Source organism: Rhizobium sp. 16-488-2b, from assembly GCF_017741815.1.
GTDB lineage: Bacteria > Pseudomonadota > Alphaproteobacteria > Rhizobiales > Rhizobiaceae > Rhizobium.
Genome location: NZ_JAGHMF010000004.1, coordinates 112855 through 166671, shown reverse-complemented (window position 1 = coordinate 166671; position 53817 = coordinate 112855). Strand labels below are relative to the sequence as shown.

The window sequence follows — 53817 nt, the reverse complement described above, 5'->3', positions numbered from 1 at the left end:
ATCCGGCTGTAGATGCTTGGCAGGCTTGGCGACGAACCGTGATAGAGCCGTCGTCCGTCGCGATCGAGGATGAGAACCGACCCCGAGATACCCTCAATTTCTGCTTCGACCAGGAGAACGAGTGCTTCGAGGATCATTTCGAGCGACTCGTTGCGGGCGATCATTTCCACTATTTGCGCCTGGCTACGGCGAAACTCTTCCTGCCGTTGCCGCTCGGTGATATCGCGGGAAACGCCGATCAGGCCGACAATCTCGCCCTTGTCGTTGCGCAAAGGGAGCTTTGAGGTGAGCCGGCATGTGACGAGTTCGCTCGATGCCGAACGGACAATCTCCTCGACATCGAGCCGCCGCTCGCCTGTCGCCATGATCTCCTGTTCCATCTCGAAAAGGCCGCGCGCGGTCTGGAAGTCGAGGAAATCAAAATCGCGCTTGCCGGTGAGATCCTCGGGGTCGTCAACGCCGAAGAAGCGCGCGACCGTGGCATTGGCGAAAACGAAGCGGCTGGCACGATCCTTGACGTAGAAGAAATCGGGCAGCTCGTGGATGATCGCCTTCAGCCCCAGATCTTCGATGCCCGCGGCCATGCCATGACGGCTGGAGACAATGAGCGCTTCGGCGGCGGCGGCAATCCGTTTCGAGTCGATCTCAGTCACATCGGCATCGCGGCGGCCGGCACTCAAGTCATTCATTGCTAGTCTCCAGAGTGGCAGCAACGGCAGCCACACCATCAAACACAGTCATACACATAGTAAATCCGGATATGCTTCCGGATTACCCGGCCACATTCAAATAAAAAGGTGAATCATACACCAACACCAACGCACGAATCCCATGACTAATAAATAATAAGCCAATCAACTTCCGGTGTGTCAAAACGATACTATCGCCACGGCACGATTCCTGCATGGCAGCGCGCATGAACAAATCGCCGCTCATTTCGTCCCTGCCCCTGGCGTCCCGCCGCAACCTCCTGCGCCTTGCCGCCTGCTCCACCGTTGCGCTTCTCGCGCCACCCGTCTTCGCGGCGAGCCGGCAGCCGGATCTGCGCGGGTCGATCGACGAGGTGAAATACAAAGCCGCACCCGATCCCGGCGATCGCAAGAGCAGCAGCCTGCAGAAGATGATCGACGACGCGTCGGCGGAGAATGTCCCGGTGTTCCTACCGCCCGGTGTCTACAAGGTGTCGAACCTGACCTTGCCCGACAATACGCGCATCACCGGCGTGCCCGGCGCATCGCGGATCGTCTATACCGGCGACGGACGGCTGTTTACCGCCGAAAACGTCAAGCGCATAGAGCTTTCCAACATCGTGATCGACGGGCAGAACCGCTGGCTCGGTGACGATGCATCCGCGTTGGTTCAGTTCACCGGCGTTGACGACGTCGTGATCGACAATTGCGAGATTTCGGGGAGCCGCAAGCATGGACTGCACCTGGAGCGCTGCGGCGGGCGAATCGAACGGAGCCGCATATCGGGCGCCGCGCAATCCGGGCTATACGCGGTGGAGTCCTCGGGCCTCTCGGTGACCAATAACGAAGTGTTCGATTGCGGCAATGGCGGCATCCTGATCCATCGTTGGAAAAAGGCGGCCGATGACAGCATCGTCAGCGGCAACCGGATCTACAGGATCGGCGCGACCGATGGCGGCACGGGGCAGAACGGCAACGGCATCAACCTGTTTCGCGCCGACAATGTCATGGTGAGTAACAACCACATCTCCGACTGCGCCTTCACCGCGATCCGCGCCAACTCGGCCTCCGACGTGCAGATCACGGGCAACCAGTGCCGGCGCTCGGGCGAGACCGCGATCTATGTCGAATTCGAATTCGAGGGGGCGGTGGTTGCCAACAACATGATCGATGGCGCCGCCAACGGCATCTCGATCGCCAATTTCGACAAGGGCGGCAGGCTCGCCAGCGTCACCGGCAACGTCGTGCGCAATCTGAAGCTCGACGGCCCCTACAAGTCGGATGTGAGCTTCGGCATCGGCATTGCCGCCGAGGCCGACGCGCTGGTTTCGAACAACATCATCGAGGGTGCGCCAAGATGGGGCATGCAGCTCGGCTGGGGTCCCTACATGCGCAATCTGGTGGTGACAGGCAATGTGGTGCGCAAGGCGCCGGTCGGCTGCGCGGTTTCCGTCGTCGATGGGGCGGGAACGGCCGTCATTACCGACAACGTGTTTCAGGATATGGCCGAGGGCGCGGTGGTCGGGTTCGAATGGGACAAGAAGATGTCGGGAGAACTGGCGGATGGCGCCAGGAGCTACGCGCATCTGACGGTCGAGCGCAATCGCGTGTCTTAGAGCATGTCGCGCAAAAGTGTGCAGCGGTTTTGCGCGACATGCGACGAGCTTTAATCCACCATCAAAAGCTTTGATTGACCCATCAGCCTTGGAAGCTTCCGCTTGATCGCCCTAGCCTTTAGGCTCGCCGCAGATTTGAAGAGGGGCACATCATCATGCTGACAATCTACGGCGTTTATCGCTCGCGCGCCTCGCGCGTCTACTGGATGGCGGAAGAGCTCGGGCTGGAGTTCAAATCCGTCCCCGTGCTGCAGGCGCGGCGCCTCGACAACCCACTGGCGTCGGATGCGCCGGTCAATACGCTGTCGCCTGATTTTGCCGCCATCAATCCGATGGCCATGATCCCGGCCATCAAGGACGGCGATCTCGTCATGCACGAGTCGCTGGCGATCACGCTCTATCTCGCCCGCAAGCACGGCGGCTCGCTCGCCGGCCAAAGTGTGGAAGAAGATGGCCTTTTGACCATGTGGACGATGTGGGCGGCGACCGAGGTCGAAATCCACACGATCAAGCTGGTGATGACCTACGACAACGAAAAGGAAGACACCGAGGAAGGCCGGGCGACCATCGCAGTGGCCAGCCGCTCGCTGAAGCGGCCGCTGGCGATGCTCGAAAAGCATCTTGGCACGGCCGACTATCTCGTCGGCAACCGCTTCACCGCCGCCGACCTCAACCTCGCCGAAGTGCTGCGCTATGCCCAGTCGGAGCAGGCGTTGTTTGATGCGCATCCCAAGGTCGATGCCTGGATCAAGCGCTGCCAGGCCCGCCCGGCCTATATCGCCATGCAGGCGGCACGCTCCAAAGAGGCGGTGTGATCAGATAAAGAGCTTCAAGGTCTCGGCCATTTCGGCGCGGATCCAGGCCTTGAAGTCCCTGACTTTCTTCGGTTCGCGCACCCCGTGCGCGGTCACGAAATAGTGGCCGAAGCCGGTTCTGGCGCGAATGCCGAAGGGCGCGACCAGCTGGCCCTGCTGCAGCGCATAGCCGGCCAGCGTCTGCCAGGCGAGCATCACCCCCTGCCCGGCGATGGCGGCATCGAGGCACAGCGAGGCGTCGTTGAAGACGTGGCGGGTTTCGAGCGCCGCACCCTCAAGCCCCGCCGCGCGCATCCAGACGTCCCAGCCAAACATCGCGCGGCCGTCGATGATCGCGGGCAACGCCAGAAGGTCGGCGGGCTCGCGCAAGCGCTCGGCCATTGAAGGCGTGCAGACCGGGAACACCTCCTGCTCCAGCAACAGCTCCGCCTTCACATCCGGCCAGCGACCATCGCCGACACGGATGCCGATATCGACATCGCAGAGGGCCGGATCGACCAGCTTCATGGTCGCGTCCATGCGCAGGTTGATGTCGGGGTGGTGCTCGGCGAAACGATCGAGGCGATAGACCAGCCAGCGCGCTGCGAAAACCGGCGCCACCGAGATCGTGAGGATGCTGTCGTCGCGGCGTTGCGCAAGTGCCACTGCCCGAGACAGATGCGCGAAGCCTTCATTGAGTGCCGCCAGCAGCGGTGCGCCCGCCTCGGTCGCCAGCATGCCCTTGGGCGTGCGCTCGAAGATCGTTCGATCAAGCTGCGCCTCGGCCTTGATCACCTGCTGGCTGACGGCGCCGATGGACACACCAAGCTCCTCGGCCGCCGCCTGCAGAGAGCCCAGCCGTCCGACCGCTTCCAGCGCGCGCAGGCCGTTCAGATGTACCGAGTTCAGATGTACCGAGTTCAGATTTTTCATATAGATTTTCTATATCAGAATTCCGTTATTCTCAATTGAAACCCTCCCCGTTTCGGGAGGATATTGCCTCGCATCACGCATGCATCTTTCGCCTGACAAGCACCCACTCACCGCAGGCAGCGACCGAGAAAGCGAGGCATCCGATGCAATGGCTAAAGTTTTTCTTGAACGAAGAGACCGCCGAACCGTCTTATGGGGCAGACCCGGCAGGCGATCCGCTCTCCCATCCCGATCTCGCGCGGATGTCGCTGACGGAGTTGGCGGACCTGCCGCTTGAGCGTTGCGAGCAGCCCAGCCACAGCCGTGACCAGCCCGAACTGGCGCTCTGCGCATAGGCTCCGGAATCTGATAGGCTCTCCCCGGACGAGCACCGGGAGTTGACGCATGGCTGAGGATATCGACGCGATCTTCAAGCGGCTGCTGCGGCTTGTGGCCGAGGCGAAACTGCCCGGCGTCGAGGAAGGCACGTCCTACGGCAACCATGCGCTGAAGGTCGGGGGCAAGTCCTTCGTGGCCGTGAAGAATAACGAGACGATCGTGATCTCGATCTCGCTCGACGAGAAGGAGGCGCTGCTTTCGATGGCGCCCGAGATCTATTTCCAGACACCGCATTATGTCGGCTGGCAGTATCTGCCCGTGCGCATCGACGTCATCGGCGATGCGGAACTGACGGATCGGCTGATCGGCGCGTGGCGATTGCGCGCGCCGAAGAAGCTTTCGGCAAATTACCAGAGGTGAAGCGGCTTACGCCTTCTCGCGGGCGAGCGCACGCTGCACGGCGGGGCGCTCCAGCATGCGGGCGTAGTGGTTGGCCACCTTCGGGAAGCGCACCGGGTCGACATCGTCGCTCGGCAGCCAGCCGGTCATGACGAAGAGATAGGGATCGGCGACGGAGTAGCCCTCGCCCATCACCCAGGGGCCGGCGAACATGCCGTCTTCGATCAGCGCGAAGCTCTCCGCCATCGTCTGCGGCACCTTTGCCTTCATCGCCTCATGCGCAGCAACGTCATCGGCCCAGCGGCTGGCGCGGCGGCCGTGTGCGTGGTTCACATGCACCGTCGAGCAGATATAGCTGTTGAAGGCCTCCATTCGGGCGAATTCGAAGGGGTCGTCGAGCGGCGCGAGGCCGGCCGCCGGCGCGATGGCGGCGATATAGGCCAGGATCGCCGGCGTTTCGGTGAGCACGCCCTTTTCGGTCGCAAGTGCCGGGACGCGGCCCTTGGGATTGATCTTGAGGTAGGCCTCGGAGCGTTGTTCGCCATTGGCGGTATCGACCCGCTTCGCCTCGAAGGGAAGGCCCGATTCCTCAAGCGCGATGAGGCTGGCGCGGGAACATGTGCCGGGCGCGAAATACAATGTCAGCATGACGACTCCTGTTTTTCAGGAGAGCATAGAGCGCGCGCGGGGGATTGCGAGCGAGAAAGAGAGACCGCATGCGCGGCCTCCCCGATTTGTCTCTGACGTAGCTTCAAGCGGCCTTGGCGCAGCCCGGCACGTCTTCCAATTTGTACCAGACGGGAATGCCGCGCTCTCTTGCGATGCGGACATCGTTGTCGGCACCCTTGGATTCCCCTTCCAGCCGCAGCACGCCTTCGCACAGTTGCAGCAGGCGGCCCGCGACCGGGTGGAATATGCGCTCGTAGAGATCATCGCCCACGCTTTTGCCGCCGGCGGCATGCCAGACCGGCAGGGCGACCCATTCGCCGATCATCGGCACATGGCCGGCTTCGAACAAAGCGTGCGACGGCGCTTCCAGCCGCTGCAGGTTGGCCGCCATCTTCGCCGGATCGTCACCGGTTCCCGAACGATAGGGGCCTGCAATCAAGATCAACATGTCTCTTCTCCTCAACTCCCGGCTTCATGCACGGGATTGCGTGAAAATGCATGATATTTCTTGATTGTCGAATCATTTCGTGCAAACTCAGGAAAATTCATTCAACTTCGTGAGCCTTATGCTGACCTCCCAACGCAAGACACTGATCCTCGACCTGCTGCGCCGCGACGGCCAGGTGATTGCCAAGCGGGTGGCAGAGGACCTATCGGTGTCTGAAGACACGATCCGTCGCGACCTTCGCGAGATGGCGGCCGAGGGGCTCTTGAAGCGCGTGCACGGCGGCGCGATGCCGCTTTCGCCGGAGCTGCCCGATTTTACGACCCGCAAGGATGTGTCGCGGGACGCCAAGCAGCGGCTTGCAGCAAAAGCGATCGGGCTGATCAAGCCGGGCCAGATGGTGTTTCTCGACGGCGGCACGACCACGGCGGAGATCGCCCGGCAACTGCCGCGCGGGCTTGCGGTCACCATCGTTACTCACAGCCCGACGATCGCCGCCGAGCTCGAGCATCATCCGAGCGCCGAAGTGATCCTGATCGGCGGCAAGCTCTACAAGCATTCGATGGTGGCTGTCGGCGCCATCGCGATGGCCGCGATATCGCAGCTGCGGCCGGACCTGTTCTTCCTCGGGGTGACGGCCGCGCATCCCGTGCATGGGCTGTCGACGGGGGATTTCGAGGAGGCCGCGATCAAGCGGCATATCGCCGGCTGCGCGATCGAGACCCACGTGCCGCTGACGGCGGACAAGCTCGACTGCGCCTCCGCCTGCGAGGTGCTGCCGGTTGCTTCGGTTTCGGGATTGATCGTGCCTGACGATATCGACGACGCGCAGCTTGCGCCCTATCGCAGCCTTAACGGCGCGATCCTTTCAGCATGAAGGGCGTCATCAGGCGGGCACGGAGGTCTGCGAGGTGCGGGCCGAACAGGCTGGCCGCGAGTGCTGCAGAGAAGACGGCAAGGGCCAGATAGGCCAGCCTATCATCCAATGCGCCAAGCGTGAGTGCCATCTCCAGCTTCGGCTGCCAGGTGGCCAGCAGCACCGAGAGCGCGGGCATGTCGAGCAGCCGGCCCGGCATCCACGCGAAGGTGGGTGTCTGCGCGAATCCAATCATGGCGCCATACAGGGCCGATAGCCGGATCGCGACGCGCAGCCAGCGCCAGGGGCCGAGCGGCCTGCCCCCTCCATCCTCGAACGACCAGCCGATATAGGTGCAGAACACCACGAGGAAGGGGAAGGCCACCGGCAGGCTCTGCATGACCATTTCCGAGTTCAACTGGCCGGTCCAGACATTGGCGAGCAGAAGCGGAAAAGGCGCCGAGGCACTGAAGAGGACGAGCACGAAGAGGCACCAGAGCCAGTTCATGCCGATGTGGTGGATGCGGGCAAAGGTGACGACGAGGATGATGCCGCCGGCGATGTAATAGCCGACCGGCTTGATCGTGCCGGTCATCATGAGGATCAGCGGGCCGCAGGAGCCGGCGACCCTTGCGCAGCTCGATGTCGCGACCGTTGCCCAAGTGACGTAATCGAAGCTCATGGCAAAGAACAGGAAGACCGCCAGAGCGATCAGCATCCACCAGAGATAGCGGCCTGCAAACATATCCTGCCCTCATGGCAATCGATGTACTGCGCCAAGAGTAGCTTAACCGGATAAAAGCGCACGCGCCGTCATCCGGTTCAGTTTCGCATATATTAGAATTGGCTATCTTTGATATTCAGAATGTATCGTTCCGGCACGCTTTAATCAGAGAGTACCGCCGCCGCGCGAATGTCGCCGACGTGAATACCATTCCAGTTGTGCATGCTTGAAGTCGCGAGATCGGCCAGACCGACGCCGATGGCGCTATCCTTGTCGAAGAAGCGGGCGAGTGCCGCGGCAACCATGCTTTCGGCGGCGCGGGCATGACCGTCGTCGCATTTAACGGCGATCGAGATGCCCTGATCGGGAATGGCGGCGCAGAAGACGCCCTCGGCCCCGGTCTTCGCGAAGATGCGGCCGGGCTCCAACTGCATAAGCTTCGTGCAGAAGCGGCCGGTGCCGGCGACATAGAAGGGCTCGGCCATGCAGGCATCAAACAGCCGGCGCGAGGCTTTGGCGCGCAATGGCTCGAGGCCGTTGCCGGTCGCCATCTTGGCGAAGCCATGCGCCAGCCCCTTCAGCGGCACGGCGTAAGTCGGGATCGAGCAGCCGTCGGTGCCGCAATTGTCATGGCCGAGCACGGCGCCGGTCAGGCTTTCCATGGTGGCGCGGATTTCGCGCTGCAGCGGGTGGTCGTAGCCGACATAGCCCTTGGGATCGACGCCCTGGTGGACACAGGTGCAGACGAAGCCGGAATGCTTGCCGGAGCAATTGTTGTGCAGCGCCGTCGGCTTCTCCATCGTGCGGGCCTGGTGGATCAGCACCTTCTGGCTCGACGACCAGTGGCCGCCGCATTCGAGCGTTTCGACATCGCGGCCGGCGCGCGCCAGCATAGAGGCTGCGACCGCAACATGCTCGTCCTCGCCATTATGCGAGGAGCAGGCGAGCGCCAGCTCCTTGTCGCCGAAACCGTAGGCATCGGCAGCGCCGCTTTCGACCAGCGGCAGCGCCTGCATCGCCTTGCAGGCCGAACGCGGAAAGGTGGGCGCCTCGACATCACCCAGCGAGAAGACGACCTCGCCATCGCCATCGACCGCGATGACGGCGCCGCGATGCCGGCTTTCGACGCGCGCGCCGCGGGTGACTTCAACGGTGACGGGATTGGTCATGGGCTTATCCTGATATTCTGAACAGGCTGTCACGCATAAATGATGGGCGCGATAAAGCAATCGGGTTCATGTTGAAAAAGAGCGGCGCAATTGCGCCATCTTGCTCGTCACATCCTTGGCCGCAACCGCACGTCAGCAAAGGTCCCCGGCGTTTCATGCGTCATCTCAAACGGCTCCTTCTTCTCATCCTCGTCGTCTATCTGCTGCCGGCCCTGGCGTCGGCCGGGTGGTGGTCCCTGCAAAATCATCCGAACTCGTGGCGGGAGGCCGAATGGGGCACATCGGGCGTGCTGCCGAAGGCCGATGCCAGCGGCGACGCCAAGATCTACATCATGTCGGCAAGCACCGGCGGGCTGAAGGGCGCGGTCGCCAGCCACTCGTGGATCGTCACGAAGGCCAAGGGCGACGCGACCTACAATCGCTACGACAAGGTCGGCTGGGGCTCGCCGATCCGCCGCAACAACTATGTCGCGGACGCCTACTGGTATTCCAACAGACCTCATATCGTGAAGGAAATCTCGGGCGACGAGGCCCAGAGGCTCATCCCCGCCGTCGAGGCGGCGATCCAGTCCTATCCCTATGCCGGCGTCGGCGACTACCGGATCTATCCGGGCCCGAATTCCAACAGCTTCGTCGCGCATGTGCTGCGCACGGTGCCCGATCTCGACGCGGTGCTGCCGCCCGATGCGGTCGGGCGCGACTACCTCAGCGACGGGCGGATGTTTGCGATCGATGCCGACGGGCGCGACATGCATGCGACGCTCTACGGCCTGATCGGCATCGCCGCCGGCCAGCGCAGCGGCTTCGAAGTGCACTTCATGGGCCTGGTCGCCGGCATAGACGTCGCCAATCCCGGAGTGAAGATCCCGGCGATCGGGCGGATCGGGCTTTAGCGGGCTACCCCGCACTAATCCGATACGCACAACGCCGCGCGCCGTGGAGTATGTGTTCCTCGCGCTCGACGTCCGCGCCGAGGATGCTGCGGAAGGTTTCGAGTTCGGAGCGGCAGAAGCCGGCGCAGGCGGTGGCGGCGGCGCAGATGGGGCAGTGGTTTTCGATCAGGAGCAGCGAGCCATCCTCTTCCTGCCAGCTGTCGGCCATGTAGCCTTCTTCGGTGCGGATGCCGGCGAGCTGGCGGACGCGGGTGGGGAGATCCTTGGCGGTGATCTCGCTGCGGTAGCGCGCCAGCGTCTCAGTCTCGCGGGCGGCGATGACGGTGTCGAGCGCCTGGGGGCCGAGGCTCTCCACCATGGTTGCGAGAAGCGTCGCGGTCAGTTCGGCATGGCGGTCGGGGAAGCGGGCGTTGCCTGATTGCGTCAGGTGCCAGAGCTGACGGGGGCGGCCCCTGCCCGGCGCGGGCTCGGACACGGGCTCGACCAGTCCCTCCTCGGCCATCTTCGCCAACTGCTGGCGGGCGGCCTCGCCGGAGATGGACAGCGCCTCGCCTATGGCCGATAGGAGTTGCGGCCCTTCGGTCTTGAGCAGCATCAGGATACGGTTGGCTGATGATTGTCGCATAGGCTGATATTTTTCCAAGCTTGTTCTTGCTTTAATAGCGCGGCTGTGTATTTTTTCCAAGCTATAACTTGTAAAAAACTTCCCAAAAGCTTTCCAGGAAACATTCAAGGCATTCCGCATGAGCAGCATCGACGACGTCGCGACGGAGCGCTCCTCCGTCTTCCAACTCTTTTCCAGACCGGTTTTGGCAGCCACGCTGATGCTCGGCGGCGGCGTGACGCTCTATGCGGTCGAGGCCTATATCATGGCGACCATCGCGCCATCGATCGTGCGCGATATCGGCGGGCTGGAACTGCTCTCCTGGGTCACCACGCTGTTCGTCGCGGCTGCCGTGCTCGGATCGATCTTCGTCGCCATGCGGCCGCGCGGCATCGGCCTGCGCACGGTCTACGTGGCCGGCGCGCTGATGTTTGCGGCCGGCAGCCTGATCTGCGCGCTGGCGCCCTCGATGCAGGTGATCCTGGCCGGACGCGCGGTGCAGGGATTTGGAGCCGGCGCGCTGGGCGGGCTTGCCTATGCATTCATCCGCTTTGCCTATCCCGAGCACCTGTGGCGCAAGGCCTCGACGCTCTATGCGGCGATCTGGGGCGTGGCGACGCTGCTCGGCCCAAGCCTCGGCGGGCTGTTCTCCGATGGCAGCACGTGGCGCCACGCCTTCATGCTGCTTGTTCCCGTGAGCGTGCTCATGGCTATCCTTGCGCCCGTGCTGCTGCCGTCGGCGCATGACGACCGGGCTCCCGGGCGCACGCCGATCACGCAGATCGCGCTGCTCCTGACTGCCGTGCTTCTGGTCAGCATCGCCGGCACGATCGAGGCGACGCAATCGAAAGCGCTGCTGGTCGCGGCATCGCTCATCGCCGTGGTCGCCATGCTCGGCATTGAGCGGCGAAGCGAGAACCGCCTGCTGCCGACAGGCGCCGTGGCCCTCAGCATGCCGATTTCCCGCGTCTACCTGATGATGTTTCTGCTGATCCTGGTGCTGACCAGCGACATCTACATCCCCTATTTCCTGCAATCCCTGCACAATGTCAGCCCGCTGGAATCGGGATACCTCACGGCGCTCGTCGCGCTCGGCTGGACGGTGGCAGCGTTTCTCAGCGCCTCGTTCTCCGGCCGCCGCGCCGGCCGCGCGATCGTTATCGGCTGCGTGATCGAGACGGTTGCGGTCGCGGCGCTGGCGATCTTCCTGGCACGCGACAATCAGGCAGGCAACATCGCGTTGCTCGCGCCGGCCGTCGTCTTCATGTTCCTCATGGGGTTCGGGGTCGGGCTCGGCTGGGCGCATCTGGTGACCAAGGTGCTGCGCCTCGTCGCGACATCGGAGCAGGACAAGGCCTCGGCGGCGATCACCACCGTGCAATCGCTCGGAAGCGCATTCGGGGCAGCCTTCGCGGGCGTCATCGTCAACAGCACCGGCCTGCTTGCGCCAGGCGGCGTTGCCGGCGGCATATCCGCGGCGCATTGGCTGTTCGTGCTGATGGCGCTGCCGGGGATCGTGACGATCCTGATCTCGCTGTCGATCCAGAAGTCCGGCAACGAGACGCAAGCGACGGCAACGGCGTGATCGTCAGACGCGTAGCATGATCTTGCCGATATGGCTGCTCGATTCCATCAGCTTGTGGGCTTCGACGACATCCTCGAAAGCGAAGGTCTTGTGGATCACGGGGGCAAGCTTGCCCTCGTCGAGCAGCGGCCAGACCTGCGACAGGAGATCGTCGCGGATGGCGCGCTTTTCTTCCGGCGTGCGCGGGCGCAGCGTCGAGCCCGTCACCGTCAGCCGCTTGACCATGATCGGCGCGAGGTTGGCCGTTTCGGCAACCGCGCCACCGAGGAAGGCGATGATCGAGAGGCAGCCGTCCTTCGCCAGCGAGGCAAGGTTCTTTTCGAAATAGGCGGCGCCGATCATATCGAGGATCATGTCGACGCCCTGGCCGGTCTCGGCCTTGATCACCTCGGCGAAATCCTCGGTCTTGTAGTTGATGGCGCGCTTCGCCCCGAGCTTGACGCAGGCGTCGCATTTTTCCTGCGAACCCGCAGTCGCGTAGACCTCGGCGCCGAAGGCGCGGGCAAGCTGGATCGCGGTGGTGCCGATGCCGCTCGTGCCGCCGTGGATGAGCACCTTCTCCCCCTCGGTCAGCCCCGCCATCTGGAACATGTTGGCCCAGACCGTGAAGTAGTTTTCAGGAAGTGCCGCCGCCTGGACGGCATCGTAGCCTTTTGGGAAGCGCAGTGCCTGGCCCGAGGGAATGAGGCAATACTCGGCATAGGCGCCGCCGTTGGTGAGGCCGCAGACCTTGTCGCCGACAGCATAGCCGCTGACGCCGGGGCCGATCGCTACCACTTCACCCGCGATTTCAAGGCCGAGGATCGGGCTTGCATCCTTCGGCGGCGGATAGGTTCCCTGGCGCTGCGCGACATCGGGGCGGTTGACGCCGATCGCCTGGGTGCGCACGAGGATCTGCCCCTCGCCCGCCACGGGCAACGGCCCGCTCGAAATGGTCATCACGTCAGGGGCGCCGAAGCGGGGCAAATCGACAAAACGCATAAGCGCAGGCAAAGACATCACCGGTCTCCTCATTCGGATAGCAGTGAGATAGTTCAGCAACGCGGCGTTGAGAAGGGCGGAAACGCCGGAGCGTCAATTCGCCTCGCCCAGCCGATGGAAGACCAGGCCTTCCGCGCTTTCCTTCGCCAATGCCTTGATATGGGCGATGGCGGCGGAGACGCGGCTGATGTCGTCGATGACAAGACCCTTGGGAAGCTCCAGAACGCCGATCGAGCAGCGCATCAGCGGAAAGAAGGCTTCGACGCCGGCGCGGTCGTGGCCGCGGATGCGGCCGGCGGCGCGGTCGATCTCGGAATAGAGATCCTGGGCATCGTCATGGAAATCACCGATCAGACGATCGAGGATTTCCGTCAGCTCCTCCTTGGTCCAGCCCTGCACGCCGATGAAGAAATCATCGCCGCCGACATGGCCGAGGAAGTGGCGCTCGGCGAAGAAGTAGCGCCGCATCAGGGCTGCGAAGAGCGAGATCGCGTGGTCGCCGAGGTGGAAGCCATAGGCATCGTTGAAGGGCTTGAAGTTGTCGAAGTCGCAATAGCAGAAGTGGCGGGTCTCGTCGCTGTCGCGGCTCGCCTCGCGCATGAAATCGCGGATGGCGTGGTTGCCGGGAATGCCGGTCAGCGGGTTCTGGTCCTGCGCGGTCTTGAGCTTCTTCTCGTTCATCACCTTGATGAGCGAGGCGGCCGAGACGACGCCGGCATAGCGCATGTTTTCCGTCAACAGCAGACAGTTGGCGCCTTCCATGTTGGCGAAGATCGTCATCAGCTGCTCGGCATCGGAATCCAACCCGACGATCGGCGCCATTTCGACAAAATGCGAGATGGTGCGCTCATACATCTTGTTCTTCAGCAGATCGCGACCGAAGGGGTGGTAGATGTATTCCTTCAGGTGGCGCTCATGCAGGATGCCGCGCGGCTCGCCATTGGCGTTGAGAACCGGGAAGAAGGCATTCTGCGGATGGCGGCGGAAGACCTCGAAGACGCTGTCGATCGTGGCGTTCTCATAGACCGTCGGCAGCACTTCGATCTGCTTGCGGATGAGGATTTCGTCGAGCGACTGGTTGTTGCGCTTGCTCTTGCCGAGTTCCTGAAGATGCGGGAAAGACGGCACCAGCTCGGAGACATGCGTGGTCGGGCGCGAGATGAACCAGCCCTGCACGAGGTCCACACCATATTCGCGGCAGGTGATGAACTCGGCTTCGGTCTCGATGCCCTCGGCAATGACGCGGGTGCCAAGCACATGGGCGATGTGCACGATGTTCTTCAACAGGTGGCGCTTGCGCGCGCTGCCATCGATATCGGCGATAAAATAGCGGTCGATCTTCAGGTAATCCACCGGATGATCGCAGAGCAGCTTCATCTCGCCATGGCCGACGCCGAAATCGTCGATCGCCAGCTTGAAGCCGCGCTTGCGCAGCAGCGAGACGAGCGCGGCGAATTCGGGAACCGAGGTGTTGTCGAAGCGCTCGGAGAACTCGAAGCAGATCGAGGATGGCGGGATATTGGCGAGCTTCAGATGCTGCAGCAGGTTTTCCACCAGCTGCTCGCCATGCGGAATGAGGCGGACATCGAGATTGAGGAACAGCGTCGCGGTGGCGAAGTTCGGTAGCGACGCGAACTTGGCGAGCGCGCGGCTCGCCACCATCTGCTCGAGCTGCAGCAGCTGATCGCCGCGCTGGGCCTCGTCCAGAATTTCGAGCGGGGAATTGAAGCCGAGGCGCTCCTGGCCGCGCATCAGCGATTCATAGCCGAAGGCGACACCGGTGCTGGCTTCGACGATCGGCTGGAAGGCGTTTTCGATAACGAGTTTTGCGAGGGTAATGATTTGATCGCTGGTGTAGCGACGAATAAGGGCGGGCTCTACGGTGGCAGCCAACGACATGCCATTCTCCACTATACGGCATTCATATTATTATTTTTCGCGCGGAGACTAGGGGCGAAGCGTCAACGAACACTTTCCCCAATGTGAAGGTTTTGTGAAAACTGGCGTTTTATCAAATGCATGCAGCAACCGCCGCACGAGGCGGCGGCTGTAGGTGTGCCCGCCTTCAGGCGGTGCGGCGATGCTCGTGGTCGGCGAACATGTCGGCGACGCATCTGGCATCGGCGGGGGCGCAATCGCGCGCTTTCGGCAGGCCATCGACCTTGCGGGCGGCATCCCACAGCCGGAGCGCTTCGCGCACCACTTCGCTGCTGGAAACATAAGTGCCATCGTCGATCGCCGCGCGGATATCGGCCGCCTGCAGCGGAGAGATGGAAACGGTTACCATCGGCATGACATCACTCCCATTGCCTCGTGGTCTCCCATCGCCTCGTCGGGCAGACGCCTGCCCGGTCGAGGAACGGATACACACTCGCTTCGGCCGCCCTTCCGGTAGCGGATGCTGGGCCATGAACAGCGTCGCTTTCACACGTTTGCGACCTCTGCCATGAGGTTAATTTTAGTCTTCACTCACATTCTTGTCAAAAAAGAAACAGTGCGTGATGAACAGGCTGTGAATAGCGGGCACAATCAGCGGCGGATGGCGAGGCCGAAAGCGAGCATCGACCAACCCTGCAGCAGCAGGTCGCAGGCAAGGAACAGGCCGAGGATCCACAGGCTGTTGACCGGCCAGCCGAGCACGATGACGAAGCCCGCCAGCGCCGTGATCAGACCGCTCAAAAGCACCCAGCCCCAGCCTCTCGACGGGCGCATGCGCCAGCCGACGAAGACGCGGAAGATGCCCGCCACCAGCAAGGCCATGGCCAGAAACAGCGTGAGCGCCGCAGATGCCAGAATGGGATTCATGAAGGCGAAGACACCGGCCAGCACATAGAGCACACCGCTCAGCGCCCAGAAGAGCAACTGCTCCCACTCGCGCACCTGAAAGGCATGGGCGAGATAGACGATGCCGCCGACCAGCATGAGCAGGCCGACATAGTAGACGGAAACGACGGTGGCCAAAAAGACGTTGGCGGCGGCGATGGCGCCGAAGACGATCAGCAGTGCGCCAAGGACCACGAACCAGACCCATTTCGACCGCAGCGCGGAGGACGAAGGCATTTCATTGGACATGTCTGTCATCATGCACCTCCCGGTTGTTCATTGAGTATGGCGCAGAAACGGCGGATGGAAAGAGATATCTTACGGAAAAGGCGATAAGATTTTTATTGATTGATCAGTCAATCAAAATTACGCTGGCCGTATTGCAGGAGAAAGACCGTGCCGAAAGTCGGAATGGAACCGATGCGCCGCAAGGCGCTCGTCGATGCAGCGCTGCGCGTGATCGGGGATCACGGCTCGCTCAGCGTCACCATGTCCGAAATCGCCAAGCAGGCCGGCGTTTCACCGGCGCTCGCGCACCACTATTTCGGCAGCAAGGAACAGCTGCTGATCGAGACGATCCGCTCGCTTCTAAAGCAGTTGCGCGACGACGCGGTGACGGCGCTGAAGGCGGCCGCCACGCCGCGCGCGCGGCTTTCGGCGGTGATCCGCGTCAGTTTCCACGCCGACCAGTTCGCGCCGCAGACGATCGCCGCCTGGCTTGCCTTTTACGCCGAGGCACAACGTTCGGAAGAGACGCGCCGCTTTCTCGTCATCTATGCGAGGCGCCTGCGCTCCAACCTCGTCGCCAATCTGAAGCCGCTCTGCCCCTTAGATGTCGCGGAACATATCGCCGAAGGCGTGGCCGCGATGATCGACGGGCTCTACATCCGCCAGAGTCTCGGCTCGACGCGTGTTGGCGCCGAGGCGTCGATCGCGCTGACGGAGGATTATGTGACGATACAGCTAAGAGGGACGGCGCGATGACCGCATCGATGCCCTCCCCCACTCTGCCGCAGCCAACCGCTAAAAGGATAGACCCATGAGAGCCCAGCCCACAGCATCGCACTTCATCGATGGCGAATATGTCGAGGACGATGCAGGCACCGTGATCGAAAGCCTTTATCCGGCAACCGGCGAAGTCATCGCGCGGCTTTACGCGGCAACGCCAGCCATCGTCGAAAAGGCGATCGCCGCTGCCAAGCGCGCGCAGCCGGAATGGGCGGCGATGAGCCCGACGGCGCGTGGCCGCATCCTGAAGCGGGCCGCCGACATCATGCGCGAGCGCAACCGCGAGCTCTCGGAACTCGAAACGCTCGACACCGGCAAGCCGATCCAGGAAACCATCGTCGCCGACCCGACCTCCGGCGCCGACAGCTTCGAGTTCTTCGGCGGCGTGATCGCGGCGGCCCTCAATGGCTCCTACATCCCGCTCGGCGGCGATTTCGCCTACACCAAGCGCGTGCCGCTCGGCGTCTGCGTCGGTATCGGCGCCTGGAACTATCCGCAGCAGATCGCCTGCTGGAAGGCAGCACCTGCGCTTGCCGCCGGCAACGCCATGGTGTTCAAGCCGTCCGAAAACACACCGCTCGGTGCACTGAAGATCGCCGAGATCTTGATCGAGGCCGGCCTGCCCAAGGGGCTCTTCAACGTCATCCAGGGTGACCGCGATACCGGCCCGCTGCTCGTCAACCATCCCGATGTCGCCAAGGTGTCGCTGACGGGTTCCGTGCCGACCGGCCGCAAGGTGGCGGCAGCGGCTGCCGGCAATCTCAAGCATGTGACGATGGAACTCGGCGGGAAATCGCCGCTGATCGTATTCGACGACGCCGATATCGACAGCGCGGTGGGCGGCGCCATGCTCGGCAATTTCTATTCGACCGGCCAGGTCTGCTCCAACGGCACCCGCGTCTTCGTGCAGAAGGACATCAAGAGCGAGTTCCTGAAGCGGCTGAAGGCGCGCACCGAGGCGATGGTGATCGGCGACCCCATGAACGAGGCGACGCAGGTCGGCCCGATGGTCTCCTGGGCGCAGCGCGAGAAGGTTCTGGAATACATCGAGAAGGGCAAGGCCGAGGGTGCGACGCTTGTGGTCGGTGGCGGCATTCCAAACAATGTCTCGGGCGAAGGCTATTACGTGCAACCGACGGTGTTTGCCGACGTGACCGACGAGATGACGATCGCCCGGGAGGAGATCTTCGGGCCTGTCATGTGCGTGCTCGATTTCGAGGACGAGGCCGAAGTCATAGCGCGCGGCAACGCCACCGAATTCGGCCTGGCGGCCGGCGTCTTCACCTCCGACATGAGCCGCGCCCACCGGGTGGTCGATATGCTCGAGGCCGGCACGCTGTGGATCAACACCTACAACCTCTGCCCGGTCGAAATCCCCTTCGGCGGCTCCAAGCAATCCGGCTTCGGCCGCGAGAACTCGATTGCCGCGCTGGAGCATTATTCGGAGCTGAAGACGGTTTATGTCGGCATGGGGCCGGTTCAGGCGCCTTATTGATATGAGCTCAGCCGACAACGAGATCGTCGAGATCGACATTCAGGGCCGACGCGATGCGCTTCAGCACATCGACGGAGCCCGTCTTCTTGCCGGTCTCGATTTCGGTGAACTCCGCTTCGGAGAGCCCGGCCGCCTGCGCGAGTTCCGCCGGCGTCATCTTGCGGTAGGTGCGATAGGAGCGGATGCGGCTGTCGCTCTCCAGCAGTTCATAGACAAATTCCGCTGGCCAAGTTTCCTCGCCGGCGGCAATGCGTGCCATTACCCTGGTCGCCATCAAACCATCGACCAGATCTTCGTAGTCTTCCTCAAGCAGCAAAACGTAATTCTTGCCGTCGATCTTGAGCTTTTGAACGTCAAATTTCGTGAAGAGGTTATCGTCATCGTCGCGGTCACCATCGACAGCCAATTTGTGCGCTTTGGTCATGCCGCGTTACTCCTTATAAATGCCGCCACGGGGGCCGACGTTGATGACCAGGACAAGCCCCGTCTGCTCGTCGATGATGACGCGGTCATTGCCGACACGTATGCGAACGAGATCCGTTCCGACAAGCTTTTTCACATCCACCGTCTCTCCGCGAGCGAAGGCGTGGACCTTTGCCTTGATCGCGGCCTGACGCTTGGGCTGCATCCGCTCCAAGCTTCTCTGCGCAAGTTTAGAGTAGATCACAGGTTTCATCCTAGCAACATAAACCAGAGCGCTGCACAAATCAATTAGGGGTTGCAAATCCATGCAGGCAGATTTCGTCATCATCGGTTCCGGCTCGGCGGGCTCGGCGCTTGCCTACAGGCTGTCGGAAGACGGCCGGAACAGCGTTATCGTCATCGAGGCGGGCGGGTCGGATTTCGGGCCGTTTATCCAGATGCCGGCGGCTCTGGCCTGGCCGATGAGCATGAAGCGCTACAACTGGGGCTATCTTTCCGAGCCTGAGCCGAACCTCAACAACCGGCGCATCACCGCGCCGCGCGGCAAGGTGATCGGCGGGTCGTCGTCGATCAACGGCATGGTCTATGTGCGCGGGCATGCGGAGGATTACAACCGCTGGGAGGCGCTCGGCGCCAATGGCTGGGCCTATGCCGACGTACTCCCCTATTTCAAGCGGATGGAGCACAGCCATGGCGGCGAAGAGGGATGGCGCGGCACGGACGGGCCGCTGCATGTGCAGCGCGGCGGCATTCGCAACCCGCTGTTTCACGCCTTCATCGAAGCCGGCAAGCAGGCGGGCTTCGAGGCGACCGACGACTATAACGGCTCGAAGCAGGAAGGCTTCGGGCTGATGGAGCAGACGATCTTTCAGGGGCGCCGGTGGTCGGCGGCGAGCGCCTATCTGAAGCCGGCGCTGAAGCGGGCGAATGTCGATCTCGTCTATGGCCTTGCCCGCAAGGTGGTAATCGAAAACGGCCGGGCCGTTGGCGTCGAGATCGAGCGTGGCGGCAAGGTCGAGGTCGTCAAGGCGAACCGCGAGGTGATTGTCTCGGCTTCCTCGTTCAACTCGCCGAAGCTCTTGATGCTCTCGGGCATCGGCCCGGCGGCGCATTTGAAGGAGATGGGGATCGAGGTGAAGGCGGACCGGCCTGGTGTTGGCGCCAACCTGCAGGACCATATGGAATTCTATTTCCAGCAGGTTTCGACCAAGCCGGTGTCGCTTTACTCGTGGCTGCCCTGGTTCTGGCAGGGCGTTGCCGGTGCGCAGTGGATGTTCACCAAGTCGGGGCTCGGGACCTCCAACCAGTTCGAGGCCTGCGCCTTCCTGCGCTCGGCGCCGGGTGTCAAGCAGCCGGATATCCAGTATCACTTCCTGCCGGTCGCGATCAGCTATGATGGCAAGGCGGCGGCCAAGAGCCACGGCTTCCAGGTGCATGTCGGCTATAACCTGTCGAAATCGCGCGGGAACGTGACGCTTTCCTCCGCCGACCCGAAGGCCGATCCCTTGATCCGCTTCAACTATATGAGCCACCCAGAGGATTGGGAGAAGTTCCGCCACTGCGTGCGGCTGACCCGCGAGATTTTCGGCCAGCAGGCTTTCGACCAGTATCGCGGCTCCGAGATCCAGCCAGGCGAGAGCGTTCAGACCGACGATCAGATCGACGCCTTCCTGCGCGAGCATCTGGAAAGCGCCTACCACCCCTGCGGTACCTGCAAGATGGGCGCTAAGGATGACCCGATGGCGGTGGTCGATCCGGAGACGCGGGTCATCGGCGTGGATGGCCTGCGCGTCGCCGATAGTTCGATCTTCCCGCATGTTACCTATGGCAACCTGAACGGCCCGTCGATCATGACCGGCGAGAAGGCCGCCGATCACATTCTCGGCAAGCAGCCGCTGCCGCGCTCCAACCAGGAGCCTTGGATCAATCCGCGTTGGGAAGTGAGTGATCGGTAGGGGATCAGTGGTAATCGTCTTCGCGCTGGTGGCGGACGGCTGCAATCGTCACCATCTCGCTACTTATCGAGAACAGCACGACGTAGCCAGTTGAACCGAAAGGAACGACAAGTTCTCTCAGAAAGGCATCTTTGCCTCGCGCCTTACGGCAACTGAAAGGAAAAACCTCAAGTAGCTTCATCGACTTCAGAAGAGTTTCATACGACCGATCGGCGGATTCCAAATCCCACTCGATCAGGTAGTCGTAAAGCCGATCCATGTCCGCCAACGCCTCGTCGGTGAAACGGATTTGGTATTTCATACCCGTCGCGCGGCCCGCGCGGCGTCAAGCTTCGACTTCAGCATTGTCAAAACATCATCCGCGCTGTGATAGACGCCGGTTCTTTCTGCTTTCGCCAGTGAAGCAAGACCACGCGCAATGAACTCTTCATGCGTGCGGCGATATTCTATCTGCGCCCGCACTGAATTCTCGACGAACGCGGATAACGTTTCGCCTTCCTCAAGCACGCTTTCAGCGGCGGCACGCAGCTCTGGATCGACACGCAGAGACGGTAGCGTTGCGGATTTCATGACGGACCTCGCGCGTTGCAATTGCGACGCATCATACGGCAGTGGACCACAAGTGACAAGCTACGGCTTAACTCGGCGACCAGCCGACCGTCAGACGAAAATAGGAGATCCGCAACCTCGCCCGCATATTCGCCAGGGCTTGCAAACGCCGGCCACGGGGCAGATAAGACCGGTGCCCCCTCTCCCGTCCCCACGCCCCAAGTGACCGACATGCCCCCTCTCTATCGCAAATCCAAGCTGCTCCGTCGTTCGCGCGTGTTTCGGGGCTCGTTCTCGCTCTGGCGTCCGCGTCTGGTGTTCTGGTGCGGGGCGCTGGCGATCGGGTTGATCAGCGTCGCCTTCGCGGAGCTTGCCGACATGGCGCAGAAGGCATTCGCGGCGGTGACGACGTCAAGCCAGTGGTCATTCCTGCTGCCGCTGATCATCACGCCGGCCGGCTTCGTGCTGTCGGCCTATCTCGCGGCGAAGCTGTTTCCGAATTCGCAGGGGAGCGGCATTCCGCAGGCGATCGCGGCGCGACACCTGCATGACGAGGCTGACCGCACACGGCTGCTGTCGCTCCGGATTGCCGGCGGCAAGATCCTGCTCACCGTGCTCGGCCTCTTCTCCGGCGCATCGATCGGCCGCGAGGGGCCGACGGTGCAGGTGGGCGCGTCGATCATGCTGGCGGTCGCGCGCTTTGGCGGCATGGCGCAGGCGCGCGGGCTGATCCTGGCGGGCTCGGCCGCCGGCATCGCTGCCGCCTTCAACACGCCGCTTGCCGGCATCGTCTTTGCGATCGAAGAGATGAGCCGGACCTATGAATCGCGCTCGAACGGGCTTGTTCTGACCGCCGTGATCCTCTCCGGTCTCGCCGCGCTCGGGCTGTCGGGCAGCTACAACTATTTCGGCTCCACCTCGGTGGCACCGATGCATATGGCCGATTGGGGCCTCGTCATCATATGCGGCGTCGGTGGCGGGGCGCTTGGGGCCGGCTTCAGCGGCCTTGCGCTCAATGTTGGTCAGCGCGTGCGCCGCTGGGCGCAGCCGCAGCCCTTGAAGCGCATGCTCTTTCTCGCGGGCGGCTGCGGTCTCGCGATCGCCGTCATCGGCATCGCATCAGGCGGCAACACGTTCGGCACGGGTTACGAGCAGGCGCGGGGTGCCGTCGAGGGACATGCGCTGCCGCTGTTCTTCTTCGCGGAGAAGCTGCTCGCCAGCTTCCTGTCGATGATTTCAGGCATTCCCGGCGGCATCTTCGCGCCGTCGCTTGCCGTCGGCGCCGGTTTCGGCAGCACGGTCGGCTCGCTGATCGGCAGCAGCATCGCGCTGGCCGCAATCCTTGGTATGGCTGGCTATTTCGCCGGTGTCGTGCAGGCACCGATGACGGCCTTCGTGATCATCCTGGAGATGACCGGCGACCATGAGGCGGTGATCCCGATCATGGCTGTGTCGATGATCGGCTATGTGACGTCGCGCTTCCTGTCGCGGGAGCCGCTCTATCACGGCCTGTCGCGCGTGTTCATCGCAGCCACGATCCGGGCGCGGCGCGCGGCGGAGAAGGCGTCACATCAGGAAGAGCCGGCCCACTGAGGCCTGCGTTGCGCGCTAGGCCAGCATCCGCGTGACTTCGGCACCGCGCGGCGCCACCGCGTCGGCGATGGTGGTGGAGAACAGCACCTTGCGGGTGGCGTCTGCCACCTTGGCGAAGACGTGGCGGATTTCGCAGTTCTGCTCGTCGTCGCAATCGTCGCACTTGCGGTAGGCGGTGATCGACAGGCAGGGCAGCGGGGCGATCGGGCCGTCGATGATGCGCAGCACTTCACCGAAAGTGATCATGTCGGCCGGCTTCAGGAGCAGATAGCCGCCCTGCTTGCCGCGGCGGCTGACGACGATGCCCTGATGCTTGAGGTCGAGAAGGATCTGCTCAAGGAACTTCTTCGGGATCTTCTGCTGCGCCGCGATATCGGAGATCATCACAGGTTCGCCGTCATCGGCCTCGGCCAGAACGGTGAGCGCCCTAAGCGCGTATTTCGCCTTCTGCGTAATCATTTTCAGCCATCGACACACAAGCGGCGGACACTAATTGCGCCCGGCGGAACTCTTCTTTTTCTTTCTATCTCACGCGCTGGATGAACATAGTTTGAACAAGCGCGCAAACCCCCTGAGAAACAGGCTTTTCAGCCTTGTTTTCAATCTCAAATCAGCAATCTCGAATTTAACCGAAAAAGCGACCCTCCAAGCATCAAATCACATTTCCGATTGACAGGCGACGTGTAACCCTACTAAATCAATAGAGATTAAGGTGCGACGCTGGCCATCCATGCCGGCGCGGCTGCTTTTCTGCATCGCAGCGGCCGGGGAGAGATATTTGCTCCATTCCAGCCTGCTTTCGAAATGCCTGTTTCTGTCCTCTCCATCCCCAAGCTGCGATACTCCTGTCAACATCTAGGACAGGATTCCCATGACTGTTGCTCATACAATCGAAGAAGCGGAAACGCTGAACACGAAGCTTGGAAGCCTATCGCTGGCCGAACGCCTGTCGTTCGTCGCCGGCCTCGGCGGGCGGGTGGTGTTCACGACGTCGCTTGGTATCGAAGACCAGGTCATTACCGCCGAGATCGGCAATCACCGACTGCCGATCGACGTCGTGACGCTGCAGACCGGCCGCCTCTTTGCCGAGACGCTCAACCTGATCGACGAAACGGAAAAGCAGTACGACATCCACATCAGCCGCTACGAGCCCGAGCAGGCGGATATCGACGCCTATGCGGCGCAATACGGCCTCAATGGTTTCTACGAGAGCGTCGAAGCCCGGCATGCCTGTTGTGGCGTGCGCAAGCTGAAGCCGCTTGCGCGCGCGCTCAATGGGGCAACCATCTGGATCACCGGCCTGCGCCGCGGCCAATCGGCCAATCGCTCCGAAACGCCGTTCGCCGAATATGACGCCGATCGCCATCTCCTGAAGGTCAATCCGCTGGCCGATTGGGACATCGACGTCATCAAGGCTTACGTCGCCGACAACAGCGTGCCGATCAACCCGCTGCATGCGCGCGGCTACCCCTCGATCGGCTGCGAGCCGTGTACCCGCGCCATCAAGCCCGGCGAGCCCGAGCGCGCCGGCCGCTGGTGGTGGGAACAGGACCAGACGCGCGAATGCGGCCTGCACGTGGCTGAAGAGGCGTCCGCCATTTCCATCCAACAGTAACCCCTCGGCATCGGGATCAGAGCGCGGCAGCCGCCGGCGCTCCCCGATGCATCGTCTCATTGCATTCCGGGCCAGGCGCCCGCGAATGATCGAAGTCTGGAGTAAGACATGCCCGATAGCCGTCCGGATACGGAACTCAGCAATCCGCAGAGCACCAAGCCGCCGCTCGACCCTCATCTGAAGGCGCTCGAAAACGAATCCATTCATATCTTCCGCGAAGTGGCGGCCGAGTTCGAGCGTCCCGTGATGCTCTACTCGATCGGCAAGGATTCATCCGTGCTGCTGCATCTGGCGCGCAAGGCCTTCTATCCCGGCCGCGTGCCCTTCCCGCTGCTGCACGTCAACACTGGCTGGAAGTTCGCGGAGATGATCACTTTCCGCGACAAAATCGTGAAGGAATATGATCTCGACCTGATCGAGCACATCAATCCGCGCGGTGCAGCCGAAAACATCACGCCGTTTACCTATGGTTCGGCGCGCTACACCGACATCATGAAGACGGAAGCGCTGCGCAATGCGCTCGACGCCGGAAAGTTCGACGCGGCCTTCGGCGGCGCGCGGCGCGACGAGGAAGCATCCCGCGCCAAGGAGCGCATCTACTCCTTCCGCACCCCCGACCACCGCTGGGACCCGCGCAACCAGCGCCCCGAGCTCTGGAACATCTATAACGGCCAGATCCGCAGCGGCGAGAGCGTGCGCGCCTTCCCGCTGTCGAACTGGACCGAGGTCGACATCTGGCGCTACATCCAGGCGGAAAACATTCCGATCGTGCCGCTCTACTTCGCCGCCAAGCGCCCCTATGTCGAGCGCGACGGCATGATGATTTCGGCCTCCGATCCGCGCCTGGAACTGCTGCCCGGCGAAACCAAGCAGGAAGACTTCATCCGCTTCCGCACGCTCGGCTGCTTCCCGCTGACGGGCGCGATCAAGTCCACCGCAACGACGATGGACGACATTATCGCCGAACTTGAAATTGCCACTGTCTCCGAACGCCAGGGCCGCGCCATCGACCGCGACCAGTCCGGCTCCATGGAGAAAAAGAAGCGTGAAGGATATTTCTGAGATGACTGCAGCAGCAACAGCAAGCGCCATCGCCGCCCCCGCCGCCGAGCCCGCCCAGGCCGTGCGCGACACGCGACCGTTGCGCCTCATCACCTGCGGCAGCGTCGATGACGGAAAGTCCACGCTGATCGGCCGCCTGCTCTGGGACACCAAGGCTGTCAAGGAAGACCAGGCAGCGACGCTGCGCCGCGATTCCACCGGCAAGCAGAACGATCTCGGCCTGCCCGACTTCGCGCTGCTTCTCGACGGCCTGCAGGCCGAGCGCGAACAGGGCATCACCATCGACGTCGCCTATCGCTATTTCGCAACCGACAAGCGCTCCTTCATCGTTGCCGACACCCCCGGCCATGAGCAGTACACGCGCAACATGGCGACCGGCGCATCCACGGCCGACCTCGCCATCCTCTTGGTCGACGCCCGCGCCGGCATTCTCGAGCAGACGCGCCGTCACGCGACGATCGCCTCGCTGCTCGGGATCAAGCAGTTCGTGCTCGCCGTCAACAAGATCGACCTCACCAACTACGACCGCGCCGGCTTCGACAAGATCGTCCACGAGTTCCGCGAATTCGCACTGTCTCTCGGCGTCAAGCAGATCACCGCGATCCCGATGTCGGCGCTGAAGGGCGAAAACGTCGTCTATTCCGGCGAGGCTTCGATGCCGTGGTATGCCGGCCCGACGCTGGTGGAAACGCTGGAGCTTGCCACCGTGCGCTCGTCGCAGACGGTCGGCTTCCGTCTCTCCGTGCAGCGCGTGTCGCGTCCTGGCGAGAGCTTCCGCGGCTATCAGGGCACGGTTGCCGGCGGCTCTGTGAAGCCGGGTGACAGCGTGATGATCCTGCCGTCGGGCATGGTCGCCAACGTCACCAAGATCGTCACCTTCGATCTCGTGCGCAACGCCGCGGTCGCGGGCGATGCGATCACGCTGGTGCTCGACCGCCAGGTGGACGTGGCGCGCGGCGACATGATCGTTTCGATCGACAGCCAGCCGCAGGTGGGCCTCTCCTTCGACGCGCAGATCGTCGCCTTGCAGCCCGAAGGCATCGAATCCGGCAAGCGCTACTGGCTGAAGAGCGGCAGCCGCCGCCAGCGCGTTCAGGTCCAGCCTGTCGCGCAGCTGCAGCTGAAGACCGGCACCTGGACCTCGGCCGAGACGCTCTACATGAACGCCATCGGCAAGGTGCACCTGACCTTCGACGAAGCGGCGATCTTCGACCCCTATGAGCAGAACCGCTCGTCGGGCGCCTTCATCCTGATCGATCCGGAGACTAACAATACGGTCGCCGGCGGCATGGTGACGGGCAAGCGCTCGGAGCTCAGCGGCCTGCACAGCGCCGACGGCCGCGTGATCCTGTCACTGCCAGCCGATCTCGCCGACCAGATCATGGCCAGCGAGCTGTTTTCCAGCCGCCGCGACGAAGCGGAGGTGCGCCGGATGACGGCAGCGGAGGCCGCCAACCTCTGGACCAACGCCGGCGGCGACATCTGAGATGACGACATGAGACGGGGCCGATCGGCCCCGTTTTCTTTTGAGGAGGCAAAGGGCATGCGTGGCATCGCAACACCGGCAAGGCCTGTCTCGTCACACAGCGTCGTCGTGCCTGTCACGGCGAGGCGCGCGATGTCCTCGCAGGATTGGAGCCGTCTGCTGCTGCTTGGCGCGCTGTGGGGCGGTTCGTTCTTCAACGGACGGATCGCCGTTGCAGAGATTTCGCCGCTGGCTCTCGTCTTCTACCGGGTATCGATCGCGGCACTGACGCTGCATCTCTGGCTGAAGCTTCGCGGCCTGTCCTTCGCCCCAGTTCTGGCCCAGCCGGCCGGCTTCCTCGGCCTGGCGCTGCTGAACAACGTTATCCCCTTCTCGCTGATATTCGCCGGGCAAACCGAAATCGGCGCCGGGCTCGCCTCGATATTCTATGCGACGACGCCGCTATGGACGATCTTCGTCGCCACCATGCTTGCGAAAGACGAGAGGCTGTCGGTGGCGGCACTCGCTGGCATCGCGCTCGGCATCGCAGGGGCTGCGGTGCTGATCGGCCCCGGCCTCCTCTCCAATCTCGACGGACCGCTATGGGCCAAGCTCGCGGTCATCGGCGCTTCCATCTCCTATGCGTTCGGCGTCGTGCTTGCGAGGCGCTTCCGTGGCATCAGCGCCGAGGTGATCGCCACCGGCCAGCTGACGGTATCGAGCCTGCTGATGCTGCCCGTCGTCGCCGTCTTCTGCGCGCCTGATGACATCATCCCCGTGAGCGGAACGACATGGGTGGCGATCGCGATCCTCGGTCTCCTGTGCACGGCGCTTGCCTTCATCCTCTACTTCAGCCTCATCGCCTCGGCCGGCGCCACCAACGCCTCGCTGGTGACGCTGCTGGTGCCGGTGAGCGCCACGCTCTTGGGCGCGCTCTTCCTCGGCGAGCGGCTGCGGATGTTCGAGCTCACCGGGATGGCGCTGATCATGAGCAGCCTGGTTGTGATCGATGGCCGGGTGTTGCGGCGGCTCATCGGTGGCGGCGAGATACGGAGGATGACGGCGGCGCAGGCGGTGCGGCGCTGGCCTTATGCGGCGAGCGATATTTGACGACAGGCGCTAGCGCGTCGCGCGTTCCATGACGATATCCGTCTGCACGTCATCGCCCACCGTGAACGTCGTACTACCGACCGGCACGAAGCCAACCTTGTTGTAGAAGGCGATGGCGCGGGCGTTCTTTTCGTAGACCGTCAATTGCAGGCGCTCCACGCCGCGCGCCGCACATTCGGACACGACAGCATCGAGCAGGCGGTTGGCGAGGCCCTGGCCGCGCCAGGCGGTGTCGATGTAGATGCGGCTGAGCAGGCTGGCGTCGGACGGGGATGGCGAGACGACGAGATGGGCGTAGCCGGCAAGCGTGTCGCCGTCCGTCGCCAGGAAGACGGCGGCCTCGGGGTCGGCGATCTCGGCGGCCTGGATGTCCGGCCTGAATGCCTTGGTAACGTAGGCCTCGAGATCGGCGGCCGGCGTATCCTCGCCATAGGTGGCGCGGAACAGGTGAGCGGCGAAATGGCTGAGTGCCGCCGCGTCCGCCGCTTCGGCGCGCCTGATCTCGATCGATGCCGTCATCGGTATTGCCTCAGCCTAGAACAGCGGCATGTGCCGGTTGACGTCCTTGTAGAGCAGATAGCGGAAGCGGCCGGGGCCGCCTGCGTAGCAGGCCTGCGGGCAGAAGGCGCGCAGCCACATGTAATCGCCGGCCTCGACCTCGACCCAATCCTTGTTGAGACGATAGACCGCCCTGCCCTCAAGCACATAGAGACCGTGCTCCATCACATGGGTTTCCATGAAGGGAATGACGCCGCCGGGCTCGAGCGTGACGATGGTCACATGCATGTCGTAGCGCAGGTCGGACGGGTCGATGAAGCGGGTGGTCGCCCAGACGTCGTCGGTATCCGGCATCGACTGCGGCGGGTTCTGGTCCTCATGGGTGAAGAGCGCAGGCGGCGGCTCGAGGCCTTCGACCGGCTGGAAGGCCTTGCGGATCCAGTGGAACTTGGCGGCAACGGCCCCCTTGTTCCACAGCGTCCATTTCGAGCCGGCCGGGAGGAAGGCGAAGGAACCGGGGCGCAGCACGTGTGTTGCGCCCTCGTGATCGACGGTGACCTCGCCGTCCACGACGAAGAGCACGCCTTCGGCGCGCTTTTCCGGCTCCGGCCGGTCACTGCCGCCGCCCGGCTGCACTTCCATGATGTATTGCGAGAAGGTCTCGGAGAAACCGGTCATCGGGCGCGAGATCACCCAGGCGCGCGTGCCCTGCCAATGGGGAAGATAGCTGGTGACAATATCGGTCATCACGCTGCGTGGGATGACAGCATAGGCCGTGGTAAACACCGCCTTGCTCGACAAAAGCTCGGTCTGCGGCGGCAGGCCGCCCATGCTGGAATAATAATCTCTGCTCATCGATCCGCTTCTCATGACATTTGTGACATCAAGCTTTAAGCGCGAGATTCCAACGAGGCAATATGCGGATTGGCGGAAGTGTTTTTCTATGGCGGGGATGTTTGGGAGATGGTTGCGGCGATGCCAAACGGTCCGCAATCGGTCCGTTGCGATGGCGCGAGATATTCGGAAAAATCCGGGATCAGGTGGAAAATCCTGCAATGCCGGGATTTTCAGCTGGTCGGAGTGAGAGGATTCGAACCTCCGACCCCCACGTCCCGAACGTGGTGCGCTACCAGACTGCGCTACACTCCGTGACCAGCGGCGCCTCTATAGACCGGCCCAACGGCTTGCGCAAGCACCAAAATCCAAAGCGGGTTGCATTTTTATGACGGCGGCGGCGGCAAGCGCGCCCGGGCTTGCGCGCGAGCAAAAAGCCACACCCGCCGCAAATTTTGCAATCGCGAAAAAGAGCTGATTTTCTTTTGCCGGGTTCCGCGCTAAAGCGCTGTCAGGACAGGCTGAAACGCTGCAGGGGCAGTGATTCCCGCCGCCGAATGCGCGACAAATCCAGGGACGACACCATGAAACTCCGCACTTTCGCAGCCGCAGCGCTGGCCATCACCTTGGCCGGCTGCACGACCATCCCCACGGCCGCCGATCCGATCTCCAGCCGCTGGGTCGGCCAGTCCGCCGGCAAGTTCTTCGCGGCCTTTGGCCCGCCGCTCACCGATGCCGACAATGGCAGCGGCAACGTCTACACCTGGAAGGGCGGCTACAAGACCGTGACCGTTCCGGCAAAGTATGCCGATGGCACTGAGGGCAAGCGCGGCAAGCAGATCTCGCCCGCCCGCAAGCAGTATCTGCGCTGCCAGGTTACCATTACCACCAGCTCGGACTACACGATCCGCAGCATCAAGGTCGCCGGCGACATCCCCGGCGTGAACGGTCCATCCTACTGCGCCGAATTCCTGGCGCCTGCCCAGCCGGCCGCGCAGTAAGGCGCAGCGAGCGCAAGAGACATGAGAGGCGGGACACAGGTTCCGCCTTTTTTGTTTTTGGGGACACGGTTGCCGCCACTCAAACCAAACATGCTTGAAGCGCGATCGCGTTCAGGGATTTACTGGATGAGAAGGATGGCTGGGGCGCCAGGATTCGAACCTGGGAATGCCGGTACCAAAAACCGGTGCCTTACCGCTTGGCGACGCCCCACCAGAGACTGGCAGCGATAAACGCTTGCCAATTGCGTCGCCTGATTAGCAAAGGTCCGTGAACGTCACAATCATTAAGTTTCAGGGCGAGCATATTTCTGTGCGGTCTTTTCTGTGCGCTCTTTTTTGTACGCTTTGGCGGACGGCATGATAGGTCTCTTCTCAGACCATAGCGCTTCGGAGTGACAATGAGCCAGTATCGCGCCCGCCCGCCTGCCCTTGCCACGCTTCTCCTCGACGATGCCGTCGTCAAGATCACGCGTTGGGACTTCGAGCCCGGCGCCGATACCGGCGTGCATACGCATGGGATGGGCTATGTCGTGGTGCCGATGACGGACTGCCAGTTCCTGATCGAGGAAAACGGCGATAGCCGGCGGGTGGATATCGCGGCGGGTGCCGCCTATCGGCGCGACGCGGGGACCGAACACAATGTCGTCAATGCCGGCGACAAGCCGATGTCCTTCATCGAGATCGAGTACAAGTAGGTCGTTACAAGATACGACCGGGTGGACGACCGCAGGAACGACATGGCCAATCCAGACTTCAATCGCGCCTTCGAGCCCGCCTACGGCCAGGCCGTGCCGGTGGCACCCGGCGTTCAGCGGATCACGGTCAACAATCCGAGCGCGTTCACCTTTCACGGCACCAACAGCTATATCGTCGGCGATCGCTCGGTCGCGGTGATCGATCCGGGCCCTGATGACGACGCGCATTTTTCGGCGCTGATGGCAGCGCTTGAGGGGCGCGAGGTCACGCATATCCTCGTCTCCCATACGCATCGCGATCACTCGCCGCTGTCGCGCCGGCTCAAGGAGGCGACGGGGGCTATCGTCGTCGCCGAAGGGCCGCACCGGGCGGCGCGGCCGCTGCATGCGGGGGAGACCAATCCCTTCGCCGAGAGCTCCGACATGGCGTTTCGCCCCGATGTCGAGCTTGCCGACGGCGAAGCGATCGAGGGCGACGGCTGGCGGCTGACGGGCGTGCATACGCCGGGGCACGCTGCCAATCACATGGCGTTCGCGCTTGATGACACCGGCATCCTGTTTTCGGCCGATCATGTCATGGCCTGGGCGACCTCGATCGTCGCGCCGCCGGATGGCTCGATGGCCGATTATATGGCCTCGCTCGACAAGCTGATTGCAAGGCGCGACCGGCTGCTCCTGCCCGGCCATGGCGGCCCGGTGCGCAAGCCGATCTCCTTCATGCGGGCGCTGAAGACGCACAGGCGGATGCGCGAGCGCGCGGTGCTGGGGCGGATCAGGGCCGGCGATACCAATATCCCCGACATGGTAAAGGTGATCTACCGCGACACCGATCCGCGGCTGCACGGTGCGGCGGCCCTTTCCGTGCTGGCGCATATCGAGGATCTGATCGAGCGCGGCGAGATCGAGACCGATGGCTCACCGGCGCTTTTGGGGTCGTATCGGATGGCCGGGAGAGGATGAGCCGATGCGGGCGGACTACAGCTATCGCCAGGATGCGGCCGTTCCCGATTTCCCGACGACAAGGCGCTGATCGTGTTCGATGGCGAATGCGTGTTCTGCTCGGCCTGGGTGCAATTCGCGCTGAAACACGACAAGCGCCAGCGCTACCGCTTTCTTGCCGCGCAGACGCCGCTCGGCGAGGCGCTCTACCGGCACTATGGGCTCAACGAGCGTGACTACGAGACCAACATCCTGATCGAAGGCGGGCGGGCCTTTTTCAAGTCGGACGGCTCGATCCGCATGGTGGCCGGGCTCGGCGCGCCCTGGTCGGCCGTGAGGATACTCCGGCTTTTGCCGCGAAAGCTTGCAGAGCGGCTCTACGAATTCGTGGCGCGCAACCGGCTGAAGATTGCCGGGCGGCGGGCAAGCTGCTTCGTGCCGACGCCGGCACAACGCGATCGCTTTCTCGGATGACAGACAGGGCCGTACAATCCGACCTTATGGATCAGCTGCCGGCGATGCCGAGCAGTTCGGCGTCCAGCGCTTTCAGATAATCCTCGGCGATATCGGCGCTGAAGCCGAGGTCGGAGGGGCCGTAGCGGGAGGCGACGCGGACGTCGACGAAGGTGGTCTCGGCCTCTTCGCGCAGGCGGATGATGACGTCGAAGCGCAGGCCGAGAACCAGCGTGCGGGTTTCGCCCTGCAGCGTCACGCCGTTGGCGCGGCGGATCAGCTGGGCGACGTCGTCGTCATAGGGGCGCGGCGTTGGAACGGGCACGACATCGGGGGCCTCGTCGGGCACGGCGGTGTTGTCGGCGGCTTGGTTCTGGGCTTGGGGCTTGGCCGCCGGTTTATTCTCGGGGTCGCGGGTCGGCACACTGTCGCCTTCGGCGCGCGTTATGCGGATACCATTCAGCTTGGCGACCTTCTTGACAGCCTCAAGCACGCGGTCGATGGCGCCGTCGTAGCGGCGGCCTGTCAGTTCCGGATAGGCTTCCAGCTGCTTCTCGCGATCCTCCGGCGTCACCGGAACCCGCTTCAGCCAGATCTGGTCGGCGCTCGGGGTCTTCAGCCAGTCCGGCACCGAGACGGGGTCGGTGGAGACGTCGTAGATGACGGGCATGGTGAGATAGCGCTCGACCGCCAGCCCGCCGATGACGAGCGGCAATGCCGCGAAGATCAGCGCCTTCAGCGCATCGTGCCCGCCCTCGGCGCCCGTCAGCCAAAGGCTGCGCAGGCCGGCTGCGGCGAGAACCGCGGCCAGGATGCTGAAGCCGGTGGCGACGATCAGGATGAGCACAAGATAGGGCGTGGCGAGGCCGGCGAAGCGGTGACCGATCAGCGCCGCCAGGCACAAGACCAGCGCAAAGGCCGCGAACCGCCTGGAAAAGCGGGCGGCACTGGAAATGGGGCGGTCGAAACGGATTGCCATCAAACTTACCGGTTAGTCGCAAGCGGCGCGTCCCGCATGAACGCGCAAATCGCCCAAGCACTTGTTTAGTGCAAGATTCGCCTAAATTGAAACTGTTGTCTTACGCGAGCGTGTCCAATCCACGATGAAGCCACGTTTTAGACCAGCAAGGCGGGCATGGATTACGTGAGCATTTTCTGATATTGAGTTGATTTCCCGCAGTTGCAGCATGTTCATCGGTCACGGACGAACAGGAGAAAAGCAATGATCGCATCCGAGCTTGCAGTGGAAAGCCCCATGCCGACGCTTGCCGGCGTCGATGCGAGCGATCCGCTTCTGCCGATGGAGCTTCTGGAGCTCGAGCTTTCGCTCGAAAGCTATGATGGCGACAGCGACTTCTGCGATGCAGTGCGCACGGCGGCGGGCAAGAGCGGGGGCGAATTCCTGTTCGATCTGCCTGCCGAAGGACTGATCGACGATTGCAAGCGGATCGCGGTGCTGCGGATCCCGTCCGCTTCCGCCGATATGCGGATCGTGCTGGCGGTGCTCGATCAGAACGGCACCGACATCCGCATGGAGAGCCCGGCGCCGGAGACCGCCCATATCGCGCAGTTCGCCGATGCGTTTATCGAGGTGCTGGAGCGGTTCTAGTCTCGTTTAGTCGCGGCCGGAGGCGGCTTCCGCCAGCGTGCGGAAGGCGAACTTGCGGCCGCATTCGCACTTGATCACACTGGTTTCCTGAAAATTGGTCTGGCGCTGGACGAAAAGCCCGCGCGGCAGCTGGTCGATGTTGAAGCCCGGGTGCTTGCGCTTCGGATCGTCCGTCTCGGAGGCTTCGGCAAAGCCGCTATTGCCGCATTGCGGGCAGGTCAGCTTTTTCGAGAATCGATCACGCAGTGCCATCAGTCGCTTCCATTTCCGTGAGGCGTCTTCTTATAGCGGTTCTCATCCGGGCGAAAGCCGGAACCAAAGCTTGGGGGCATCGTTTTCCCTTGAAAGGAGACAATCATGCCCAATCGCGACCCGATCCCCGTGCCCACGCCAGAGACGCCGCGCGGCCCGACGCCGACACCCGGCATTCCCGACCGCGTGCAGGAAAAGCCGCCGCTGACGCCGGCGCAGGATCCTGGCGACAGCAAGAACCCGAACGACCCGACGCTTGATCCGGCGCTGCTGCCGATCGGCGATCCCGCGGGAGCCGCATGACAAGTTTTGCGGCTGACGGAGTTTTTAGTTGACGGTTAGTCAGGCTTGGCGTCTGCTATTTCAGCAAGATCAATCCGTTGAAGATAAAACCATGCGTATTCTCCCGCTGACGCTCACCATCGCCGCCATTGCGATCGGCCTTTCGGCCTGCCAGACGATGACGCCGGAAGAACGGCGCGCGGCCGATGAGCGGCAATGCATGAGCTATGGCTTCAAGCGCGGTACCGAAGGCTTCGCCACCTGCCTGCAACGCATCGATCTCAATCGACAGGCGCAGGCGCGGGCCGACAGCGCTTACGCGATGTCTGATATGTCGTGGCGCATGGGCGGCCCCTATTACGGCGGCCCCTACTACCGCTGGTAAGCTTTACAGCGACCTCTCCTTGATGGCAGCCTGCGCTGCCGCCAATCTGGCGATCGGCACGCGGAAGGGCGAGCAGGAGACGTAGTCGAGACCTATGCCCTCGCAGAAATGGATCGAGGCCGGATCGCCGCCGTGCTCACCGCAGATGCCGAGCTTCATGTCGGCGCGGGTTCGCCTACCGCGCTCGGTGGCGATGCGGATGAGTTCACCGACACCATCGAAATCCAGCGAGATGAAGGGGTCATGCTCGATGATGCCCTTGCGCTGGTAGGTTGGGATGAAGGCCGAGGCGTCGTCGCGCGAGATGCCGAAAGTGGTCTGTGTCAGGTCGTTGGTGCCGAAGGAGAAGAATTCGGCGGCTTCGGCGATGATGTGGGCGCGCAGTGCCGCGCGCGGCAGCTCGATCATCGTGCCAACGAGGTAATCGATCTGCATCTCGGCTTCCGTCATCACGTCGCGGGCGATGGCGTCGATGCGATCCTTGACGTAATCGAGCTCGGAGCGCAGGCCGACGAGCGGCACCATGATCTCGGGCACGACGGCGGCGCCCGTCTCGCGGGCCGCATGGACGGCTGCCTCGAAGATGGCGCGCGCCTGCATCTCGACGATCTCGGGATAGGAGATCGCCAAACGGCAGCCGCGATGGCCGAGCATCGGGTTGAACTCGTGCAGGGCATCGACGCGCTGGCGAAGCGCTGTCGCCTCCATGTTCATGGCGGCCGCAACATCGGCGATTTCCTCGTCGGTCTTCGGCAGGAATTCGTGCAACGGCGGATCGAGCAGGCGGATTGTCACCGGCAGGCCGTGCATGACGTTGAAGAGGCTCTCGAAATCCTCCCGCTGCATGGGGAGCAGCCTGTCGAGCGCCGCGCGGCGGCCCGCCTCGTCTTCCGCCAAAATCATCTCGCGCATGACATGGATGCGCTCGCCCTCGAAGAACATGTGCTCAGTGCGGCATAGGCCGATGCCCTCGGCGCCGAAGGAGCGCGCGGCGCGGGCGTCCGCGGGCGTATCGGCGTTGGTGCGCACCGTCATGCGGCGGACGCGGTCGGCCCATTCCATGATGCGGCCGAAATCGCCCGAGAGCGCGGGCTGCACCATCGGCACCTCGCCCTTCAGCACCTGCCCTGCCGATCCGTCGATGGTGATGATGTCGCCCTTCTTCAGCGTCACGCCCATGCCGATCAGCCGCTCGTTGCGCAGATCGATGCGCATGGTGCCGGCGCCGACGACGCAGGGGATGCCCATGCCGCGGGCAACGACGGCCGCGTGGCTGGTCATGCCGCCACGCGTCGTCAGAATGCCTTCGGCGGCATGCATCCCGTGGATGTCCTCGGGGCTGGTCTCGACGCGCAGAAGAATGACCTTGCGCCCCTCCTCTTCCGCCATCACCGCCTCTTCGGCGGTGAAGACGATCTCGCCGGATGCAGCGCCCGGCGATGCCGGAAGGCCGGTGCCGATCACCTCGCGCGCGACGCGGGGGTCGATGGTCGGATGTAGCAGCTGATCGAGCGAAGATGGCTCGATGCGCAGCACGGCCTGCTCCTCGGTGATCATCTTCTCATCCACCATATCGACGGCGATCTTCATTGCCGCTCGGGTCGAGCGTTTGCCTGAGCGCGTCTGCAGCATCCACAGCGTGCCGCGCTCGATGGTGAACTCGATATCCTGCATGTCGAGATAATGGGCCTCGAGACGATCACAGATCGCCACGAACTCCCGGAAGGCCTCCGGCATCAGCTTTTCCATCGACGGCCGGTCGGAGCCGGAGGAGATGCGGGCCTCCTCGGTGATGCTCTGCGGCGTGCGGATGCCGGCGACGACGTCCTCGCCCTGTGCATTGACCAGAAACTCGCCGTAGAGCGACTTTTCGCCGGTCGACGGGTTGCGGGTAAAGGCGACGCCAGTGGCCGACGAATTGCCGAGGTTGCCGAAGACCATGGCCTGAATATTGACGGCGGTGCCCCAACCTTCGGGAATATTGTGGAGATGGCGATAGGTGACGGCGCGGGCGCTCATCCAGCTCGAAAACACCGCACCGACAGCGCCCCAGAGCTGCACCTGCGGATCCTGCGGGAACTCCTCGCCGAGTTCTTCCTCCAGCACCGCCTTGTAGAGATGAACGACGTGTTGCCATTCGCTCGCGGTCATCTCGGTATCGTATTCGTAGCCGTGGCGGGCCTTCTCGTCTTCCAGGATTTCCTCGAAGACCTCGTTGTCGAGACCCATGACGACATCGGCGTACATCTGGATGAAGCGACGGTAGCTATCCCAGGCGAAGCGCGCGTCGCCCGCGTCATGGCCGAGCGCCTGAACGGTCTCGTCGTTGAGCCCGAGGTTGAGCACCGTGTCCATCATGCCCGGCATCGATACGCGCGCACCTGAGCGGACCGACAAGAGCAGCGGGCTTGCACCAGCGCCGAAGCGACGGCCGGTGACGGCCTCGATGCTTGAGATGCCGGACAGCACCTGCTGGCGCACCTCATCCGATATGCGGCGGCCGTCGCGATAATAGGCGGAACAGGCGTCGGCGGTGATGGTCAAGCCAGGGGGAACGGGCAGGCCGAGGCTGCACATCTCGGCGAGATTGGCCCCCTTGCCGCCCAGCATCTCATGGTCGAGCGCTCGCCCCTCCGCCGCGCCATTACCGAATGTATAGACCCACTTGGTCATGCTCTCCCCAACACCAAAATCGGGATCAGCTTAATCCCTTGGTGTTAAAATGAAAATCGCACAAATACGGCCAAAATGTTGCAGTGCACAACATCCGCGTATTCAAGCCGTTTGAATTTTCAGGAAGAGTAATAAAGCTTTGCGGGACCGCAACAAAGTCCCGCAAAGCCTTATTTCCGTCCGGCCAGGAAAACCGGACGGGGGGTTCAGCATGCCGATACAACGTGGAGGAAGCCTCAACACATGCGCACGGCAATCTGTACGCAAAACCGCTGGCGCGATCCTCACGGACCGCACATACAGTTTCTTCTAATGCAAGATGGGTAAAAAGGCATCACCTTATTGGGTGAGAAGCCCATTCAGGCCTGACTTTTTTTGGGTGTTTCGCCTTGACCTCAGGCGATCTCGCGCAATTGTTCGGCGGTTTGCAGGTCGACGGAGACCAGCTGCGACACACCCTGTTCCGCCATCGTCACGCCGAACAGGCGGTTCATGCGAGCCATGGTGATCGGGTTGTGGGTGATGATGACAAATCGCGTCTCGGTGGAGGCCGCCATCTCGTCCATCAGGTTGCAGTAGCGTTCGACGTTGTGATCGTCGAGCGGTGCGTCCACTTCGTCGAGCACGCAGATCGGCGCCGGGTTGGTGAGAAACACCGCGAAGATCAGCGCCATCGCCGTCAGCGCCTGCTCGCCGCCCGAGAGCAGTGTCATGGTCTGCGGCTTCTTGCCCGGCGGGCGGGCGAGGATTTCGAGGCCGGCTTCCAGCGGATCGTCGGATTCGATCAACTGCAGCTCGGCCGTGCCGCCACCGAACAGATGGGTGAAGAGGCGCTGGAACTGGGTGTTGACCACATCGAAGGCGGCGATCAGGCGCTCGCGGCCTTCGCGGTTGAGGCTCTGGATGGCGCCGCGCAGCTTGCGGATCGCGTCGATGACGTCGTCGCGCTCCTTGATCAGCGCCGCCAGCCGGTCGCTCAGTTCCTTCTGCTCTTCCTCGGCGCGCAGGTTGACGGCGCCGAGCCGTTCGCGCTCCATCTTCAGCCGCTCAAGCTCGCGCTCGACCTCGCGCAGATCAGGCATCGCCTGCATGGCATCGAGGCCGGCGAGCCGGAAGGCTTCGTGCGGCGCGACGTTCAACGCCTCGCGGATGCGCGCCTCGGTCTCCACGCGCTTTTCGCGGGCCGAGACCAGACGCTCCTCGGCGCGGCCACGGCGTTCACGGCTTTCGGCAAGCTCGGAGAGCGCAATCGCCGCCTTGTGATCGACATCGCGCTGCATCAGCTCAGCCTCTGCCAACAGATCAGCGGCGGCGCGTCTGGCATCATCGGCCTTCTGCAGCTCGTTCAGCAGGCCACGGCGCTTGTCGTCGAATTCGTCCGGCGCCATTTCGAGATCGGCGGCTTCCTCGCGCGCCTCTTCCTCGCGGTCGCGCAGCGTCGCGATGTGGTCCTCGGCGCTTGCGGCGCGCTGGCGCCAGGTCTCGCGCTCCTGGCCGATCGCGATGATGCGGCGCTGGCGGGCGTCGTTTTCGCGGTTGAGGCTCTCGTGGCGGGCACGGGCTTCGGCAAGGGCGCCGCGATCGGTCGCGACATCGGCCTGCTGCAGCCGCAGGCGCTCGTCGAGCGCGGAGAGATCCGGCGCGTCGTCGAGCTCGATGCGGGCGTTTTCTTCCTGAATGGCGATGTCTTCGAGCTGGCTCTGCAGCTGGCTGACGGCTTCGGCAATGACATCGCGGCGGCGGATGAGATCGCCGGAGGCGCGCTCGGCAGCCGCCAGCGCCTCACGTGCTTCCGCCAGCTGGCGCGCCGACATGCGCGCGGTATCGCGGGCCTCGGCTAGGCGATGTTCCTCGCCCGAGATGGCTTCGGCCGCGATCGCCAGTTGCTCTTCAGCCTCGGTGAGCACGTCGCGGGCGATCGATGCTTCGCTCTCGAGCTCTGACAGACGGTTCTTTTGGGCGAGACGGAGTGCGGCGGCACTCGGCGCATCGGCGCCGGTGACGTGGCCATCCCAACGGTAGACGGCGCCATCGCGGGTGACGAGGCGCTGGCCGGGCTTGAGGCTCGCCATGAGAGCGGGCGCATCGGCGTCGGAGACGAGGCCGATCTGCTTGAGGCGGCGGGCAAGGGCTGCGGGCGCGCGGACATGGGTGATCAGCGGGGTGACGCCCGATGGCAGCGCCGGATCGGCCGCGCCATCGCCGTTTTCCGACCAGTGGGCGGGCGCCTTCGGGTCGAGCGGGGATTCGAGATCGTCGCCAAGGGCAGCACCCACGGCGGTCTCGAAACCGCGATCGACCTTGAGATCATCGGCGACAGGCGCGAATTCACCGGCGGTGGCGCCGGATGCCAGCATGCGGGAAATGGTGCGCGCTTCGGTCTCGATGGCGTTCAGCTGGGCGCGGGCCTGATCGACCGGCGCGCGCGACATCGCCTCCGTCTGGCGGGCGGCGGCCAGCGCCTGCTCGACGGCCTGTATGGCGGCTTCGGCCTCGGCCACGGCGCTTTCGCCGGCCTCGACCACCATGCGCTTCTCATCGGGATCGGGCAGCGTCGCGATGCGCTCGCCGATACCGGACAGCTCGCGATTGGCCTCGTCCATCTGGCGCTCGAGGCGCATCTTGCGATCGGAGAGATCGCGAATGGCGCGTTCGAGTTGGTTGCGGCCGGCGGCGGCTTCGGCGCGTTCCGATGTCAGGCCGGCGAAGATGCGCTCGCTATCGGCAAGCTTGGCGGCGGCCTCCTCGAAGGCCTCGCGGGTCTCTTCCGCATAACGGCCGGAATCGGCGAGGATCTCGTTGATCTCGGCCTCCTCGGCATCGAGACGCTGGAGGATCTCGGCATTGTCGGCGACGAGCCGTTCCTCGCGCCTGATGTCCTCAGAGAGCTGCGCCAGGCGGCGGGTGAGCTCATCGCGGCGGCGCAGGATGCGGTTGGCATCTTCTTCCAGCTGGGTCTTTGCGATCTGCAGGCGCTGCAGGGCGGCCGCCGCGCGGGCTTCGCCTTCGCGCAGTTCAGGAAGCTTGAGGCTCGATATGCCTTGCGACTTGGCGGCCTCCATCTGCATCTGCGCCTTTTCGGCGACGATGGAGGTGGCCTGGTTGAGCGCGCTGTCGGCCTCGGCTTCCGCCTCCTTGGCCTGCACCCAGCGGATATGCAGGAGCATCGCCTCGCGGGCGCGGATATCGGCGGAGAGCGACTTGAAACGATTGGCCTGGCGGGCCTGGCGCTTCAGGCTCTCGATCTGGCTTTCGAGCTGCGATGTCACGTCGTCGAGACGCTCGAGATTGCTTTCGGCGGCGCGCAGGCGAAGCTCGGCCTCGTGGCGGCGCGAATGCAGGCCGGAAATGCCGGCGGCTTCTTCCAGCAACTGGCGGCGGGCCTGCGGCTTGGCGGAGATCAGCTCGCCGATACGCCCCTGCCCGACCATGGACGGTGAACGGGCGCCGGTGGAGGCATCGGCGAAGAGCAGCTGCACGTCCTTGGCGCGGCTTTCCTTGCCGTTGATGCGGTAGACCGATCCCTGCTCGCGCTCGATGCGACGGGTGACCTGGATCTCGTCGCTGTCGTTGAAGCCAGCAGGCGCGGTGCGGTCGGCATTGTCGAGATAGAGCGCCACCTCGGCGGTGTTGCGGGCGGGACGATTGCCGGAGCCGGAGAAGATCACGTCGTCCATGCCTGATGCGCGCATGTTCTTGTACGAGTTCTCGCCCATCACCCAGCGCAGCGCCTCGACAAGATTGGACTTGCCGCAGCCATTCGGCCCGACGACACCGGTCAGGCCGCGCTCAATGACGAATTCGGCGGGTTCGACGAAGGATTTGAAGCCGACGAGGCGGAGCTTGTTGAACTTCATGTGGTGGGCCTCGGAGCGCGGAGCCCCCTCATCCGCCTGCCGGCACCTTCTCCCCGCTGGGGAGAAGAGACTCGGAGCTGGCCACTCGCTCTACCTCCCCTTCTCCCCCACGGGGAGAAGGTGGCCCGAAGGGTCGGATGAGGGGGCCGCAAGCGCAAACCATGCGTCAACAAAAAAACGGGCGCACGGCTTCCGCCGTCGCCCGTCTTATAGGAACGGCTCAGCTTAAAGCAGGCTGTCGATAAGGGCCGACATGATGTCAACCGACATGTCTCCAGAGTAGCGCTTCCCGTTGATGAGGAAAGTCGGCGTGGCGTTGACGCCGAAATCCTTGGAACCCCGTTCCCGCGTCGCGTTCACTTCATCCAGCAGCTTCTGGTTCGTCAAGCACTTCGTGAAGCTTTCCTCACTAAATCCAGCGAGTTTGGACATCTGGAGGAGTGCGGTGCGGCCATCTTCAGCGGCGGCCCAGGTCTGCTGCTGCTTGAAGAGCATCGAGACCATCGGGAAATACTGCTCCGGCGTGCTCAGATCTTCGGGCTTGGACGGATTGCAGCGGGCCAGCATGAAGGCTGCGGCGGCGCGAGGGTCGAAGGGGAATTCGCGGATGATGAAGCGAGCCTTGCCGGTGTCGACATACTTCTTCTTGATCTCGTCGAAGGTGGTGGTGTGGAAGTGCGCGCAGTGCGGGCAGGTCATCGACATGTATTCGACGATGGTGACCTTGGCGTCTTCCTTGCCCAGCGCCATTTCCGGCAGAGCGCCCGGCTTCAGCACGGCTTCCATATCGACATCGCCGTCGGACTTCGGAATTTCCACAGCCGCATTGGCGCTGCTGAAGACCGCCAGGCTGGCGGTCGCGGCAGCTGCGCCGCCCAGGAGCTGGCGCTTGGTCAGTTGCATTTCGGACATCTGCATAATTTCCTCATAAATGAGAGTAGCGGCTGGAAGTGCGATATAACGGCTGACGGCCGCGAACAAGGCACGCGTGAACGAGTTTCTTCAAACAATTGTGACCTTGATGGGACGAAGGGGCGGGAGTGGCAAGCAACTCTTGATTTTATTTGGCGCGGAAGGCGGCGTTTAGTCCTTGCCTTCGCGTCTCATGCGCTCAGCATGGCGACGCTCGATGCGATCGAAAACCGCATCCTCATCAATATCATCGCTTGGGTCGTCGATTGCTTCGCGAATGTAGCGACGCATCAGTTCTTCGAGAGGTATCCCCTCGCGTCCACTTTTTCGAAACTCCTCAAGACGCTCCTCGGCGACGTAGAAATCTTCGAGATCGTCCAAATATTGAACGAGAGCTTCGTGAACATGAAAGGTGGTGGAGCGGCCTGTGCGTACAGCAAGGCGTTCGAGTCGCTCTTCGAGTTCTCCGGGCAGCAGTATGGAAAGCATGGCATTCCTCCTTGCTAGACGCTTATGCGTCGATGTCTCGTCAGCGCCCCTTCTTCCCCAGCACCGCCGTACCCAGCCGCTTCACCGCCTCGCGCAGCTTTTCATTGTCGATGCCCTCCATCATCCCCTCCAGCCGGCGGGCCGCCTCGCCTTTCAGCGGTGGTGGGGTGCGGGAGCGTTTGAAGGCTTGGGAGACCGGCTTCTGGACGATGCGGATCTGGTGGACGGCGGAAAAGCCGAAGAAGCTGTTGATGCGCTGGATAAGCTCGCCCTGCGCATGCGTCAGAAACAAGGCGCGGGCGCCCTCGCAGGCGATGGTCAAGACGCCGGGGCGGAAACTGCCGTCATCGCCGCCGCGCGCCCAGGCGATCTTTTCCGGGCGGGTGCAATCGGCGAAATCCTCGCCGGCGATCTCGTCCCAGGAGCCGAGCAGCGCCGTGTTGATGCCGGCGCGCTTGGCGAGCACGGGGTCGATCAGGCCGTTGGCCAGTTCGGAGATCTGTTTTTCACCTTTGCGTGGATAACTCATGGAAACCTTTGGATGCCGCCGCTATCGGGCGCCGCCGCCTTGATCGGGCGGCAATGCTTCGCCAAGTATAGGGCACTTCCCCTCCGCACGGCAAATGATGACCTTAAAGACCACCACCGCGCCCTCACCAAAGCCCCTGCTCGACTGGTACGATCGCCATCACCGCGACCTGCCCTGGCGCGTTTCGCCGCCGATGGCAAAGCGCGGGATCAAGGCCGATCCCTACCATGTGTGGCTTTCCGAGGTCATGCTGCAGCAGACTACGGTTCCAGCCGTCAAAGCCTATTTCCTGAAATTCCTCGCGCGCTGGCCGACAGTTGATGATCTCGCCGCAGCACCCAGCGAGGACGTGATGGCGGCATGGGCGGGGCTTGGCTATTACGCGCGGGCACGCAACCTGAAGAAATGTGCCGAGGCGGTGGCGTACGAACACGGCGGTATCTTTCCAGATACGGAGGAAGGGCTGAAGGCGCTGCCGGGGATCGGCGATTATACGGCAGCGGCGGTGGCGGCGATCGCGTTCAACCGGCAGGCTTCCGTCATGGACGGCAATATCGAGCGGGTGATCTCGCGGCTTTATGCGATCTCGACGCCGCTGCCTGCTGCCAAGCCGTTGATGAAGCAGAAGGTGGCGCTGCTGACGCCGGCGGAACGGCCGGGCGATTTCGCGCAGGCGATGATGGATCTCGGCGCCACGATCTGTACGCCGAAGCGGCCCGCCTGCGCGCTCTGTCCCTTCAACGGATCGTGCGAGGCGCTGGCGCTTCACGATCCCGAGCATTTCCCGGTCAAGGCCGCCAAGAAGGCCAAACCCGTTCGCGTTGGTGCTGCCTTCGTGGCGGTGACATCAGATGGCGAAGTGCTGTTGCGGCGCAGGATCGAAAGCGGTTTGCTTGGCGGCATGACCGAGGTGCCGACGACGGGCTGGACGGCGCGGATCGACGGCGAGACCTCGGCGGACGCCGCCCCCTTCCCGGCCGACTGGCAGCCATCTGGCACCGTCACCCATGTCTTCACCCATTTCGAGCTCAGGCTATCGATCTGGCGCGTAGCGATCCCCGCGAGGATCGAAGGGGATGACGGATGGTGGGAGCCGGTTACAAATCTTGACGCGCAGGCATTGCCCACAGTCATGAAAAAAGCGATCACATCGGCTATTCCACGCGCGTTTCAACAGTCCAAGGACGGATAAATGCCTATTGATCATATCGTTTTCGATATCGGAAAAGTTCTTATCCATTACGATCCTGATATTCCTTTCAGCCGCATCATTCCGGATGCCACTGAGCGGCAGTGGTTCTTCGACAATGTCTGCACCCATGACTGGAACATCGAACAGGACCGCGGCCGCACATGGGCGGATGCCGAGGCGCTTTTGATCGAGACGCATCCCGACCGCGAGGAGCATATCCGCGCCTTCCGCAAGCACTGGCACGAGATGGTGTCGCATTCCTACGACGACAGCGTCGCGATCATGGAAGGGCTGATCACCGAAGGCCGCGACGTGACGATGCTGACGAACTTCGCTTCCGACACGTTTCGCGAGGCGCAAGTGCGCTTCCCCTTCCTCACCAAGCCGCGCGGCGTTACCGTCTCGGGCGATATCGGCCTGATCAAGCCTGATATCGCGATCTACGAAGCACACACCGAGAGCTTCGGCCTCAATCCGGCGGCGACGATCTTCATCGACGACTCGGCGCCCAACATCGAAGGCGCCAAGAAGGCGGGATGGGACGCGGTGCTCTTCACCGGCGCCGAGCAGTTGCGCGCCGATCTTGCGGAACGCGGCGTGAGGGTCTGACCATGGCATTCGATCCAGTCAAGGAAATCACCCTGTTTCACGACGCGATCAACAGGCTCGACTACCAGATGATCGAGGACTATTTCGCCGAGGACGCGACCTATGTCTCGAACGGGGTCGGCAGTCTTTCGGGCCGTGATGAGATCATGACGGCGTTCCGCAAATATTTCGACGACTATCCCGACCAGACCGCCTTCAACACGCTTGTCGAGCGCGTCAGCCCCTATGCCGGGCGCGCCGTATGGTCGGTGCGCGCCACGCACAGCAAGACCGGCAAGCCGCTGGTGCGCGAGGGCGAGGAAACGATCACCTTCAACGAAGAGGGACGCGTGACGCGGGTGGATGTGAAGGATTACCAGGACTTCTAAGCCGGAGAAGCTTCCAGGCCTCCCCCCGACGCGAAGAGAAACCGTAAATCTCTCATCGCCTTAGGAACAATCAGCGCCGTTGACGGTTTTGTGAGGACCCGCGCATGACGCGGTTTCGAGCAAACGATAAGTCAGCCGTGCTGACGGGAGGTTATGATGGGTAGAGGTATCTTGCTGTGGTTTCTGGGCGTTCCGATCCCGCTGATCCTGATCATCCTGCTGTTCTGGCACTAGGGGGTCGGTGATGTCCTTTACCTCCTCCACCGTGGTGACCGACGCACCACTGGAATCATCGGCTCCCGCAGTCAGCTGGGGGCCGATCATCGCCGGCACGCTGGCGGCTACCGCGATCTCGCTGATCTTCATCCTGATCGGCTCCGGCCTTGGCCTGACCATGGTATCGCCCTGGTCGCATGACAACGCCTCGCTGACCACGATCGGCGCAACGGCCGCGATCTGGCTGATCGTCGTGCAGTGGGTCTCGGCCGCACTCGGCGGTTATCTCACCGGCCGGTTGCGGACCAAATGGGTCGGCGTCCACACCTACGAGGTTTTCTTCCGCGACACCGCGCATGGCTTCCTCTCCTGGGCGCTGGCAACAGTGGTCGTTGCAGGATTGCTGGGATCGGCGCTGTCATCGGTGATCAGCACCGGCACGCAGGCCACCGCAACAGCCGTGGGTGCCGTCGGCGCCGCGGGTGCCGGGGCGGCTGTGAGCGCCAGCGATGGCACGAGCGGTTTCTCGCCCGCCTATTTCACCGACGCCTTGCTGCGCCCGGCCAATACGGCACCGGCAGCGGGCAACCAGAGTGATGAGGCGGTCAATGCCCAGGTGACGCGCGTGCTGGTGAACGGCATTGTCGACGGCAAGCTTTCGGCCGACGACCAGGCCTTTGTCGAGCAGGTGGTTGCGGCCCGCACCGGCCTGTCGGCGACCGATGCCAAGGCACGGGTCGATGCCGTCATGAAGCGGATCGACGACGCCAAGCTTGCCGCCAAGGAGGCTGCGGATAACGCCCGCAAGACGGCTTCGGCGGTTGCCCTGTTCGGCGCGCTGTCGCTGTTCGTTGGCGCCTTCATCGCCAGTGTCGCCGCCGCAATCGGCGGACGCCAGCGCGACGAGGATGAAGAGCGGATGGCGTTGCTGCGCCGCTAAGCGGTGAAGCTGAAGAACTGAAAAGACGCTCGGAGCGATCCGGGCGTCTTTTGTTTTTCTCGGAAGTCCAGAACTGAAGACGCCCGGGGTATGATCCCGGGCGCCTTTTTGCCGTCTTCCGCAACTGGAGGTACAAAAACCGGTCGACGGCAGTCTCGATCGGGCCTTTCGCGGATCAGCCCGCGTTTGCCAGATCACTGCGGATGACGGCCCTGAGATCGTCGATCGGGCGCAGGGATTGCCCATCGTCGAAGTGCCAGAACGTCCATCCGTTGCATGCGTCGAAACCCTGGACCTTTGCGCCCATTCTGTGGATCGAACCCGCCTCGCCGCCCGCCGTGACGGTGCCGTCGGCGCGAACGATCGCGCTATAACGGCGCTTGGCGTCGGTCAGCACCTGGCCGGGCTTGATGAGGCCGCTTTCGACCAGCGTGTTAAAGGCCACGCGGACCTCCTGCTTCTTGCCGGTCATAACAGTCAGTTCGGCCTTGCCGAGCGGCTCGACCGCCTCGATGCGGGCGGAAGCCGCGTCGATATAATCCTGCTCGCGCTCGATGCCGACGAAGTGGCGGCCGAGGCGCTTGGCGACGGCGCCCGTCGTGCCCGAGCCGAAGAACGGATCGAGAATGATGTCACCTGGCTTGGACGAGGCCATGATGACGCGGGCGAGCAGCGCTTCCGGCTTCTGCGTCGGATGCACCTTCTTGCCGTCCTCGCCCTTCAGGCGCTCATGACCGTTGCAGATCGGGAATAGCCAGTCGGAGCGCATCTGGACGTCGTCGTTCGAGGCCTTCAGCGCATCGTAGTTGAAGGTATAGCCCTTGGCCTTTGCGTTCGGGCTCGCCCAGATCATCGTCTCATGCGCGTTCTGGAAGCGACGGCCCTTGAAGTTCGGCATCGGGTTGGTCTTGCGCCAGACGATGTCGTTGAGGATCCAGAAATTGAGATCCTGCAGCGTGGCGCCGACACGGAAGATATTGTGATAGGAACCGATGACCCAGAGCGTGCCCGTCGGCTTCAGCACGCGGCGGCAGGCGAGCAGCCAGGCGCGGGTGAAGGCATCATAGGCTTCGAAGGAGGCGAACTGGTCCCATTCGTCGTCGACCGCATCGACCAGCGACTGATCGGGACGATGCAGATTGCCGCCGAGCTGCAGGTTATAGGGCGGATCGGCGAAAATGACGTCTACGGAATGGGTCGGGAGGGCTTCAAGAGCGGCAACGCAATCGCCCTTGATGATCGTGTCGATCCAGCTGTCCGGCTTTGCGGAGGCCTTGAGATCGGCAAGCGGAAATACAGACGCCATCTTTTAACTCGCTCATACACATTACGCTCTTTACTGTCTGTTATGGTTACTCATCTTGGTTACCAAAGCCTGAACCGGGGTACGATTTCGGGAAAAAATTCAGCGCGATGGCAAAGTACATCCGGATGCGGTAGGCTTTCGGCATGAGGAAAAGCGAAGCGCTCGAACGTCTGAAGAGCAATGCCGAGGCGGTGCGCGCGCTGGGCGCGACCTCGCTTTACCTGTTCGGCTCGGTTGCCCGCGACGAGGCGAAACAGGCAAGCGACATCGATCTTTTCATCGATTACGACCCCAAGAGCCGCTTCAACGCTTTCGACCTTATCGGCATCAAGCTGATGCTTGAGGAAAAGCTCGAGACGCCTGTCGACATAACCACGCGAGACAGTCTGCATCCGCGCTTGAGAGAGCGGATCGAATCCTCGGCGATGCAGGTTTTCTGATGGCGCGCGAGATCCGCCACCTGCTCGACGACATCAGGGCAGCCATCGAGGGTATCGAGAAGGCGACTGCGGGAAAGTCGCTTCAGGACTACCAGACCGACTGGCTGCTTCGCCATGCGCTGCAGCGCGCCATCGAGATCATTTCCGAAGCGAGCCGCGCACTGCCCGATGAGATCAAGGCGCTGCGACCGGAAATCCCGTGGCCGCAGGTGAAAGCGATCGGCAACGTGTTGCGTCATGAGTATCACGGCCTCTCCGACAACATTTTGTGGGGCGTGATTTCCGACGAGATACCGCGCCTGCGAATTGCCATCGACGATCTCTCGGCACGGTTCTCGGCCGACTAACCCACCACATCATGCACCGCCCGGCTATCCGCCGGCGCCTCTGCCCGCTCCATCATCCCGTAATCACGCACGACATGGCCGATGCGCAAACGGTAATCCGCGAAGATGCCACCTCGGCCGGCGGCCTGGGCGGCGCGGTGGTGTTCGAGGTTGCGCCAGCGTTTGACTGCTTCCTCGTCGCGCCAGAAGGAAAGCGACAGCAGCTTGCCGCGCATCGTCAGGCTTTCGAAGCGCTCGATGGAGATGAAGCCATCCATCTTCTCCAATTCGGCCCGTAGTTCGCCGGCGAGGTCGAGGTAGGTGTGGCGCTCGCCCATGTAGGGCAGAACTTCGAAGATGACGGCGATCATGGCAGCACCTTCGCGGCGTGGGGGAGCGAGACGTTCTTCAGGAAAATGCGGTCTTCCTTGAGGATGAAGCGTTCGCCTCTTGCGAATTCATAGTTCTCGCGGCCGAGCGGGTCGGCGGCCAGGCGGGCGCGGTAGGCTTCGTAGGCGGCGAGACTTTCGATGTTGTAGACGCCGTAGGCGGTGGTCGCCGAGCCCTCATGCGGGGCGAAATAGCCGATGAGATCGGCGCCGTTGCGCGGGATGGCCTGGCCCCAGTTGCGCGCGTATTCGGCGAAGGCATCCTTCTTGAACGGGTCGATCTCGTAGCGGATGAAGCAGGTGATCATCTTTTTTCTCCTTGATTGCAGGATGGTTTTGCCATGTTGCGGGACGGAGATGCTTCGGCTACGGTCGAAGTATGGAAGATGAGATCCTGAGGAGATGAGCCGTGAAGGAAGGACCTGATATCGCGCAGATCGGCGCGCTGATCGGCGATCCCGCCCGCGCCAACATGCTGGCCGCGCTGACGGGTGGTAAAGCGTTGACCGCGACCGAACTCGCCGCGGTCGGCGGCATCACGCTGCAGACGGCGAGCGCGCATCTCGCCAAGCTCGAGGCCGGCGGGCTGCTCCTTCCCCGCAAGCAGGGGCGGCACCGCTATTTCACGCTTGCCGACGAGACGGTGGCGCGGCTGATCGAAAGCATGATGGGTTTTGCAGCGAGCCGTGGACATCTGCGCCATCAGCCGGGACCGAAGGAGCCGGCGCTGCGCAAGGCGCGGATCTGCTACGACCATCTGGCCGGAGATTATGGGGTGCGGATGCTGGATAGCCTCGTCGCCAAAGGCGCGATCGACGCCGTCGGCGACGGGCTGGCGCTGACGGCAAAAGGCGAGGAGACGTTCCAGTGCATCGGGATTAATGTCGCCGACCTCAAGGCATCGCGGCGGCCGCTCTGCCGCTCCTGCCTCGATTGGAGCGAGCGGCGAGCACATCTGGCCGGCAGCCTCGGCAAGGCGCTGCTGGCGAGCTTCTTCGACAAGGGCTGGGCGCGGCGCACGGCCGGCAGCCGTTCGGTGATCTTTTCGCCAGAGGGCGAGCGACAGTTTCTGGCGCTGTTTCCGGTGGAGACGCTGGTCGCGGCCTGAAGCGCGGCGCGCTTCAGGCTCTTGTTTTTGCGCATGTCTTTGTCCCGAAACCGGGAACCACTTTCGGGAGACATGCGTCAGCTTGGCGCGACCAGCACATCGGTAAAGCCACGCTCGGCAATATCGTTGCAGAGCTCGCTCCATTCACACTCGTCGCAAGCCTTGCGGATCGTGCCGAGAGCGAAATTGCGGCGCAGGCGTTTCAGCAGCGCCGCGTCAGGATAGATGCGGGTGCCCTTCCAGACCGCGATCCCCAACAGACGGCCGACGGCTTGCGCCGCCGCCCTGTCCCGCGCCACGACGCTTTCGTTATGGCAATGCGCCGCCGTTCCCGAGAGCAGCGGCGCGCAGATATCGTCGGGGCCGTCGACCAGCTCGATCTCATCGCCCGACGACAGGCGCCGGGCGATGCGCATGTAATTCTCGGTGAAGGCGGGCGTGTAGCCTTCACCGACGAAGGTCAGCATGCAGAGCAGGTGGTGGGCGCGCAGGCGAACGGTCATTTTAGCGGCCAGTGTAGATCCTGATACCCTTCAGCACGGCAGCCGCCAGCGCCGACTTCAGCACCGCGCCGAGGATGAAGGGAGCGACGCCGAGCAGCCAGGCTTTTTCCATGCCGAGTAGGTTTGCGAGCCACAGGCCACCGATCGCCAGGCACAGGATATTGGCGGCGAAGTGGGCGGCGAAGCTGCGGATCGCGGCGTCGCCGGTCCATCCGCGCGCGGCAAGCCAGCCGGCAAGGGCCGCGATCACGGGGAACGAGGCGAGATAGCCCGCCGTCGGGCCGGCGAAGGGTGCGAGACCACCGGCGCCGCCAGCCAGAACCGGGAAGCCCATGGCCGCTTCAGCGAGCCAAGCGAGAACCGTCGCCGCGCCGAGACGCCAACCATAGAGCGCGCCGATCATCGTCACCGCAAAGGTTTGCATGGTGATCGGCACCGGCACCATCGGCACCGAGATCTGCGAGGCGAGTGCCAGGACGAGCGTGCCCGCCAGCACGAAGACGGCCTTGATGGCGGCCGGGCGGGCAGCCAGACGCAGCGGGTCGAAACGGAAGTCGGACGATTGATCGAACAGGGACATAAACTCTCCTTCTCAAATTATAGATAATTTTTGATTCCCATCTATTTTATGGGAGAGATTTTTCGCGATGGCAAGCGATCACGATGCGATTACGCAGTGGACAAACGGGATCATGTGCGCGATCAGCCGCGAAAACAGGCGTAAAGGCGCGATTTTCCGAGGAAATCACGTCGATCAACAATTATCTATAATTTTGGAAAGTCAGCCGACGATGGCGAAGGATTCGCCGTTTTCGCCAGCCGTGCTGGTGGATTTCGGCGCGCGGCCGATCCACTGGACGTGGCGCTCCAAGATGCCGGCCGCCTCTTCCGCCCTGCCCTGGCGCAAGGCCACGAGGATGGCGCGGTGGTCGTGATCAGTGCGCTTTTCCCAGCCTGAACGCCAAGCGGAAAACAGGAAGCGGGCGCTGGCGGCATGGAGATCGTCGATCGAGGCGAGCAGACGGCTCATGTTGCAGGGCGTCAGGATCAGGCGATGAAAGCGGCGGTTGGCCTCTTCCCAGGCGTGGACGTCGGCCGCGGCATCGCCCTCGCGGGTCGCTTCCTCGGCGGCGTCGAGGATCGCGGGCGTCAAATGCTTGGCGGCGTGGCGCAGCGCCAGCACTTCGAGTGCGGCCCGCATCTCGGCCACCTCGCGCACCTCCTTGATGTCGAAGGAGGCGACGCGCACGCCGCGGCGCGGCTCGCTGATCGCCAGCCCCTGGGCCTCCAGTCGGCGGAAGGCTTCGCGCACGGGCACGTGGCTGGCGCCGAACTCCTCGGCGATATGATCCTGGCGCAGACGAAAACCGGCCGGCAGTTCGCCGCGAACGATGCGGTCTGCGAGCACGCGGCTGATGCGGCTTGCGATTGTGTCTTCCGGTTCCTTGGCCATATCCATCCATTAGAGGGCGAGCCGTGGCTTGTCGAGGCGGCAAGCGCCTGCATCCGCAGGCATTTCAATTGAGCGCAACCCTAGCCATCCGGAGACCGCAGGCCAGCCATGACGCCCGGCCGGTTGAGATCGGACGAGGCATCGTGTAAAGCCGCAGCATCCCCACAAACCAAGGCTTGAGACTTATATGAACGGCTTCGACCTCATCCTTTTCGACTGCGACGGTGTTCTGGTCGATTCCGAAATCATCGCGGCGGACGTCGAGTCCAAGCTTCTGACCGAGGCCGGCTATCCAATCAGCATCGAGGAGATGGGCGAGCGATTCTCCGGCATGACCTGGCAGAACATCCTCATGGAAGTGGAGCGCGACGCCAGCATCCCGCTCTCGGCCTCGCTGCTCGACAAGTCCGAGAAGCTGCTCGACATGCGCCTTGCGTCCGACGTGCAGGCGATTGCCGGCGTCGAGGCGGCCATCAAGCGCATCGATCTCAAGCGCTGCATCTGCTCGAACTCGTCGAGCGCGCGGCTCACCATGATGCTCTCGAAGGTCGGGCTCAGCCAGTTCTTCGCGCCGAACATCTTCTCCGCCAAGGACCTCGGCGCCAATCGCGTCAAGCCGAAGCCCGACATCTTCCTGCACGGCGCCAAGCAGATGGGCGCTTCGCCATCGCGCTGCGTGGTGGTCGAAGATTCCGTGCACGGCGTCCATGCGGCGCGTGCCGCCGGCATGCGGGTGATCGGCTTCACCGGCGCCTCGCACACTTACCCCTCGCATGCCGACCGGTTGACGGATGCGGGTGCCGAGACGGTGATTTCGCGGATGGTGGATTTGCCGGGTGTGGTTGCGGCACTGGCGGAGTGGGAAGGCGTGGCTTGAGTTTGGATTGAGGGTTTGAGGGAATGGGCTTAGGCGTTGTGCCGTAAGGCCCCCTCATCCGCCTGCCGGCACCTTCTCCCCGTTGGGGAGAAGAGACTCGGGGCGGGCCGCTTGCTCCATCTTCCCTTCTCCCCAGCGGGGAGAAGGTGGCCCGAAGGGTTCAGGTGCAACAAGTTGCACCTGGGATGAGGGGGCCACACGGCACAACCTCACCCTTTAATCCCACTACGCGGCCTTAGTCGCCCTACCCCAAAAACCTTAGCTGGACTTCTTCTTGCCCTTGCCCTTGGCAGGTGCGCCCTGGTCGAAGCCGACGTTGACGCGGACCAGTGCGCCGGAGCCGACGGGCAGCTTGATGTCGTCCTTGCGGAACAGCACCTGGGTGGCGCCGGTCGGGTCGATCTGGGCGGGGAAGTTGGTGACTTCGGAATAGAGCGCGTCTTCGCCGTCGAAGACGGAGATGCGGATCGGCAGCGTGACGTTGCCACCGGTGCCGGCGGGACCCGCGACGACGCGGACCTGTGCCACGACGGTCATCACGAGGTTCTGGTCGTTCAGCGTGCACTGGCGCGTGTAGTTGCCGATAGAGGCCTGGAAGGAGAGCTTGTCCGGTTCCCCGGTCTTGGCGCCGCCGGCGTAGCGGTAGAGGATCGCTTCGGAGTCTTTCATGTAGATGGTCGGGCAAGCGCCCTGGACGACGCGCGCCGTATTGCCGGACGCTGTCGTGGCGGTGCCGATCGACGGATCGTTGGAGGACGGGTTGGCGGGCGACATCGGCATGATCTGGCCGGTGGCGCCAGCGGGTGCCGTTTCCGCCGTCTTCGTCTCGCCACCGCCCATCCCGAGCGAGTTGCAGCCGACCAGAACAGCCGCGAAGGATACGGAAGCGATAAGACGAGAGACCTTGCC

The 53817-nt window shown here is 63.1% G+C and carries 61 protein-coding genes, 2 tRNA genes and 1 pseudogene (2 of these 64 cut by a window edge); 30 read left to right on the top strand and 34 right to left on the bottom strand.

What is annotated here, in order from left to right; translation table 11 throughout:
• Nucleotides 1-689 carry the 5' end (the start) of a sensor domain-containing protein gene (locus J5286_RS05540; RefSeq protein ID WP_209189528.1) on the bottom strand. Its footprint begins 1600 nt before the window's first position, so the window shows 689 of its 2289 coding nt (coding positions 1-689); its start codon is at nucleotides 687-689; the stop codon falls past the left edge of the window.
• Nucleotides 690-949: 260 nt separating this feature from the next.
• On the opposite strand from J5286_RS05540, the gene J5286_RS05535 reads away from it, so the two are divergent.
• Together J5286_RS05535 and J5286_RS05530 are read left to right on the top strand one after the other, a co-directional pair.
• Complete coding sequence (locus J5286_RS05535; protein WP_449089925.1) at nucleotides 950-2305, top strand: TIGR03808 family TAT-translocated repetitive protein; 1356 nt, start codon at nucleotides 950-952, stop codon at nucleotides 2303-2305.
• Between the two features lie 155 nt (nucleotides 2306-2460).
• Entirely contained in the window at nucleotides 2461-3120 is a 660-nt protein-coding gene (locus J5286_RS05530) for a glutathione S-transferase family protein (protein ID WP_209189526.1), read from the top strand.
• Here J5286_RS05530 and J5286_RS05525 read toward each other — a convergent pair whose 3' ends face one another.
• Nucleotides 3121-4032, bottom strand: a complete 912-nt coding sequence (locus tag J5286_RS05525) for a LysR substrate-binding domain-containing protein (RefSeq protein ID WP_209189525.1) — start codon at nucleotides 4030-4032, stop codon at nucleotides 3121-3123.
• 164 nt (nucleotides 4033-4196) lie between these two features.
• On the opposite strand from J5286_RS05525, the gene J5286_RS05520 reads away from it, so the two are divergent.
• Nucleotides 4197-4367, top strand: coding sequence for a hypothetical protein (locus J5286_RS05520; protein ID WP_245205364.1), 171 nt, complete (start codon nucleotides 4197-4199; stop codon nucleotides 4365-4367).
• Between the two features lie 49 nt (nucleotides 4368-4416).
• A complete protein-coding gene (locus tag J5286_RS05515) occupies nucleotides 4417-4770 on the top strand; it encodes an MmcQ/YjbR family DNA-binding protein (RefSeq protein ID WP_209189523.1) in 354 nt (117 codons plus the stop codon).
• Between the two features lie 6 nt (nucleotides 4771-4776).
• Here the strand turns inward: J5286_RS05515 and J5286_RS05510 are convergent, their stop codons facing one another.
• Nucleotides 4777-5397, bottom strand: a complete 621-nt coding sequence (locus J5286_RS05510) for a glutathione S-transferase family protein (protein WP_209189522.1) — start codon at nucleotides 5395-5397, stop codon at nucleotides 4777-4779.
• Between the two features lie 103 nt (nucleotides 5398-5500).
• The gene (locus J5286_RS05505; protein ID WP_209189521.1) at nucleotides 5501-5866 is read right to left on the bottom strand and encodes a DUF4406 domain-containing protein; all 366 of its coding nucleotides are present in this window, start codon (nucleotides 5864-5866) and stop codon (nucleotides 5501-5503) included.
• A gap of 118 nt (nucleotides 5867-5984) precedes the next feature.
• Between J5286_RS05505 and J5286_RS05500 the strand changes: the two genes are divergently transcribed.
• Nucleotides 5985-6740 carry a DeoR/GlpR family DNA-binding transcription regulator gene (locus J5286_RS05500; RefSeq protein WP_209189520.1) on the top strand — a complete coding sequence of 252 codons (756 nt, stop codon included), beginning with the start codon at nucleotides 5985-5987 and terminating at the stop codon, nucleotides 6738-6740.
• Here J5286_RS05500 and J5286_RS05495 read toward each other — a convergent pair.
• Together J5286_RS05495 and J5286_RS05490 are read right to left on the bottom strand one after the other, a co-directional pair.
• Entirely contained in the window at nucleotides 6715-7464 is a 750-nt protein-coding gene (locus tag J5286_RS05495) for a hypothetical protein (RefSeq protein ID WP_209189519.1), read from the bottom strand. The genes J5286_RS05500 and J5286_RS05495 overlap by 26 nt on opposite strands.
• 140 nt (nucleotides 7465-7604) lie before the next feature.
• On the bottom strand, nucleotides 7605-8612 hold the full coding sequence (locus tag J5286_RS05490) for an asparaginase (RefSeq protein ID WP_209189518.1): 1008 nt from the start codon (nucleotides 8610-8612) through the stop codon (nucleotides 7605-7607).
• Between the two features lie 155 nt (nucleotides 8613-8767).
• On the opposite strand from J5286_RS05490, the gene J5286_RS05485 reads away from it, so the two are divergent.
• Nucleotides 8768-9505 carry a DUF3750 domain-containing protein gene (locus tag J5286_RS05485; RefSeq protein WP_209189517.1) on the top strand — a complete coding sequence of 246 codons (738 nt, stop codon included), beginning with the start codon at nucleotides 8768-8770 and terminating at the stop codon, nucleotides 9503-9505.
• A 4-nt stretch (nucleotides 9506-9509) separates the two neighbouring features.
• Here J5286_RS05485 and J5286_RS05480 read toward each other — a convergent pair whose 3' ends face one another.
• Entirely contained in the window at nucleotides 9510-10130 is a 621-nt protein-coding gene (locus tag J5286_RS05480) for a helix-turn-helix transcriptional regulator (protein ID WP_209189516.1), read from the bottom strand.
• Nucleotides 10131-10248: 118 nt separating this feature from the next.
• On the opposite strand from J5286_RS05480, the gene J5286_RS05475 reads away from it, so the two are divergent.
• Nucleotides 10249-11694: an MFS transporter gene (locus J5286_RS05475; RefSeq protein ID WP_209189515.1), complete on the top strand. Its 1446-nt coding sequence runs from the start codon at nucleotides 10249-10251 to the stop codon at nucleotides 11692-11694.
• Between the two features lie 3 nt (nucleotides 11695-11697).
• Here the strand turns inward: J5286_RS05475 and J5286_RS05470 are convergent, their stop codons facing one another.
• The 4 genes from J5286_RS05470 to J5286_RS05455 form a co-directional block, all read right to left on the bottom strand.
• Nucleotides 11698-12693 carry an NAD(P)H-quinone oxidoreductase gene (locus tag J5286_RS05470; RefSeq protein ID WP_209189514.1) on the bottom strand — a complete coding sequence of 332 codons (996 nt, stop codon included), beginning with the start codon at nucleotides 12691-12693 and terminating at the stop codon, nucleotides 11698-11700.
• A gap of 75 nt (nucleotides 12694-12768) precedes the next feature.
• Nucleotides 12769-14574 carry a GGDEF domain-containing protein gene (locus J5286_RS05465; RefSeq protein ID WP_209189513.1) on the bottom strand — a complete coding sequence of 602 codons (1806 nt, stop codon included), beginning with the start codon at nucleotides 14572-14574 and terminating at the stop codon, nucleotides 12769-12771.
• A 166-nt stretch (nucleotides 14575-14740) separates the two neighbouring features.
• On the bottom strand, nucleotides 14741-14968 hold the full coding sequence (locus J5286_RS05460; RefSeq protein WP_018899011.1) for a ribbon-helix-helix domain-containing protein: 228 nt from the start codon (nucleotides 14966-14968) through the stop codon (nucleotides 14741-14743).
• Nucleotides 14969-15204: 236 nt separating this feature from the next.
• A complete protein-coding gene (locus J5286_RS05455) occupies nucleotides 15205-15756 on the bottom strand; it encodes an HdeD family acid-resistance protein (protein ID WP_112982258.1) in 552 nt (183 codons plus the stop codon).
• A 138-nt stretch (nucleotides 15757-15894) separates the two neighbouring features.
• Between J5286_RS05455 and betI the strand changes: the two genes are divergently transcribed.
• A complete protein-coding gene (betI, locus tag J5286_RS05450) occupies nucleotides 15895-16482 on the top strand; it encodes a transcriptional regulator BetI (RefSeq protein ID WP_209189512.1) in 588 nt (195 codons plus the stop codon).
• Nucleotides 16483-16537: 55 nt separating this feature from the next.
• Entirely contained in the window at nucleotides 16538-18001 is a 1464-nt protein-coding gene (betB, locus tag J5286_RS05445; protein ID WP_209189511.1) for a betaine-aldehyde dehydrogenase, read from the top strand.
• 7 nt (nucleotides 18002-18008) lie between these two features.
• Here betB and J5286_RS05440 read toward each other — a convergent pair whose 3' ends face one another.
• The gene (locus J5286_RS05440; RefSeq protein WP_209189510.1) at nucleotides 18009-18425 is read right to left on the bottom strand and encodes a helix-turn-helix domain-containing protein; all 417 of its coding nucleotides are present in this window, start codon (nucleotides 18423-18425) and stop codon (nucleotides 18009-18011) included.
• A 6-nt stretch (nucleotides 18426-18431) separates the two neighbouring features.
• Nucleotides 18432-18677, bottom strand: a complete 246-nt coding sequence (locus J5286_RS05435; RefSeq protein ID WP_047508416.1) for a type II toxin-antitoxin system RelE family toxin — start codon at nucleotides 18675-18677, stop codon at nucleotides 18432-18434.
• Between the two features lie 52 nt (nucleotides 18678-18729).
• On the opposite strand from J5286_RS05435, the gene betA reads away from it, so the two are divergent.
• The gene (betA, locus tag J5286_RS05430; RefSeq protein ID WP_209189509.1) at nucleotides 18730-20379 is read left to right on the top strand and encodes a choline dehydrogenase; all 1650 of its coding nucleotides are present in this window, start codon (nucleotides 18730-18732) and stop codon (nucleotides 20377-20379) included.
• A 4-nt stretch (nucleotides 20380-20383) separates the two neighbouring features.
• On the opposite strand, the gene J5286_RS05425 is transcribed toward betA, so the two are convergent.
• Together J5286_RS05425 and J5286_RS05420 are read right to left on the bottom strand one after the other, a co-directional pair.
• On the bottom strand, nucleotides 20384-20680 hold the full coding sequence (locus tag J5286_RS05425; protein ID WP_209189508.1) for a type II toxin-antitoxin system RelE/ParE family toxin: 297 nt from the start codon (nucleotides 20678-20680) through the stop codon (nucleotides 20384-20386).
• Nucleotides 20677-20949 (bottom strand): YlcI/YnfO family protein, encoded by a 273-nt coding sequence (locus J5286_RS05420; RefSeq protein WP_209189507.1) that lies wholly within the window; start codon nucleotides 20947-20949, stop codon nucleotides 20677-20679. Before J5286_RS05420 ends, J5286_RS05425 begins: the two co-directional genes overlap by 4 nt.
• Nucleotides 20950-21159: 210 nt before the next feature.
• Here J5286_RS05420 and J5286_RS05415 point away from each other — a divergent pair, with 210 nt between their 5' ends.
• The gene (locus tag J5286_RS05415) at nucleotides 21160-22521 is read left to right on the top strand and encodes a chloride channel protein (protein ID WP_209189506.1); all 1362 of its coding nucleotides are present in this window, start codon (nucleotides 21160-21162) and stop codon (nucleotides 22519-22521) included.
• A 15-nt stretch (nucleotides 22522-22536) separates the two neighbouring features.
• Here the strand turns inward: J5286_RS05415 and J5286_RS05410 are convergent, their stop codons facing one another.
• Nucleotides 22537-22980, bottom strand: a complete 444-nt coding sequence (locus tag J5286_RS05410; protein WP_209189505.1) for an RrF2 family transcriptional regulator — start codon at nucleotides 22978-22980, stop codon at nucleotides 22537-22539.
• 412 nt (nucleotides 22981-23392) lie between these two features.
• Between J5286_RS05410 and J5286_RS05405 the strand changes: the two genes are divergently transcribed.
• From J5286_RS05405 to J5286_RS05390, 4 genes are all read left to right on the top strand, one after another.
• A complete protein-coding gene (locus J5286_RS05405) occupies nucleotides 23393-24136 on the top strand; it encodes a phosphoadenylyl-sulfate reductase (protein ID WP_209189504.1) in 744 nt (247 codons plus the stop codon).
• Between the two features lie 108 nt (nucleotides 24137-24244).
• Nucleotides 24245-25198, top strand: coding sequence for a sulfate adenylyltransferase subunit CysD (gene cysD / locus J5286_RS05400; RefSeq protein WP_037180740.1), 954 nt, complete (start codon nucleotides 24245-24247; stop codon nucleotides 25196-25198).
• 1 nt (nucleotide 25199) lies between these two features.
• Entirely contained in the window at nucleotides 25200-26684 is a 1485-nt protein-coding gene (gene cysN, locus J5286_RS05395) for a sulfate adenylyltransferase subunit CysN (RefSeq protein ID WP_209189503.1), read from the top strand.
• A gap of 57 nt (nucleotides 26685-26741) precedes the next feature.
• Nucleotides 26742-27773: a DMT family transporter gene (locus J5286_RS05390; protein ID WP_209189502.1), complete on the top strand. Its 1032-nt coding sequence runs from the start codon at nucleotides 26742-26744 to the stop codon at nucleotides 27771-27773.
• Nucleotides 27774-27782: 9 nt separating this feature from the next.
• Here the strand turns inward: J5286_RS05390 and J5286_RS05385 are convergent, their stop codons facing one another.
• From J5286_RS05385 to J5286_RS05375, 3 genes are all read right to left on the bottom strand, one after another.
• A complete protein-coding gene (locus tag J5286_RS05385) occupies nucleotides 27783-28292 on the bottom strand; it encodes a GNAT family N-acetyltransferase (RefSeq protein WP_209189501.1) in 510 nt (169 codons plus the stop codon).
• A gap of 15 nt (nucleotides 28293-28307) precedes the next feature.
• Nucleotides 28308-29126, bottom strand: coding sequence for a bifunctional allantoicase/(S)-ureidoglycine aminohydrolase (locus J5286_RS05380; protein WP_209189500.1), 819 nt, complete (start codon nucleotides 29124-29126; stop codon nucleotides 28308-28310).
• A gap of 217 nt (nucleotides 29127-29343) precedes the next feature.
• Nucleotides 29344-29420: transfer RNA gene (locus J5286_RS05375), tRNA-Pro, on the bottom strand.
• 269 nt (nucleotides 29421-29689) lie between these two features.
• On the opposite strand from J5286_RS05375, the gene J5286_RS05370 reads away from it, so the two are divergent.
• On the top strand, nucleotides 29690-30106 hold the full coding sequence (locus tag J5286_RS05370; protein WP_113235707.1) for a hypothetical protein: 417 nt from the start codon (nucleotides 29690-29692) through the stop codon (nucleotides 30104-30106).
• A 136-nt stretch (nucleotides 30107-30242) separates the two neighbouring features.
• Here the strand turns inward: J5286_RS05370 and J5286_RS05365 are convergent.
• Nucleotides 30243-30317 (bottom strand) — tRNA-Gln (locus J5286_RS05365).
• 187 nt (nucleotides 30318-30504) lie between these two features.
• Between J5286_RS05365 and J5286_RS05360 the strand changes: the two genes are divergently transcribed.
• The 3 genes and pseudogenes from J5286_RS05360 (at nucleotide 30505) to J5286_RS05350 (ending at nucleotide 32214) form a co-directional block, all read left to right on the top strand.
• The gene (locus J5286_RS05360) at nucleotides 30505-30801 is read left to right on the top strand and encodes a cupin domain-containing protein (RefSeq protein ID WP_018899028.1); all 297 of its coding nucleotides are present in this window, start codon (nucleotides 30505-30507) and stop codon (nucleotides 30799-30801) included.
• Between the two features lie 42 nt (nucleotides 30802-30843).
• Entirely contained in the window at nucleotides 30844-31761 is a 918-nt protein-coding gene (locus J5286_RS05355; RefSeq protein ID WP_209189622.1) for an MBL fold metallo-hydrolase, read from the top strand.
• 4 nt (nucleotides 31762-31765) lie between these two features.
• Nucleotides 31766-32214, top strand: a pseudogene (locus J5286_RS05350) (thiol-disulfide oxidoreductase DCC family protein).
• Nucleotides 32215-32245: 31 nt separating this feature from the next.
• Here the strand turns inward: J5286_RS05350 and J5286_RS05345 are convergent.
• On the bottom strand, nucleotides 32246-33172 hold the full coding sequence (locus tag J5286_RS05345) for a DUF1499 domain-containing protein (RefSeq protein ID WP_209189499.1): 927 nt from the start codon (nucleotides 33170-33172) through the stop codon (nucleotides 32246-32248).
• Nucleotides 33173-33415: 243 nt separating this feature from the next.
• Between J5286_RS05345 and J5286_RS05340 the strand changes: the two genes are divergently transcribed.
• Nucleotides 33416-33802, top strand: a complete 387-nt coding sequence (locus tag J5286_RS05340; protein ID WP_209189498.1) for a hypothetical protein — start codon at nucleotides 33416-33418, stop codon at nucleotides 33800-33802.
• Nucleotides 33803-33808: 6 nt separating this feature from the next.
• On the opposite strand, the gene J5286_RS05335 is transcribed toward J5286_RS05340, so the two are convergent.
• Nucleotides 33809-34054 (bottom strand): hypothetical protein, encoded by a 246-nt coding sequence (locus J5286_RS05335; protein ID WP_018899034.1) that lies wholly within the window; start codon nucleotides 34052-34054, stop codon nucleotides 33809-33811.
• A 105-nt stretch (nucleotides 34055-34159) separates the two neighbouring features.
• Between J5286_RS05335 and J5286_RS05330 the strand changes: the two genes are divergently transcribed.
• A complete protein-coding gene (locus J5286_RS05330; protein ID WP_018899035.1) occupies nucleotides 34160-34357 on the top strand; it encodes a hypothetical protein in 198 nt (65 codons plus the stop codon).
• A 91-nt stretch (nucleotides 34358-34448) separates the two neighbouring features.
• Nucleotides 34449-34721: a hypothetical protein gene (locus J5286_RS05325; RefSeq protein ID WP_209189497.1), complete on the top strand. Its 273-nt coding sequence runs from the start codon at nucleotides 34449-34451 to the stop codon at nucleotides 34719-34721.
• A gap of 3 nt (nucleotides 34722-34724) precedes the next feature.
• Here the strand turns inward: J5286_RS05325 and ppdK are convergent, their stop codons facing one another.
• The 5 genes from ppdK to J5286_RS05300 all read right to left on the bottom strand — a co-directional run bounded on the left by ppdK (nucleotide 34725) and on the right by J5286_RS05300 (nucleotide 43181).
• Nucleotides 34725-37394 carry a pyruvate, phosphate dikinase gene (gene ppdK, locus J5286_RS05320; protein WP_209189496.1) on the bottom strand — a complete coding sequence of 890 codons (2670 nt, stop codon included), beginning with the start codon at nucleotides 37392-37394 and terminating at the stop codon, nucleotides 34725-34727.
• 395 nt (nucleotides 37395-37789) lie between these two features.
• Nucleotides 37790-41251: a chromosome segregation protein SMC gene (gene smc, locus J5286_RS05315; protein ID WP_209189495.1), complete on the bottom strand. Its 3462-nt coding sequence runs from the start codon at nucleotides 41249-41251 to the stop codon at nucleotides 37790-37792.
• 225 nt (nucleotides 41252-41476) lie between these two features.
• Nucleotides 41477-42169 (bottom strand): DsbA family protein, encoded by a 693-nt coding sequence (locus J5286_RS05310; protein WP_047507864.1) that lies wholly within the window; start codon nucleotides 42167-42169, stop codon nucleotides 41477-41479.
• Nucleotides 42170-42334: 165 nt separating this feature from the next.
• Nucleotides 42335-42652 carry a type II toxin-antitoxin system RelB family antitoxin gene (gene relB / locus J5286_RS05305; protein ID WP_245205359.1) on the bottom strand — a complete coding sequence of 106 codons (318 nt, stop codon included), beginning with the start codon at nucleotides 42650-42652 and terminating at the stop codon, nucleotides 42335-42337.
• A 40-nt stretch (nucleotides 42653-42692) separates the two neighbouring features.
• On the bottom strand, nucleotides 42693-43181 hold the full coding sequence (locus tag J5286_RS05300) for a DUF721 domain-containing protein (RefSeq protein ID WP_111564363.1): 489 nt from the start codon (nucleotides 43179-43181) through the stop codon (nucleotides 42693-42695).
• A gap of 94 nt (nucleotides 43182-43275) precedes the next feature.
• Here J5286_RS05300 and mutY point away from each other — a divergent pair, with 94 nt between their 5' ends.
• The 4 genes from mutY to J5286_RS05280 all read left to right on the top strand — a co-directional run bounded on the left by mutY (nucleotide 43276) and on the right by J5286_RS05280 (nucleotide 46506).
• Entirely contained in the window at nucleotides 43276-44373 is a 1098-nt protein-coding gene (gene mutY, locus J5286_RS05295) for an A/G-specific adenine glycosylase (protein ID WP_449089589.1), read from the top strand.
• Complete coding sequence (locus tag J5286_RS05290; RefSeq protein ID WP_209189493.1) at nucleotides 44374-44982, top strand: HAD family hydrolase; 609 nt, start codon at nucleotides 44374-44376, stop codon at nucleotides 44980-44982. It begins immediately after the preceding gene.
• Nucleotides 44983-44984: 2 nt separating this feature from the next.
• Nucleotides 44985-45350: a nuclear transport factor 2 family protein gene (locus J5286_RS05285; RefSeq protein ID WP_047507871.1), complete on the top strand. Its 366-nt coding sequence runs from the start codon at nucleotides 44985-44987 to the stop codon at nucleotides 45348-45350.
• A gap of 244 nt (nucleotides 45351-45594) precedes the next feature.
• Nucleotides 45595-46506, top strand: coding sequence for a hypothetical protein (locus J5286_RS05280; RefSeq protein ID WP_209189492.1), 912 nt, complete (start codon nucleotides 45595-45597; stop codon nucleotides 46504-46506).
• 175 nt (nucleotides 46507-46681) lie between these two features.
• Here the strand turns inward: J5286_RS05280 and J5286_RS05275 are convergent, their stop codons facing one another.
• On the bottom strand, nucleotides 46682-47812 hold the full coding sequence (locus J5286_RS05275) for a site-specific DNA-methyltransferase (RefSeq protein WP_047507873.1): 1131 nt from the start codon (nucleotides 47810-47812) through the stop codon (nucleotides 46682-46684).
• Nucleotides 47813-47955: 143 nt separating this feature from the next.
• Here J5286_RS05275 and J5286_RS05270 point away from each other — a divergent pair, with 143 nt between their 5' ends.
• Nucleotides 47956-48252 carry a nucleotidyltransferase family protein gene (locus J5286_RS05270; protein ID WP_209189491.1) on the top strand — a complete coding sequence of 99 codons (297 nt, stop codon included), beginning with the start codon at nucleotides 47956-47958 and terminating at the stop codon, nucleotides 48250-48252.
• Nucleotides 48252-48599 (top strand): HepT-like ribonuclease domain-containing protein, encoded by a 348-nt coding sequence (locus J5286_RS05265; RefSeq protein WP_348529242.1) that lies wholly within the window; start codon nucleotides 48252-48254, stop codon nucleotides 48597-48599. Before J5286_RS05270 ends, J5286_RS05265 begins: the two co-directional genes overlap by 1 nt.
• On the opposite strand, the gene J5286_RS05260 is transcribed toward J5286_RS05265, so the two are convergent.
• Both J5286_RS05260 and J5286_RS05255 read right to left on the bottom strand, forming a co-directional pair.
• Nucleotides 48596-48949, bottom strand: a complete 354-nt coding sequence (locus tag J5286_RS05260) for an antibiotic biosynthesis monooxygenase family protein (protein ID WP_209189490.1) — start codon at nucleotides 48947-48949, stop codon at nucleotides 48596-48598. The genes J5286_RS05265 and J5286_RS05260 overlap by 4 nt on opposite strands.
• Nucleotides 48946-49275: an NIPSNAP family protein gene (locus J5286_RS05255; protein WP_209189489.1), complete on the bottom strand. Its 330-nt coding sequence runs from the start codon at nucleotides 49273-49275 to the stop codon at nucleotides 48946-48948. The genes J5286_RS05260 and J5286_RS05255 overlap by 4 nt, the downstream gene beginning before the upstream one ends.
• A gap of 101 nt (nucleotides 49276-49376) precedes the next feature.
• Between J5286_RS05255 and J5286_RS05250 the strand changes: the two genes are divergently transcribed.
• Nucleotides 49377-50075: an ArsR/SmtB family transcription factor gene (locus J5286_RS05250; RefSeq protein WP_209189488.1), complete on the top strand. Its 699-nt coding sequence runs from the start codon at nucleotides 49377-49379 to the stop codon at nucleotides 50073-50075.
• A 77-nt stretch (nucleotides 50076-50152) separates the two neighbouring features.
• Here J5286_RS05250 and J5286_RS05245 read toward each other — a convergent pair whose 3' ends face one another.
• The 3 genes from J5286_RS05245 to J5286_RS05235 form a co-directional block, all read right to left on the bottom strand.
• A complete protein-coding gene (locus J5286_RS05245) occupies nucleotides 50153-50578 on the bottom strand; it encodes a DUF1284 domain-containing protein (RefSeq protein ID WP_209189487.1) in 426 nt (141 codons plus the stop codon).
• 1 nt (nucleotide 50579) lies between these two features.
• Nucleotides 50580-51158, bottom strand: coding sequence for a biotin transporter BioY (locus J5286_RS05240; protein WP_209189486.1), 579 nt, complete (start codon nucleotides 51156-51158; stop codon nucleotides 50580-50582).
• Between the two features lie 201 nt (nucleotides 51159-51359).
• Entirely contained in the window at nucleotides 51360-52031 is a 672-nt protein-coding gene (locus tag J5286_RS05235) for a GntR family transcriptional regulator (RefSeq protein WP_209189485.1), read from the bottom strand.
• A gap of 187 nt (nucleotides 52032-52218) precedes the next feature.
• Here J5286_RS05235 and J5286_RS05230 point away from each other — a divergent pair, with 187 nt between their 5' ends.
• The gene (locus J5286_RS05230) at nucleotides 52219-52908 is read left to right on the top strand and encodes an HAD family hydrolase (RefSeq protein WP_209189484.1); all 690 of its coding nucleotides are present in this window, start codon (nucleotides 52219-52221) and stop codon (nucleotides 52906-52908) included.
• A 258-nt stretch (nucleotides 52909-53166) separates the two neighbouring features.
• On the opposite strand, the gene J5286_RS05225 is transcribed toward J5286_RS05230, so the two are convergent.
• Nucleotides 53167-53817 carry the 3' portion of a hypothetical protein gene (locus J5286_RS05225; RefSeq protein WP_209189620.1) on the bottom strand. 9 nt of this gene lie beyond the right edge of the window, so the window shows 651 of its 660 coding nt (coding positions 10-660); the start codon falls outside the window, past its right edge; its stop codon occupies nucleotides 53167-53169.

Coding starts and splice junctions, on each gene's coding strand:
- J5286_RS05530 (WP_209189526.1), top strand. CDS start 2,461: ATGCTGACAATCTACGGCGTTTATCGCTCGCGCGCCTCGCGCGTCTAC.
- J5286_RS05525 (WP_209189525.1), bottom strand. CDS start 4,032: ATGAAAAATCTGAACTCGGTACATCTGAACTCGGTACATCTGAACGGC.
- J5286_RS05515 (WP_209189523.1), top strand. CDS start 4,417: ATGGCTGAGGATATCGACGCGATCTTCAAGCGGCTGCTGCGGCTTGTG.
- J5286_RS05510 (WP_209189522.1), bottom strand. CDS start 5,397: ATGCTGACATTGTATTTCGCGCCCGGCACATGTTCCCGCGCCAGCCTC.
- J5286_RS05505 (WP_209189521.1), bottom strand. CDS start 5,866: ATGTTGATCTTGATTGCAGGCCCCTATCGTTCGGGAACCGGTGACGAT.
- J5286_RS05500 (WP_209189520.1), top strand. CDS start 5,985: ATGCTGACCTCCCAACGCAAGACACTGATCCTCGACCTGCTGCGCCGC.
- J5286_RS05495 (WP_209189519.1), bottom strand. CDS start 7,464: ATGTTTGCAGGCCGCTATCTCTGGTGGATGCTGATCGCTCTGGCGGTC.
- J5286_RS05490 (WP_209189518.1), bottom strand. CDS start 8,612: ATGACCAATCCCGTCACCGTTGAAGTCACCCGCGGCGCGCGCGTCGAA.
- J5286_RS05485 (WP_209189517.1), top strand. CDS start 8,768: ATGCGTCATCTCAAACGGCTCCTTCTTCTCATCCTCGTCGTCTATCTG.
- J5286_RS05480 (WP_209189516.1), bottom strand. CDS start 10,130: ATGCGACAATCATCAGCCAACCGTATCCTGATGCTGCTCAAGACCGAA.
- J5286_RS05475 (WP_209189515.1), top strand. CDS start 10,249: ATGAGCAGCATCGACGACGTCGCGACGGAGCGCTCCTCCGTCTTCCAA.
- J5286_RS05470 (WP_209189514.1), bottom strand. CDS start 12,693: ATGTCTTTGCCTGCGCTTATGCGTTTTGTCGATTTGCCCCGCTTCGGC.
- J5286_RS05465 (WP_209189513.1), bottom strand. CDS start 14,574: ATGTCGTTGGCTGCCACCGTAGAGCCCGCCCTTATTCGTCGCTACACC.
- J5286_RS05460 (WP_018899011.1), bottom strand. CDS start 14,968: ATGCCGATGGTAACCGTTTCCATCTCTCCGCTGCAGGCGGCCGATATC.
- J5286_RS05455 (WP_112982258.1), bottom strand. CDS start 15,756: ATGACAGACATGTCCAATGAAATGCCTTCGTCCTCCGCGCTGCGGTCG.
- betB (WP_209189511.1), top strand. CDS start 16,538: ATGAGAGCCCAGCCCACAGCATCGCACTTCATCGATGGCGAATATGTC.
- J5286_RS05440 (WP_209189510.1), bottom strand. CDS start 18,425: ATGACCAAAGCGCACAAATTGGCTGTCGATGGTGACCGCGACGATGAC.
- J5286_RS05435 (WP_047508416.1), bottom strand. CDS start 18,677: ATGAAACCTGTGATCTACTCTAAACTTGCGCAGAGAAGCTTGGAGCGG.
- betA (WP_209189509.1), top strand. CDS start 18,730: ATGCAGGCAGATTTCGTCATCATCGGTTCCGGCTCGGCGGGCTCGGCG.
- J5286_RS05425 (WP_209189508.1), bottom strand. CDS start 20,680: ATGAAATACCAAATCCGTTTCACCGACGAGGCGTTGGCGGACATGGAT.
- J5286_RS05420 (WP_209189507.1), bottom strand. CDS start 20,949: ATGAAATCCGCAACGCTACCGTCTCTGCGTGTCGATCCAGAGCTGCGT.
- J5286_RS05415 (WP_209189506.1), top strand. CDS start 21,160: ATGCCCCCTCTCTATCGCAAATCCAAGCTGCTCCGTCGTTCGCGCGTG.
- J5286_RS05410 (WP_209189505.1), bottom strand. CDS start 22,980: ATGATTACGCAGAAGGCGAAATACGCGCTTAGGGCGCTCACCGTTCTG.
- J5286_RS05405 (WP_209189504.1), top strand. CDS start 23,393: ATGACTGTTGCTCATACAATCGAAGAAGCGGAAACGCTGAACACGAAG.
- cysD (WP_037180740.1), top strand. CDS start 24,245: ATGCCCGATAGCCGTCCGGATACGGAACTCAGCAATCCGCAGAGCACC.
- cysN (WP_209189503.1), top strand. CDS start 25,200: ATGACTGCAGCAGCAACAGCAAGCGCCATCGCCGCCCCCGCCGCCGAG.
- J5286_RS05390 (WP_209189502.1), top strand. CDS start 26,742: ATGCGTGGCATCGCAACACCGGCAAGGCCTGTCTCGTCACACAGCGTC.
- J5286_RS05385 (WP_209189501.1), bottom strand. CDS start 28,292: ATGACGGCATCGATCGAGATCAGGCGCGCCGAAGCGGCGGACGCGGCG.
- J5286_RS05380 (WP_209189500.1), bottom strand. CDS start 29,126: ATGAGCAGAGATTATTATTCCAGCATGGGCGGCCTGCCGCCGCAGACC.
- J5286_RS05370 (WP_113235707.1), top strand. CDS start 29,690: ATGAAACTCCGCACTTTCGCAGCCGCAGCGCTGGCCATCACCTTGGCC.
- J5286_RS05360 (WP_018899028.1), top strand. CDS start 30,505: ATGAGCCAGTATCGCGCCCGCCCGCCTGCCCTTGCCACGCTTCTCCTC.
- J5286_RS05355 (WP_209189622.1), top strand. CDS start 30,844: ATGGCCAATCCAGACTTCAATCGCGCCTTCGAGCCCGCCTACGGCCAG.
- J5286_RS05345 (WP_209189499.1), bottom strand. CDS start 33,172: ATGGCAATCCGTTTCGACCGCCCCATTTCCAGTGCCGCCCGCTTTTCC.
- J5286_RS05340 (WP_209189498.1), top strand. CDS start 33,416: ATGATCGCATCCGAGCTTGCAGTGGAAAGCCCCATGCCGACGCTTGCC.
- J5286_RS05335 (WP_018899034.1), bottom strand. CDS start 34,054: ATGGCACTGCGTGATCGATTCTCGAAAAAGCTGACCTGCCCGCAATGC.
- J5286_RS05330 (WP_018899035.1), top strand. CDS start 34,160: ATGCCCAATCGCGACCCGATCCCCGTGCCCACGCCAGAGACGCCGCGC.
- J5286_RS05325 (WP_209189497.1), top strand. CDS start 34,449: ATGCGTATTCTCCCGCTGACGCTCACCATCGCCGCCATTGCGATCGGC.
- ppdK (WP_209189496.1), bottom strand. CDS start 37,394: ATGACCAAGTGGGTCTATACATTCGGTAATGGCGCGGCGGAGGGGCGA.
- smc (WP_209189495.1), bottom strand. CDS start 41,251: ATGAAGTTCAACAAGCTCCGCCTCGTCGGCTTCAAATCCTTCGTCGAA.
- J5286_RS05310 (WP_047507864.1), bottom strand. CDS start 42,169: ATGCAGATGTCCGAAATGCAACTGACCAAGCGCCAGCTCCTGGGCGGC.
- relB (WP_245205359.1), bottom strand. CDS start 42,652: ATGCTTTCCATACTGCTGCCCGGAGAACTCGAAGAGCGACTCGAACGC.
- J5286_RS05300 (WP_111564363.1), bottom strand. CDS start 43,181: ATGAGTTATCCACGCAAAGGTGAAAAACAGATCTCCGAACTGGCCAAC.
- mutY (WP_449089589.1), top strand. CDS start 43,276: ATGATGACCTTAAAGACCACCACCGCGCCCTCACCAAAGCCCCTGCTC.
- J5286_RS05290 (WP_209189493.1), top strand. CDS start 44,374: ATGCCTATTGATCATATCGTTTTCGATATCGGAAAAGTTCTTATCCAT.
- J5286_RS05285 (WP_047507871.1), top strand. CDS start 44,985: ATGGCATTCGATCCAGTCAAGGAAATCACCCTGTTTCACGACGCGATC.
- J5286_RS05280 (WP_209189492.1), top strand. CDS start 45,595: ATGTCCTTTACCTCCTCCACCGTGGTGACCGACGCACCACTGGAATCA.
- J5286_RS05275 (WP_047507873.1), bottom strand. CDS start 47,812: ATGGCGTCTGTATTTCCGCTTGCCGATCTCAAGGCCTCCGCAAAGCCG.
- J5286_RS05270 (WP_209189491.1), top strand. CDS start 47,956: ATGAGGAAAAGCGAAGCGCTCGAACGTCTGAAGAGCAATGCCGAGGCG.
- J5286_RS05265 (WP_348529242.1), top strand. CDS start 48,252: ATGGCGCGCGAGATCCGCCACCTGCTCGACGACATCAGGGCAGCCATC.
- J5286_RS05260 (WP_209189490.1), bottom strand. CDS start 48,949: ATGATCGCCGTCATCTTCGAAGTTCTGCCCTACATGGGCGAGCGCCAC.
- J5286_RS05255 (WP_209189489.1), bottom strand. CDS start 49,275: ATGATCACCTGCTTCATCCGCTACGAGATCGACCCGTTCAAGAAGGAT.
- J5286_RS05245 (WP_209189487.1), bottom strand. CDS start 50,578: ATGACCGTTCGCCTGCGCGCCCACCACCTGCTCTGCATGCTGACCTTC.
- J5286_RS05240 (WP_209189486.1), bottom strand. CDS start 51,158: ATGTCCCTGTTCGATCAATCGTCCGACTTCCGTTTCGACCCGCTGCGT.
- J5286_RS05235 (WP_209189485.1), bottom strand. CDS start 52,031: ATGGCCAAGGAACCGGAAGACACAATCGCAAGCCGCATCAGCCGCGTG.
- J5286_RS05230 (WP_209189484.1), top strand. CDS start 52,219: ATGAACGGCTTCGACCTCATCCTTTTCGACTGCGACGGTGTTCTGGTC.